Below are 57671 nucleotides of genomic sequence, written 5' to 3'. Positions count from 1 at the left end.
ATTCTGCGAACAATGCCTTCTCTTCGCTTTTCGAAGGAACAATCTGCTTAAATCTTGTATAGGCAGCCAAAAGGTCCTTTCTGCTTACCTGTTGTTCATATGCACGTTCAACCGTCGAAAAAAAGTTCACTACATCTATAATTTCTTGTTTTGACCAAGTTTCATCCAATGGATAATGATAACTCATGGTGCGTTGTCACCTCACTCTGTCCATTTTCCCGCAATTTGAGAACATTCTTTAACCATTCCACCGATCAGTTCTTTAACAGAGGGAATGTTATTGATTCTTGCCGCCCCCTGGCCAGCCCAACCGAATCCTTCATCCGCACTGCCCTTATATATATATTTCTTGTTAGCTTCCCCACTTATGTATGTTTTAAGGGATTCATATCCTCCCTGCTGTTCCTCAATCTGAAGAATTTTATCTGTCCATGGATTTTTTAACGCTCTGGCGGGTGTACCAAGTGACCTTTTAATAACTACTGTTGAATTTTCGTCAGCATCCACTATTGCCTGCTTATAATCCATATGGGCGTCGACACATTCCTTGGTGGCAATGAACCTTGTCCCCATTTCGATCCCTTCCGCACCAAGCGCCAGGGCTGCCATCATACTGCGACCATCGACGATTCCGCCTGATGCTAGTACTGGTATGGAAACCGAATCCACTACCTGCGGGGTCAATACAAATGTTCCTACGTCCCCGCGTCCAAGGTGTCCGCCGCCTTCTTGCCCAACAACCATGACCGCATCGGCGCCCAGTTCTTCAGCCTTCTCAGCTTGTCTGCGTGCAGCCACAAGTACTAGTTTCTTGATTGGATGGTCCTTGACTAAGTCCAAAACCCCCTTAGGATTACCACCCGTAACAGATATAACTGGTACTTCTTCCTCAACTGCGACCTTAACCATATGTTCATATGGTCTGCCATGCTGCCCTATTGCAAAATTCACTCCAAACGGCTTATCGGTCAGTGATTTCACTTTCCTGATTTCACTCCGCAGCTCGTCCGGTCCTGGCAGGCTCATAGCTGTTACCTGTCCTAACCCTCCCGCATTGGAAACAGCGGCGGCAAGATCAGCATACGCCAGATAAGCAAGCCCTCCCTGTATGATTGGATATTCAATATTTAATAATTCAGTAACACGTGTCTTCCAATTCACCAGCTCCACCCCTTTTCTTTTTATCGTATCACTTTCGCTCTGTATATGGCTACTTTCGTATATAATAACTAGCTTAGGAAATATAAATTTGCTATAATTCAGTCGTTATTCTCTATACCACACCGAGGTGATTTTTTGAAATCGCAAAATAGCACACCATTATTCAGTGGGTTGATTGAGCATGCCAAAAAGAAACCAACCCAGTTTCATATACCTGGCCATAAACAAGGACGAGCAGCAGATCCGGCGTTCCGTGAATTCCTTGGAGATAATTTATTTTCAATTGACCTCATTAATATTGAGCCGCTTGATGACCTTCACCACCCACACGGGATGATTAAAGAGGCACAGGAACTAGCCGCTGAAGCATTTGGGGCAGACCAGACATTTTTTTCTGTACAAGGGACTAGCGGTGCCATAATGACAATGGTATTAAGTGTCTGTGCACCTGGGGAAAAAATTATTGTACCGCGCAATGTCCATAAATCAGTAACTTCTGCGATTATATTTGCTGGAGCCGTACCTGTTTTTGTTCACCCAGTACTTGATGAAGACCTGGGAATTTCACATGGTATTACTCCTACTGCTGTGAAGCATGCGTTGGAGGCACATCCAGATGCAAAAGCAGTTCTGGTCATTAACCCAACGTATTTCGGCGTTGCCGGAGATCTTGAGAAAATTGTGGAGACCTCTCACCAATATGATGTTCCTGTCCTGGTGGATGAGGCACATGGCGTACATATCCACTTCCATGAACGGCTGCCATTATCGGCTATGCAGGCTGGAGCTGACCTAGCAGCAACTAGTGTCCATAAACTGGGCGGATCACTCACTCAGAGTTCAGTCCTCAACTTAAAAGGGAGAAGAGTTTCCAGTGAACGGGTCCAGACTGTTCTTTCAATGTTGACAACCACTTCCACATCCTATATCCTGCTCGCCTCCCTCGATGTGGCTCGGAAACAGCTTGCAATACATGGAAAACAGTTGATGGAAAAAGCGATCTGCCTTTCAGATACCGCCCGTAAAAAGATTAATACGCTAGAGTATATCCATTGTATCGGAGAAGAAGTGATTCGAAGTGAAGCAACATTCGATTACGACCCAACCAAACTTATCATATCGGTAAAAGAACTAGGAATTTCCGGCTATGACGCTGAAGTATGGCTCCGTGAGAAGGCTGGAATAGAGGTTGAGCTTTCTGATCTGTATAACATTTTGTGCATTGTAACTCCCGGAGATAATGAGCAGACAATTTCACAGCTAGTGACAGCATTAAGTTCACTTGTACAGGAGAAAAAGTCTTTTGCCGCAAAAAAAGAAATTAACGTTACCATTCCTGATATACCTCTATTGGCGCTTATTCCTCGTGATGCTTTTTACGCGGACACGGAGGTTATACCGTTTAGAAAGGCTGCTGGCAGGATCAGCGCTGAATCCATAATGGTATATCCCCCTGGAATTCCAATCTTTATTCCGGGTGAGATTATCACGGAAGAAAATATTGCTTATATCTATAAAAATCTACAGGCAGGACTTCCTGTTCAAGGGCTGCAAGATGAAACGCTGAATACTATCCATGTTATAAAAGAACACAAGCCTTTTAGGTAAAACTCTATTACTGCTAAAAATTTATTTTCATATATTAAAAAAGCTGCATGGACGCTATGCAGCTTTTTTCAATGTATCACTGTAAAATTATTTTGAATTGCAAGTCGGACACTTTCCGTACAGAGTGGTCACTTTTTCATCATCGTAATGCTCTACAACTTTTTGACAGTCCTGACAAATGATTGTACCCATATGATCCAACTCCTTTAAGATAAATTATGTTACTGTAAAAATAGTATAGTATATCACATTAAAGATTACAACCCTTAATTAGTATAACATATTTATTTAAATGTTATTTTGTGCATAAGAAAACGGCCAGTATCATTAACTGACCGCATTGATAATACGTACTTATTGTATTGTTTTAATAAGTTTGGGATCGACTATACTGTAGCCACTCTCACGAAGACCATTTATAATGTCATCTAGCGCGGTGGCGGTCCATTCCCTGTCGTGCATGAGTAGGTTGGCTCCTGGTTTTAGCAGGCTGTATCCAACTCCTACTTCAGGTCCCTTCCCTGTTACCATGGCCTCGGTAAGTTTTTCAGCATTCATATAAGGTTTAAAATAATCATAACCATAAGTCCAATTCATAACTACCATACCGTTTTCTCGAGCAACCTGCTTAGAGTATTCGGTATTGGCGCCATTTGGGGCCCTAAAAAAAACAGGACGCTCGCCTATAATTTCTTCAACTTTATCACTTAGACTGACTATTTGCTCTTTCTGTTCCTGTTTTGATAAATCAGGAAGAAATGCATGGTCAAACGTGTGGTTTCCAATCATAAACCCCATATTGTGGATTTGTTTAAGAATTTCTTTTTCTTCTGGAGTATCAAGAAAGTGCCCATTAACAAAGAAAATTGCATTCGCGTTCATTCTTTTAAGTGTCTTTGCCATTTCCAGCGAGTATGTATGTGGGGCATCGTCAATTGTAAGAAGAGCAACCTTCTCAGATACTTTCTCGTTTAACGGAATTACTGATGAAGTTTCATCATTAATTTTGTAGGCTTTTTCTTTATTTTCAGGTTCACTGACCTCTGGTTCATCTTTCTCCACTGCGTTTTCATCAGAAAGTTTCTTTTCTTTCTCATCTTCATGTCCTAACGGTTCACTGTCGTTTTCCGGCTTTTTTTGCTCTGTGTCCGACTCTCCTGTATTCTTCTCTGCATTTCCGACATTGCATGCCGTAAGAAAGACTGCCAGCAGTATTAACAGCCATATATTTTTCCCCAATGCTGTCCCCCCAGTTGTAATAATATGACAACTACATTATATCCTATCAGACGGTTTGTTGGCTATATCTTCTTAAATAATTGTTTAGTTTTATCTTTGGCGGGAAAGAGATTTATTGAGAATGATAAATGGTTATAGGGACACAATATTACCACTAAATTTTATCATTTGAACTTTAAAAAGGTCTATGTTTTAATATTACACTGTGCTAATTACAATCTGAATTCTTAACTTTGATACATAGAAAGGAGCAGTTATATGAAAAAAGTAACACGCGTATTTTATATCTCATCAATCGTTGCAATACTTTTCGTATTATGGGGACTTATCCCTGCAGATGTATGGCCTAACGCGAACCTTGACACTGTGACAACCGCAATCCAAGGCTATATCGTCGAGAAGTTTGGCTGGTTCTATTTAATCAGCGCGACAGGGTTTCTCGGATTTGCCATTTATCTCATATTTTCCAAATACGGTAATATAAAATTGGGAAAGCCTGGGGAAAAGCCGGAATACTCCTATTTAACCTGGTTTGCAATGTTATTCAGTGCAGGTATGGGTATCGGTCTTGTTTTCTGGGGAGCGGCTGAGCCACTATCCCACTATCATACACCCCCTTTTGGGGAGCCAGGATCAGAAGAAGCAGCAAAAACGGCAGTACGTTACAGCTTCTTCCACTGGGGACTGCATCCATGGGCAATATATGCAACCATCGCACTTGCCTTGGCATATTTTAAATTCAGACGACAGGCACCCGGTTTAGTCAGTTCGATACTGAAACCATTATTTGGTCCGAAAATCAGAGGTGGCTGGGGTACACTAGTCGACTTCATCGTTGTATTTGCAACCATATTTGGAGTAGCAACTTCACTCGGATTTGGGGCAATCCAAATAGCTGGTGGTTTTTCATATGTGTTTGGTTTCGATCCAACATTCACACTCCAGTTTGTGATAATTCTAATTGTCACTGTATTGTATATGTTATCTGCAATGACAGGATTAAACAAAGGGATTAAATATTTAAGTAACACAAATATTGTTCTTGCAATTGCATTAATGTTATTCCTGTTGTTTACCGGGCCAACAACCTACATTATGAATTTGTTCACGACCACTTTTGGAAGCTATATACAGAACTTTCCGGGTATGAGTTTTAGAATGACTCCGTTCAATACAGAAGATAGCTGGATCCAAGACTGGACGATCTTCTATTGGGCATGGTGGATTGCATGGGCACCATTTGTTGGTACATTTATCGCCCGTGTTTCCAAAGGCCGTACAATAAGAGAATTTGTTCTTGGTGTTCTGCTGGTTCCAACCATTTTTGGTGCTCTTTGGTTCTCCGTATTTGGTGGATCAGCACTTAACCTCGAGCACTTCCAGGATGCTGGCCTTCAGCAACTAATTAGTGAATACGGTGGCACAGAGGTTGCACTGTTTGCGGTCCTTGAACAATTTCCGCTTGGCACTGTGATGTCAATAATAGCTATCCTACTGATTAGCACATTCTTTATAACATCAGCAGACTCAGCAACATTTGTGCTAGGGATGCAAACGACTGGCGGAAGTTTATACCCACCTAATATAGTAAAGTTCATATGGGGTATTCTCCAATCAGGTGCTGCTGCAGTATTATTATGGCAAGGCGGACTAGGAGCGTTGCAGACAGCCTCCATTATTGCGGCCTTCCCGTTCACCATTATAATGATATTGGTGGTAATCTCGCTAGTTAAAGCCTTTAAAGAAGAAAGTAAAGAGCTTGACTTAAGAAAAAGAAGACAAAAGGATACAACTACTACTAAGAAATAAAAAATGGGCTGTTCCATAAAGTCTTGCACTTATGGAACAGCCCTTTTCCTATAGCTTAGAAAATTTTCTCTCATAGAACAAAAGCGCAAGCGCCCTGCTTATCACCGTATGCCCTGCGCCCCGTCAAACGGGGTGGGTCGACGTTGCCACGCAAAGTGGCGGTGTTAGTCGATCTACTTTTATGAGATAAAGGAAACACGCCCCATCATAGGGGTGTGCCGACGTTGGGCGCAACGCCCGGTTTTAGTCGGCCTTCCTACATTTCGAATTGATGTTGACTTTCACCACAAGGGTATAAGTGCGACTATGCCTCTGGTTACACCAATCGGCAAGTCTACTTTATCGTAAGAAGAGACCGGAAGGGCACTAGGTGATGGGCGCTGGAGCTGGACGTGACTCTTGCTGACAAAGAATTTTATAGAGCCAAAATTTTATACTTTCTCTCTTAAAAAATGGACCCCCCCACCGGGCTTTACAGCAAAGTGATGAGTGGTTTTTTGTCATCCTTAATTAGAACTACCTATATCGATAGCCTGGCTGCACTTACCCAAAAAAGCAACCAACTTATCATTTCTGACATAAAAAAAGGAAGCTGGATTCCAGCTTCCTTTTTTATCATCAAGTAATATAATTACATGGTATGGATTGGCATACCCATTGCAACCTCGGCAGCTTCCATAGTTGTTTCGCTAAGGCTTGGGTGGTTATGAATGGTTAAGGCGATATCTTCAGCAGTCATTCCTGCCTCAATAGCCAGACCAACCTCAGCAATTACTTCACTAGCGTTAGGACCGGCAACCTGTGCACCGATTACAAGACCATCCTCCTCACGAGTGATCAGCTTCATGAAACCTTCACTATCATTAAGTGAAAGCGCACGACCATTCGCTGCAAACGGGAATTTGGATGCTTTTACTTTGTATCCAGCCTCTTTTGCACTATCCTGTGTGTGACCAACTGTAGCAAGTTCAGGGTCAGTAAATGCAACCGTTGGAATAGCAAGATAATCGATTTCGGATTTCTCGCCTGAGATTGCCTCTGCAGCAATTTTACCTTCATAGGATGCCTTATGAGCAAGTGGAGGGCCTTCCACAATATCACCAATTGCATAGATGTTATCAATATTTGTACGGCATTGTTTATCAATTTTAATTAGACCTTTGTCATCAACATCAATTCCAACCTGTTCAAGGCCAATTTCCTGTGTATTCGGGCGACGACCAACTGTTACAAGCACATAGTCCGCTTCGATTGTTTCTTCTTTACCTTTAACTTCATACGTTACTTTAACACCGTCTTCAGATTCTTCAACGCCTTTTGCCATTGCTTCAGTTGTAACTGTTACACCTTTTTTCTTGAGGCCTTTTTTAATAAGCTGTTGCATCTGCTTTTCAAATCCACCAAGAAGTGTTTTTGTACCTTCAAGGATTGTTACTTCAGTACCGAAGTTCGCATATGCAGTACCAAGTTCAGTGCCGATATATCCCCCACCAATAACAACCATTTTCTGCGGGATTTCTTTCAGATTTAGAGCACCAGTGGAATCAAGAACACGGTCAGAGAACTTGAAGCTTGGAATTTCAACTGGCGTAGAGCCTGTAGCAATAATGCAGTTATTGAATGTATACGTTTGCGAGTTTTTCTCGTCCATAACTTTAACCGTGTTTTTGTCTACAAAGTATACTTCACCTTTTACAATATCAACTTTGTTTCCCTTTAATAGACTCTCTACACCAGAAGTTAACTTATTAACGACCTTTCCTTTCCACTCTTGAACTTTGGAAAAGTCGACAGAAACGTTCTCAGTTGTGATACCGAGATCTTCGCTTCCGTGTGCATATTGAGTCAGATGACCAGCTTGGATAAGTGCCTTGGATGGGATACACCCAACATTCAGACAAACTCCTCCTAAATTACCTTTATCGACAATCGTAACCTTTTGTCCAGTCTGGGCAGCACGGATGGCAGCTACATAGCCACCTGGTCCTGCTCCAACTACGAGTGTGTCGAGTTCAATTGGAAAATCTCCTACTACCATAATCTACGCCTCCATCATAATTAATTGTGGATCATTCAACAAACGCTTAATCTGATTCAACGCAAGTTGCGCTGTAGCGCCATCAACAATACGATGATCAAAGCTTAATGATACTGCAAGGACAGGCGCAATTACAATTTCCCCATCACGAACGATAGGTTTCTCAGCAATACGTCCGATTCCAAGAATGATCGCTTCAGGATAGTTTAATACTGGTGTAAACCATTGCCCACCTGCAGAACCAATATTAGTGATCGTATTGGAGGCACCTTTCATCTCTTCAGATGCAAGTTTACCACTACGAGCTTTTTCTGCCAATTCATTGATTTCTTTTGATATGGTGAAAATTGATTTTCGGTCGGCGTTTTTCACTACCGGTACCAGTAATCCTTTATCCGTATCTGCTGCAATTCCAATATTATAGTATTGCTTGTGAATGATTTCATCAGTTTCATCATCCACAGCAGCATTAAGAATTGGGAATTTCTTTGATGCAGACACTAATGCTTTTGCAACATATGGAAGATATGTCAGTTTAATATCCTGTTCAGCTGCAACTGCCTTAAACTTCTTGCGATGAGCAACAAGCTCAGTTACATCTACTTCGTCCATTAACGTAACGTGCGGTGCCTTGGTCTTGGAATTAACCATAGCCTTAGCGATAGACTTACGGATACCGCTCATCTTTTCGCGGGTTTCAGGATATTCTCCTTCAGGTGCTTTCGCGGCGCTTGGAACTGCTTTCTCTTCTTTACCTTCTGAAGTATCAGCGGATTCTTCAGCTTTTTGGTCACCACTTAAGTAGCTGTCGATATCTTCTTTTAGAATACGTCCATTTTTACCGGAACCCTGTACTTCTTGGATAGATACATCGTTATCACGTGCATATTTCCGTACAGAAGGCATCGCGATGACTCGTTTATCCTCCGAGTCTTTCTTTTCGGTATCCTGATCCTTTTTATCTTCTTTCTGATCAGCCTGTTCTTTATCAGCTTTGTCCTCAGACTTAGGAGCAGCTTCTTCAGATGTATCCTGTTGTTCCTCAGCCTCTTCCTCGGCTTCTTCCTCATCGTCTGATTCATAGCCTTCTGCATCAAAGGTGATAATTGTATCACCTACTACTGCAACAGTTCCTTCTTCAACATGTACTTTTTCAACTTTACCTTCTACCGGAGAAGGAATTTCAACAACTGCTTTGTCATTCTGAACTTCACAAAGCACGTCATCTTCTTTTATATCGTCGCCTTCTTTAACGAACCATTTTACGATTTCACCTTCGTGTATACCTTCACCGATGTCCGGCATTTTAAAATTAAAAGACACTATTACTACCTCCCATCATGAATGATTAAAAGTTAATTACCTCGTTTACTTTTTCTACGATGTCCTTATGATTTGGAAGCCATACTTCTTCAGCTTGTGAAAATGCATAGACAGTGTCCGGAGCAGTTACTCGCAAGATAGGCGCTTCTAGATGTAGAATTGCGCGTTCCTGAATTTCCGAAATAACATGCGCACCAACACCAGCCTGACGCTGTGCTTCCTGACACATAACTACACGATTTGTCTTCTTAACTGACTCCAATATGGTATCTATATCAATTGGTGATACGGTACGAAGGTCAATTACCTCCGCATCGATATTGTCCTTTTCAAGTTCTTCAGCTGCTTTTAAAGCTGTATGAACCATCGCACCATAGGCAACCAATGTAACGTCATTACCTTCCCGCTTAATATCAGCTTTATCCAAATCTACTGTATATTCTTCCTCTGGAACTTCACCACGGAAAGAACGATATAGTTTCATATGTTCAAGATACAATACCGGATCATTGTTACGGATTGCTGAAATCAGCAGCCCTTTTGCATCGTATGGTGTTGATGGAATAACAACCCTGATTCCAGGTTGCTGTGCGATAAGGCCTTCCAAGGAGTCCGCGTGGAGTTCAGGTGTATGAACACCACCCCCAAATGGAGACCGGATTGTAATAGGCATTTCCTGTGTACCGCCCGAACGGTAACGTAGACGCGCCATTTGTCCGTTGATGGAATCCATCGCCTCATATACGAAGCCGAAGAACTGGATTTCAGGAACCGGCCGGAAGCCCTGCAGTGCAAGACCAATGGAAAGTCCGCCAATACCGGATTCAGCAAGTGGTGTGTCAAACACACGCTCTTCGCCAAACTTCTCCTGTAATCCTTCTGTAGCACGGAAGACACCGCCATTCTTACCGACGTCCTCACCAAACACAAGCACATTTTCATCATTTTCAAGTTCAGTGCGCATTGCGTCTGTGATAGCTTGGATCATTGTCATTTGTGCCATGATTTACTTCGACTCCTTTTCTTTATATTCTTCCAATTGCTCCTTAAGATTAATTGGAAGTTCAGCAAACATGTTTTCGATCAGATTTGTCACTGTCTGCTTAGGTTGCTCGTCTGCCTTTTTAATTGCCTGTTTTATTTCGTCTTTGGCCTGTTCAATCACTTTATTCTCTTCTTCCTCAGACCAGAGATTTTTTTCTTCTAAGAATTTACGTAACCGTACAATCGGATCTTTCTTTTCCCACTCATTATCCAAATCATCGGTCCGGTAACGTGTTGGATCATCCCCAGCCATTGTGTGCGGACCATAACGGTATGTCAGTGTTTCGATAAGTGTTGGCCCTTCACCATTAATTGCGCGTTCACGTGCATGCTTAGTTGCAGCATAAACTGCTAGCACGTCCATACCATCAACCTGGATACCTTCAATTCCGGCTGCAACAGACTTCTGTGCAAGCGTTTTGGCTGCAGTCTGCTTCTCAACAGGTACGGAAATAGCGAAGTAGTTATTCTGGACAAAGAAAATAGCTGGTGCACTGTAAGCACCGGCAAAGTTAATCCCTTCGTAGAAATCACCCTGTGATGTACCACCGTCACCTGTATATGTTACAGCAACTGCTTTTTTACCCCGTTTTTTAATTCCGAGTGCAACACCAGCAGCCTGTGTATATTGAGCCCCAATGATAATCTGTGGGCTTAATGCATTCATTTCATCAGGGAACTGGTTACCATGGAAATGGCCTCTTGAGAACAGAAATGCCTGGTAAAGCGGCAATCCCTGCCAAATCAGCTGTGGCACGTCCCGATATGCTGGAAGTAAGAAATCTTCTTTCTCAAGTGCGAACTGGCTTCCCAGCTGTGAAGCTTCCTGCCCTGCTGTTGGAGCATAGAATCCAAGACGACCCTGACGGTTTAGGGCTATCGAACGTTGGTCCAGGATTCGGGTGTAGACCATTCTCCGCATTAATTCTTTCAGATCATCATCCGAAAGATCAGGCATTTCTTCTTTATTGACTATCTCTCCATCTTCGTTAAGAATCTGGAACGTCTCGAACTGACTTTCCACACTTTCTAAAACGTGTTTCAAAATAGTTCACCTCTTCCTTTCTTTATAACCTGTTTTTATGTTTTCTTTTCTAGCCTTCCCAAAATAGGAAAAAAATCTGTACATTTTTGCTCTTATTCCTGTTCCCTCATTCAGGTTAAACTAATCACTGTTTTATAATAAGCAGAGAACTGTTACATATTTAAGGCAAAATTGACTAGTACAAGTGATAACACAATTAAAGTTTAGCTCATATATCCTGATTCGGTCAATCACTTTGATTCAAATTGTTATTTTTTTAATAAGGATTACAGCGCTTTCTCTGTTTTTGGGTACATTAATACTGTTACTGTTATAATCAAAATTTAAAACTGTATTAATAAAGCACATAAAAAGAACCGGTCGTGTCACCGATCCGGTTCTGATATCGTATGCCTGTGTCTGGCACATTAATTATTCGTTTGATTTTGAATTACTTTTTTCGCTGGCCTTCTCTTCTTCCTCGTATTTCACATCGATTCCTGCAGCCTTATAAAACTCTTTCTTTAATTCATTGTATTTAGCCGTCAGGGTGTTGAATTTTTCGTTGGCCTTCAGTACTTTTTCATAGGCATCATTCAGTTTCTTAATATGCTCCGTAAGTTTTTCCTGTTTAAGGTCCTTATTCTGCAGCATCGTATACAATTCTTTTTCCATACTCAATGATTCAGTATAAGCTTTATTGAGTTCCGCATAAGCATCATAACGATCACTCATAACGCTGTAAAGCTCTTCTGCTTTCTCTTTCACTTCCTGTTTCTCCAGTTCACTTATGAGGTCTTCTGTTTTCTTGAATTCTTCTTCTGAAGCCTGAATACTTTCTTTTTCCAGCTCAATTTTCTCATTGCGTTTTTCGATACTCTCAATTGCCTGATTGGACAATTCCTTGATTTTATCAAACTTATCCATTCCAAGATCAATAATCTGACTATAGATTTCCTGTTCTTGTTTTTCCAGTTTTACAATTTCACTCTGCTGCTCTTCAAATGTATCTTCAAGCTTTACCGCCTCTTCCAGATGGTTATAAATCTGCTGGGATGCCGAAGCGCCACTGCAGGCAGTGAGCAGTAATGCGGTTAATAATAGCATAGATAATGACTTTTTAAACACCACGCAACCATTTCCTCCTTCACTTCAATCTAAGATGCAAAATTTGTATCTTAGTATAACACATTTTTCCTCTATGATAGAGTAGATATTTAATTTTAATCTCTTGTCCTATAGTAAATTTATGATGATAATCTTCATAATATGTTAAAATACTATCACTACTTAGTGCAAGGAGTGTAAAAGCATGATTACAATGGATGAGATCGTCAGAGAAGGACATCCATCACTACGAACAAAGGCGGATGAGGTACCCACTCCTCCATCGGATGAAGAAAAACAGCTATTAAAAGATATGCTTGATTTTCTGAAAAACAGTCAAGATGAAGAAATCGCAGCTAAATACAAATTAAGACCTGGAGTGGGTTTAGCAGCCCCTCAACTGGGAATAAATAAAAGAATGATTGCCGTTCATTTTGAGGATTTGAAAGGAAAACAATACAGTAATGGTCTTTTCAATCCAAAAATAGTGAGTCATTCCGTTGAGAAAGCCTATCTTCCTTCCGGTGAGGGCTGTCTTTCTGTTGATCGAAACGTTGAAGGATATGTCCCCAGATATGCGCGAATAACCATAAAGGCTACTGACATAGAAGGCAACGAACTAAAAATGCGGCTAAGGGATTATGCAGCAATAGTTTTCCAGCATGAGATTGACCACTTGAATGGGGTTATGTTTTATGATTACATCAATAAAGACAACCCGTTCCAAGTAGAAGAAAATGCAAAATCGATAGAATAAACACCCGTGCAGGTTAAATTCGCCCTATCCACGCCCAATGCCTGTACTGGCAAATCCTCTACGACAGCTAACGACCGGTTAACCGGAGCATCAGACAAAGATTGTCTTACTTGTTACTGGGAACTTAGCTGGCCTGTGCCTTATCTAACAAACAGGGACCTAATTTCTTGTGTCCCTGCTTATTTTTAGTATAGGAATTCATTCCAGACGGAAAATAATACATATATAATACGTGTTGAAACAACGATCCCATTATGGAAAAAAGCACCTTTTTTTAAATAAATATTGTATTTTCATTTCCAAAATAGCTTAAACAGTATTATACTATGTATTAAGAGGGATTGGATCGGTTGAACGTTTTTGGTGCTTTCTTAATTACAAGAAAGGAGATGCACATCTCATGTTAAAGCGCCTAAAAGAAAAGCTAAGAAAACGCTGGAAGGAATTTTTAGGCAAAGGACAAGTACCAACTACTTTTAATAATGACTGCCATCACGGGTGACCAATCAGTTATTGCTGTGGACCTATTACAGATTTTTAATAGCTTCAGGCACACAACCGGAAGTAACATCGGTTGGTGTGCCGGAGGTTATTAATTGATGAAATTTATAAATAAGAATAACCAGGATATGTGTGCGGAAAAAACTATTTACACTCAAACAAAAAAGCATAAGGAAGTAATAAGGAGAGATGAAATGATTTATAAAGTATTTTATCAGGAACAGCGTGGAGAGGTTCCTGTCCGTGAGAGAACACAAAGCCTATATATTGAGGCTGACTCAGAAAAAGAAGTACGCAACAAGCTATTTGATCGCAACTATAATATAGAATTTATCCACCCATTAAATGAGGCACATTTAAACTATGAAAAACAATCCGACCACTTTAAACTGGAGAATGCACAATGAAGTTTGTGAAAAATGACCAGACAGCTGTATTTGCATTAGGTGGACTTGGGGAAATTGGAAAGAACACATATGGTGTTCAATTTCAGGATGAGATTATTCTGATCGATGCCGGAATCAAATTCCCGGAAGATGAATTGCTCGGTATCGATTATGTTATCCCTGACTATACCTACCTGGTGCAAAATCAGGATAAAATCAAAGGATTGTTTATTACGCACGGGCATGAGGACCACATCGGCGGAATCCCTTACCTGTTGCGGGAAATAAATGTGCCTATTTATGCAGGCAAACTAGCGATCGGCCTGATCAGAAACAAATTGGATGAACATGGTTTATTACGTAATGCAAAGCTTAACACTATCCAGGAAGACGATGTGATTAAATTCCGTAAAACATCTGTTTCCTTTTTCCGTACCACACACAGTATTCCTGATTCTTATGGGGTGGTTGTTAAAACACCACCAGGTAATATCGTTCACACAGGTGACTTTAAATTTGATTTCACACCAGTTGGAGAACCGGCCAATATTGCAAAAATGGCTGAGATCGGCAAAGAAGGAGTCCTTTGTCTGCTGTCAGACAGCACCAACAGTGAAGTTCCCGGTTTTACGATGTCCGAACGGGTCGTAGGTGACAGTATTAACGAAATTTTTGGCAGAGTGGACGGCCGGGTGATTTTTGCGACATTCGCGTCAAATATCTACCGTCTGCAGCAAGTAGTAGAAGCAGCAGTACGGTACAAACGTAAAATTGCTGTTTTTGGTCGCAGTATGGAATCCTCCATTCGTATCGGTCAGGAACTTGGCTATATTCAGGCTCCTAAGGAAACATTTATTGATGCCAACCAGATTAATCGACTTCCGGCTAATGAAGTTACAATCCTTTGTACTGGCTCGCAGGGTGAACCGATGGCAGCCCTGTCACGAATTGCCAATGGAACTCACCGACAGATTCAGATTATCCCTGGCGACACTGTCATTTTCTCGTCCTCTCCAATCCCTGGAAATACGGTAAGTGTCAGCCGAATAATTAATAAACTTTATCGTGCCGGTGCCGACGTCATCCATGGTAAATTAAATGATATCCATACTTCCGGGCATGGTAGTCAAGAAGAGCAGAAACTTATGCTACGCTTAATCCAGCCAAAACACTTTATGCCAATCCACGGTGAGTACCGTATGTTGAAAGAACATATAAAGCTTGCCGAATCATGCGGAATTGATCCGACCGAATCATTTGTAATGGATAATGGCGATGTATTGGCGCTTGGAAAAGACAATGCTATGATTGCTGGAAAAATACCTTCCGGCGCAATTTATGTAGACGGCAGCGGAATTGGAGATATCGGAAATATAGTACTGCGTGACCGTCGTATTCTTTCTGAAGAAGGATTGGTAATGGTTGTCGTAAGTATTAATATGAAAGAATTCAAAATCGCTGCAGGCCCAGATATCATCTCCCGAGGATTTGTATATATGCGGGAGTCTGAGGACCTAATAAATGAAGCACAAAAACTTGTATCCAAACATTTAAATAAGGTAATGGAACGACGGACAACGCAATGGTCAGAAATTAAAAACGAAATTACAGATACCATTGCCCCATTCCTTTATGAGAAGACAAAGCGGCGTCCAATGGTACTTCCAATAATTATGGAAGTTTGATTGGAAAAGTAAAAAGGATGACATTCACCGAATGTCATCCTTTTTTGATGCTTTTACATTCTCCTTATAGACTCTTTTAACTCTGGAATTTCAACTTTTTGATTTGAGAAGAATTGCTTAATCAGAAATTGCCCATAGCTTACTGCCTGGTCATAGGTGATTTTTCCTGGCAGTGGAGCTTTATCCTCAACAGCAACATCAATGATTGCAGGCTTATTGGATATTAACGCCTGTTCAATGGAGTTGGAGAGTTCAGCAAACTCTTCCACACGGTAACCATCTCCCCCGCACGCTTCAGCAAACTTGGCGAAGTCGATTTCACCCATATCCGTTGCATAATTAAGGTGTCCCATCTCCTGCTGTTCGTATTTTATCATCCCAATTTTACTGTTGTTTAAAATTACAATTTTCACAGGTAAGTTGTATTTAACCGCAGTGATAAAGTCATGCATTACCATGGAAAAGCCACCATCACCGCAAATAGCGACTACCTGTTTGTCTGGATTGGCAATCTGCCCTGCTAATGCCCCTGGAAGTCCGGAACCCATGGTAGCAAGTCTGCCGGAAATCACAAACTCTTGGCTGGTAAATGGAAAATACCTTGTTACCCATACCGTTACATTTCCCACGTCTGCTGAAATAACTGCATCTTTATCAACCGAATTTTCAAGGGCATACATAACCTGGGCTGCCTGAATCGGTGTCCCTTCTTCCTTTTTCTCTTCCTGCATACGAGTATGCCATCTCTTCATCTTCTCTTGATATTTCTTGAGGAAATCACTTTCAGTTTTTTCAGGTACCATGGAGGTTAATTTAGGTAGTACTTTTTTAGCGTCTCCACAAAGTCCAGCTGTGACCGGATAGAAACTTCCAATCTTATTTGCTTCGGTATCAATTTGAATAGCTTGAGTATTATCAGGCAGGAATTCCCTGTATGGAAAAGTTGTTCCGACAAGCAACAGTAAATCGGTTTCCATTATGGACTCAAACGCCGGCTTAGTTCCAATCTGACCATGCTGGCCCATATTTAATTCATGATAATCCGGAATAATCCCTTTACCGAGGAGACTTACTACTACTGGTGCTTTAATAGTTTCAGCAAAATCAATAAGTTCCCTGCTGGCACTTTTCGCTCCCCTTCCTGCCAATATAACGGGTTTTTTTGCATTCCTTAGTAATTCAGCAGCTTCGCTCATGGAATCCTCATCCGGCATGATTTGTGGCATGCTATACCCTGGTGCTGTAAGTCTTTCTTTACCTACCTCCTGTTGTTCTGCAAACAAATCATCTGGAACAATAAGTACAGAGACACCCTTTTGGGTATAGGCTGATCGTATTGCCAGGTTTAGAAGGTCAGGCAATTGTTCTGCAGTTTGCGCGCGCTCGTTAAAAACAGCCACATCTTCAAACAGCTGTTCCAGATTCACTTCTTGAAATGCATTCGTACCAACCATCGTACTTGAGACCTGTCCTACAATAGCTAATACCGGGACACCGTCCTTATTGGCATCGTACAGCCCGTTTAATGTATGGATTGCTCCAGGTCCGGCTATCGACATACAGACCCCTATTTTCCCTGTAAGTTTAGCATAGGAGCTTGCTGCAAGTGCGCCAACCTCCTCATGTCTGATCTGGATAAAGTCTATTTGTTCCTGATATTTTCGTAAGTCATCTGCAAATTCATTAATGGAATCTCCAGGCATTCCGTAAATATGATTTATATCCCATTCGATAAGTTGTTCTGCCAATATTTCACCTGTTCGTTTAGTTGACATACAAATCCAACCTTTCATTCTGATGATACTTACCTATTTCCTATATTGGCATAGAAAAAACCTGCACATAATGTACAGGTTTCAGTCGTCATCTTCCATTACCAGATGTTTTTCAAATCTGGAAATATCTTTGTCTGCTCCAATAACAATGAGAATGTCATCATCACGAAGTACATCATCCGCGCTTGGGGAAACATTGATATCTTTCCCACGCTTGATTGCAACCACGTTACAACCGTAATTTGCCCGGATGTCGAGTTCAATTAATGTCTTTCCTTTCATTTTCTTACCGGCTTTGACTTCGACAATACTATGATCATCGGAAAGTTCAAGATAATCGAGTATGTTATTTGAAATGATGTTGTGGGCAATCCGCTTACCCATATCCCGTTCAGGATGGACTACCTGATCGGCACCTATTTTATTGAGAATTTTTTCGTGGTAATCATTTTGCGCTTTAACTGTGATTTTCTTAATGCCCAAGTCAGTTAACACTACTGTTGTTAATATACTAGCCTGTATATTGTCACCTATCGCCACAATTACATGATCGATATTCTTTATACCAAGTTCTTTAAGGGTAGCTTCATCAGTCGAATCTGCAATTACAGCATGCGAGGCGATATTCTTAAATTCATTGACTTTGTCCTCGTCCATGTCCACTGCGAGGACTTGCATTCCTTCCATACTCAATTCGCGGCAGATACTTCCACCGAAACGGCCAAGACCTATTACAGCAAATTCTCGCTTCATAACTTTTCCTCCATCATGCACATACTTTCCCTTAGTCTACCACACTGCTGTCTGATGTGGAACGAATGCTCCTTATCTTTTTCCTTTTACATAATCCGCGTCGAACAGAAACATTTTCATTAACAGAAGTAATGACGGAATAAGCAGAAACAAACCTGCGATAAATGCAATAATCAATGCTGTCCCCATGGTTTGATGTGTTGCATTTTCATAAACCGTCAAATATGGATAAAGTAGGTATGGCAGGTGGCCAACACCGTATCCGAAAAATGCAAAGAAGAATTGAAACATAACAGCACAGAATGCCAGGCCGTACTGTTTACCCTTATAAATCAGCAGCATTGCAATCATAAAGAATCCTACCGAAAGGCCGAACATCCACCATAAATCCATCATATTTTCAAAGTGTTGTTCATTATGTTGGCTTAGGGCAATAAAGGTGGTTAGACTCGCAATAATAGTGGGGATACTCCAGAAAAGTGCATAGCTTCGCATCAATTTCAATGCAGCCTGGTCATTAGCTCTGTTTGCATAAAAGGTCAAAAACGACGCACTTATAAACAATACAGAGACAATTGCAAGAAACACCACACTCCAGGAATAAGGACTTGTAAGCAATTTACTCATCTCCAGTGAGACCTGCTCTTCTTTTACCTCCAGGAAGCCACCTTCTGAAATGGTTAATGCGGTCGAGAGGGATGCCGGGATGAGCAAACCAGTTGCACCGTACAGAAACATATAACCATTACTTTTTTTCGAGCCGTAATTCTCAAAGGCATAAAATGAACCCCGGATTGCCAGTAAAATAATAGCTATACTACCTGGCACCAGAAGTGCAGTTCCATAGTAATATGCTGAGTCAGGAAAGAAACCAACCAGCCCGACAAAGAAGAATACGAAAAATACGTTAGTTACTTCCCATACAGGCGACAGGTACCGTGCAATCAATTTATTTATGATATGATTCTTTCCAGTTACTTTCGCATAATACGCGAAGAACCCCGCACCAAAGTCGATTGAGGCTACTATCAAGTATCCGTATAAAAAGAACCACAATACCGCAATTCCAATCAGCTCATAACTCATCAGTAATCACCTCCAGATGTCGGCTTTCCTTCCTCCAGTTCGAGTTCCACTGGGTTATTCTTGAACATTTTTCGAAGTACAATAATACATAAAGTACCTAGTAGGATATATAGTCCCAGGAACAGAAAGAACATCGTATCAACATGCTGCGAAGCAGTGGCAGCATTTTCAACTTTCATATAACCTCTTAGAATCCATGGCTGACGGCCGACTTCAGCATATATCCAGCCGAATTCAAGTGCCAGCATCGCCATAGGTCCATTTGCAACAAGAAGAATCAGTAGCCATTTATTATGCTCGTTCCACTTTTTCACCTTTGTAAAGATCAGGTATAACAAGGAAACTGTCAACGCAAAAATGCCCAGAACAACCATTAAATCAAACATATAATGGACCCAAAGTGGAGCAGTCTCATCTTCCGGGAATTGATCTAGTCCAATCACTTCACTGTTCAGGTCACCATGTGCCAAAAAACTTAGCGCATTTGGTATGCGAATTTCATTGACAATTTGATTTCCCTCTGTAAGCTGCCCAAATAATATTAGGTCCGCCCCTTCTTCTGTTTCAAAATGCCATTCGGCTACAGCCAGTTTTTCCGGCTGATGTTCTGCCAGAAATTTTGCCGATAAATCACCGGCTATCGCAGTCAACACAGCAAAAATAAAGGTTGCAGTTACCGTAAGTTTTAAAGCCTTCCTGTGATAGCTGTGAGAGTTTCTCTTTAGGATAATAAAGGCAGTAATAGCAGCAAGTATAGCAGCCGAGGTTAGATACGATGAACTCAGCACGTGAAATACTTTAGTCGGTGTTGCCGGGTTAAGCATCGCATCAATCGGGTCAATTGAGGTTATCACCCCATCTTTCATAGTGAATCCATCCGGTGTATTCATGAACGCATTCACCATTGTAATAAATACGGCTGAAAAACTGGAACCTATTACTATGGGAATAGATAAAAACCAATGATAAAAAGGGTTTTTAAACCGGTCCCAAGTATACAGGTATGCACCCAAGAATATTGCTTCAAAGAAAAATGCGAAAGTCTCGAGAAATAACGGAAGGCTAATCACGTTACCGGCAACCTGCATGAAGTTTGGCCATAAAAGTGAAAGCTGGAGGCCGATAGCAGTACCGGTCACCACCCCTATTGCTACTGTAATTACAAAGCCGCGTGTCCATCTGCGTGCGAGCAACCGGTAATGTGGATCTTTCTTTTTAATACCAATAAACTCAGCAATTGATATCATCACAGGGACCCCAACCCCTATTGTGGCAAAAATAATATGAAATCCAAGTGTCATCGCAGTCAGCATCCTGCTCATGATCACACTATCCAGTTCGAACATAGTATCTTTACCTCCTGAATTTATGTTCAATATTGAACAATCTATCTGTCTATAAAACACACTATAAGGATATACCCTATTTTCACAGAATAAATGTTATAAATTTTAATATAAATATGATAATTATGTGGCAATAAGAAAAGCAGGCAATCCCTTATTTGGGAATGCCTGCTTAGAAGTTTATATAGCATCAAGCATCTGGAACTGTGATTTCACAAGGTCAAAGTACTCACCCTCCATTGCCATTAGTTCGTCATGACTACCATTTTCCAGAATTCTTCCATGCTCAAGCACGAATATATTATCAGATTCCCGAATTGTTGATAATCGGTGGGCGATAATAATGGCAGTTCTGCCTTTCAGCAATCGCTTTAATGCCTTTTGAATTTTCATTTCGGTTTCTGTGTCAATACTTGCGGTTGCTTCGTCTAGAATAAGAATACGTGGATCAGCAAGCAATGCCCTAGCAAATGAAAGTAACTGACGCTCACCTGCAGACAGGATATTCCCACGTTCCTCGACCTCAGTTTCATATTCATTGGAAAGTCGCTGTATAAAGTCATCTGCCCCGACAACCTTTGCCGCTTCAATTACTTCTTCGTCTGAAGCATCCGGCCGGCCGAAACGGATATTTTCCATAATAGTTCCCGAGAAAATAAATGTATCCTGCAGGACGACACTTATTTTCTGACGTAAACTATCAAGCTTTACATCACGGATATCGTGCCCATCAATTCTTACATTTCCTTTGGTCGGATCATAGAAACGACTGATCAGGTTAGCGATTGTAGATTTACCACTTCCCGTATGCCCGACAAGCGCAATCGTCTGACCAGCTTTAATATCGAGTGAAATCTCGTGAAGTGCAATCCGGTCCTGGTTATAGGAAAACTGAACTTTATCAAATTCGATATGACCATGCATCTCTTTTAATTCAATACTGTCTTCCTTCTCCACCACATTGGGTTTTTCATCCAAAAATTCAAAAATTCGTTCAGATGCCGACATTGCCATCAGCAGCTGGTTATACATCTGTCCAAGCCGGGATATTGGTTCCCAGAACATGCCAAGAAAGAAAGCAAACAATATAAATGTACCTAATGTAATTCCACCATCGTTTTCCCCGAGTAGAGTAAGGTGAGCTCCGTAAGCAATCAGAATAACGGTACCAACCGCATTACTCATTTCCACAAATGGACGGAACATCGCACTTTTCTTGGTTGCTACCCGCCAGCTTTCAAAACTATCATTATTTACACCAGCGAAAAACTCCTCATTTTCCTTCTCCTGTGAAAAGGATTGAGTGATTCGCACACCCTGAATACTTTCGTTTAGGTGAGAATTCATCCGGGACTGCTGGATGCGGACATTCTGCCATGAACGTCTGATCTTTCTTCGAAGTTTGGTTGAAATATAAAACATAATCGGCAGGATGACCATAATTGCCAGCGCGAGCTTTGGACTCAGTGCAAACAAAATTACTACCATACCGGTCAAAGTGACAACATCCATCAACAAATTAATAATTCCGTTTGTGAACAATTCCTGCAGCGAATTAATATCATTCATAACCCTAACCAGGATTGATCCGGCCGAACGAGTATCGAAAAACCGGTGTGATAGCCGTTGCACGTGTGAGAATAAGTGCTGCCGCAGATCATAAATGACATTCTGCCCCAAAATGTTGACCCATTTAATTCGAAATACATTACCAACATAACTAATCAGATAGAGGCCCCCGATTACCAACACCAGGTATGTCAGCATGGTAAAGTCCTCATTCATTATCGCAACATCGATTGCTACCCTACTAATCAGGATAGGGACTATCAACCGGACTGCTGTCGAAATCAGCATCGCGACAATGGCACCAGGCAAATACGTTTTCGAGTAAGGTTTTAAATAAATGAGAAGCCGCCACATCTGATTCCAGTTAAATGGCTTCTCTACCGCCTGATCGACTGTATAGTAAAATCTGTTCAAATGTCGGCTTTCTTTTTTTCTCTTGTTAGCCATCGGTGTTCTCCCCCCTTTATTTTGCAGCTTCCATTATGGTTTCGCGATCCTGATATTGGATATCATATATACGCTGATATGGACCTTGGTTGCTTAGTAAATAATCATGCGTTCCCCGCTCCACAATTTCACCCTGTTCAAGAACGAGTATTTCATCTGCATGTTTCAGGGAAGAAATACGGTGAGCTATGATAAAGGTTGTTCTTCCTTTCATTACTTCTTTCAGAGCCTTCTGGATTTTAAATTCAGTTTCCATATCCACAGCGGATGTGGCATCGTCTAGTACCAGAATGCTTGGATTTACACAGATGGCCCTTGCAATGGAAATACGCTGTTTCTGACCGCCTGAAAGCCCCATACCACGTTCCCCGAGCATGGTGTCATACCCCTTAGGCATTTCCATAATGAAATCATGCGCCTGAGCACGTTTTGCTGCATCGATGATTTGTTCATCAGTTGCATCGGGAACTCCATATGCAATATTTTCACGAATAGTTGTTGAAAATAAGAATGGTTCCTGTAACACAAACCCAATGTTGCTCCGTAGGGTCTTAAGTTTATAATCATCAACCGGTCGGCCATCAACCAGCACTTCACCTTCGTCAGGTTCGTAAAATCTGGTTATAAGCTGTGTGATGCTTGTTTTCCCGGCACCGGTTGGTCCAATCAACCCGATTACCTTGCCCGGGGGCGCATCAAAAGAAACATCTTTAAGCGCTTTGTCATCGTCCTCAATATAGGTAAAGGTGACATCCTTAAAAGTCACATGACCATCAATTGGTTTATCAACTGCAGTTTCTTTCTCCACTATGTCTTCGTTTGCTTCCAGAATCTCAAGCAGTCTCTCACCAGATGCTTTGGCCTGGGAAAACTGATTCACCACAAATCCAAGATTCATTAGCGGTCCAAGAATGTACCATACAAGATTGAAGAATGCGACCAGCGCACCTAGCTCAAGTTGATTATCCATTACCAGATATCCACCATATGCTAATAAAGCGACTGCACAGACATTTCCGATAAATTCCATCAAAGGCATGAATTTCGCCCATATTTCAGATGTTTGAAGATAATTTTGACGGTAATTATCACTACTGTTGGAGAACCTTCCTATCTCAAAGTCTTCCCGTGACAGTGACTTCACTGTATTCATCCCGCTGATATTTTCCTGTACACGTGTATTTAGACGACCAAATGATTTTCTAATACCGCGAAAAGCAGGGTGTACCCGCTTATCGAATTGAAAAACAACGATAGTCAAAAAAGGCATAGCAGCCATCGTAACAAGTGCAAGCGGAACGGAATAATAGAACATGACACTCAAGCTGAACAGTATCAGTAAAGTTATTCTGATCAATTCCGAGAATCCAAAAGAAAGGAAAAAACGGAACATTTCAACGTCCGAAGTCAGACGTGACATGAGGTCACCGGTTTTTGCATTGTCATAGTACTTAAAGGAAAGCACCTGCAACTTCTCATATAATTCTTCCCGGACTACATATACAGAATTAATACCAAAGAATTCACCAAGATACTGATGAAAGAATGTTGTTATCCCCTTGACAATCATGAGCAGAATAAATGCTGTTGAAATATAAGGTATCCACGAGTAATTTCCGTTTCTGACAACCTCATCGATCGTTATCTGAAGAACAATCGGATAAACAACTGTAATGGCCGTTACAAAAATTAATGAAAACAATGAAAGGAAAAAATACTTCCGATATGGCCAGTAAAAATGCTTTAATTTCTTAAATGTGTCCAATGAAATCCCTCCCCCGATGTTTACGTAATATCTAATATAACGGGTTCCGAAATAAATTTCCACCCTTTTGCCCCACTTTTTCAAACTTTTTTAATTGCATGGCGAAAAGCTTGTCACTAGTGATATAAGGACATAAAAATAGCTCCCGCCAATAAGCAGGAGCATTTAAAAGGTCGTGCTATTTTTCGTTTTTACCAAGAACACGGTTAACACGCTTACGCAGCATTTTCATACCGCCACCGCCAGCCTGGAAATGACGAAGCTTTCCTTCTGAATCAAATACATAATAAGCCGGCACGTATTTGTTGTCAAAAGCATCAGTAAGCGCATGTTTATTGTCAACAAAAATAGGCTGTATAATATCATGTTCTGCAGCCACTTCCTTAATCTGATCTAGATCAAGGTCCTTTTCAGAACGAGGCATATGAACGGCAATTACGTTTAAATCATTTTTATACTCATCACGGAATTCATTTACATTTGGCATTGCTTCCTTGCAAAGGCCGCAGCTGACAGACCAAAAATGGATTAGCGTTGGTTTATTGCCAATCAGGTCGTCCTTTTGAATAGCTTTACTGTTATACCATTCTGTTGCGCCTTCAAGTTCAGGCATCTGGTCTCTAAGTTTCATTAAAGTCTACCTCCTGTAATATCGTACGAAAGAAGCTGACTCCTTGACGCTTCCTTATTAAGAAACCTGTACGAGTCAGCTCCATGCTATTATCATATTTTATATATGAAGGATATCTTATAATGTTTCCTGTCCAGGCTTCCAGTTTGCAGGGCAAAGTCCGCCAGTTTGAAGCGCCTGCAGTACGCGTAGAGTCTCGTCCACATCGCGACCAATGTTGTTATGGAATACAGTCTGATACTGCATTTCACCTTCAGGGTTGATAATGAACAGTCCGCGTAGTGCTACCCCTTCTTCTTCAATCAGCACACCATAATCTTTTGCAACTGTATGGTTTGTGTCTGCTGCAAGTGGGTATTCCAAATCGCCTAGACCATTGTCATCTCTTGAAGTATTAATCCATGCTTTGTGCGTATGGATTGTATCAGTTGAAACACCAATAACTTCTGCATCAAGGTCTTCAAACTCATCATAGCGATCAGACATTGCAGTAATCTCGGTTGGACAAACGAATGTGAAGTCCATTGGATAGAAGAAAAGCACTGTCCATTTATCATCTTTCATGTTTTGCTCAAGACTTACTTTACCGAATTCCTTATTAGGCATAACAGCGTCCATTTCGAAACGTGGTGCCTGTTTTCCTACCATTCTTTCAGCCATATGTAATCCCTCCGACAAATTTTTTTTGACCCATGTAAGATTATAATAAAACTCCACTTTATAGTCAATATAAAAAGATACTTATTCTAAAAAGTACACATAATTGACATAGTATGTTCCCATTATGGACATCTATGTCCAGTAATATAACCTTCAGGGCTATGGAGTTTTTTTATCTTACCCTTTCAGTCACAATGACTACGATACTATCCAAATATGGTTTTGTCCATTAATTTGCTGTATTGTGTCGATTGATATACTCGAACCACTAAGCTATGATGAAAATGTAAAAATGAAAGGAGCATCTAAATGGAGTTTCTGGAAATCGATATTGATTGGGGATACATATTAGGTATTTGCCTGAAGATTGGACTGCTTATTCTTGTTTTTATAGTTGTTGCACCTATCGGGAAGAAAGTAATAACTAAAACAATTAAACGAGCCGGATCAGGGAAGCGGATATCAGCTTCACGTATAAAAACCCTAGAGAAAGTTCTTCTGAATCTGTATTTTTATGTGATATTTTTTCTCTTTGTAGTAATGCTGTTCGGCATTTTGGCCATACCAATTGGCCCGCTTTTGGCAGGAGCGGGGATTATTGGACTGGCGATCGGGTTTGGTGCACAGGGACTTGTCAGTGATGTTGTGACAGGCTTTTTCATCCTTCTCGAACGTCAAATCGAGGTTGACGACTATATAACTTCGGGAGGGTATGACGGGATTGTTGAGGAAGTAGGTTTACGCACCACTCAAATCCGAAGTTTTGATGGTACCCTCAATTACGTACCTAACAGACAATTGGTTGGAGTTGCCAACCATTCACGCGGCAACATGCAGGCACTTGTCGATATCGGTATCAGTTATTCTGAAAATATCGATGAAGCAATCAGAGTACTAGAAAAAGTATGCGGTGAATTCAAGGAAGATGAACGGTTCAAAGAAGGTCCTAATCCCATTGGTGTCCAAAGTCTGGGAAGTTCCGATGTAGTCCTTCGTGTAGTTGGCCAAACAGTCAACGGTGAACAGTTTGGTTGTAAACGTGACATGCTTAAGCGAATAAAAGAAGCATTTGACGCAGAAAATATTGAAATTCCATTTCCTCACCAAGTTAATATTAATAAAGATAACACCATTCAATTAAGCTAAAAACATAATCTTAATAGTAAACATTAAGATCCCCGCTCCTGAATACAGGAACGGGGATCTTACATTATTGCTGATCATTAAGTCGCTGATTAACCATTTGCACTACATCCTGGGCAGTACGCCCTTCAGCGTTTATTACAGAACCTTCTGTGCTAATAGTTGACATGCCCATCACATCTTTATCAAGACCGGTAATAACACAGCAGTCACAGTTCGGAGCATCCTCCGCAGAATGCAGCTCAACTACTTCATGCCCCATTTCAGCCAGAGCATTTTTAATATCCGTCAGACTTTCTTCCACACCAATTCGAGCCATTGGATTACCTCCTCTAGATACAAAGCTTTTCGTATCTAGCTTTTCCAATAGTCACAAAGGTATTCAAGAAATATTTTGGTGAGAAAGGGCGTCAAGCGTATGGATAACCGACTTAACTCCGATTTCAAGTGCCTTTTCATCCGGATTCAGCCTGGAACTATGCAGTCCAAATTGGGAATCCACACCCAGCCAGTACATGAAGCCTGGAACTTCCTTCAGCATGTAACCAAAATCTTCACCAGTCATTGCGGCGTCAGCCACCTTGAATGTTATATTATTTTCTTCCATTGTCTCAGAAAATAACTCTACGAACCTCGCGTCGTTATAAACCTGGTGATAGTTGGAGCCATAATCTGCTTCAATTGTGCAATCATGTGCGATCTCAAAGCCTTTGATCAGCTGCTCAATCTTCTTTTTCACCATCGCAATCGCACTAGGCTGGGCAGTCCGAATCGTCCCTTCCAACCGTGCTGTCTCAGCGATAGCATTCTGGACAAAGCCACTCTCCATCTTCCCTATCGTAATTACTGAGCTATCGAGTGGGTCGATGCCGCGCGATACAATTTTTTGGAGCTCAACTACGAAGCTGCTGGCCGCCACGGTCATATCGTGTGTCCGATGCGGATAGGCAGCGTGCCCACCTTTCCCTTTAAAATCGAGAAACAGCTCGCTAGTATTTGCAAACAGGAGACCTGCCCGGCTGGAGACCGTTCCAACCGGCAATTCAGGTGCGATATGCAGTGCGGTAATTACATCAGGCTTCCACTCTTTAAACGCATCGGATTCAATCATTGGAAGAGCACCGCCTGGACCTTCTTCAGCCGGTTGGAATAAAAATACAATGTGGTCCTCGGCACGGTTATTAATAAAATGATTTAATGCTCCAAGCCCAATTGTCATATGAAAATCATGTCCGCACGCATGCATTCTTCCCTCATGAATTGACTTAAACGAATATCCGGTCTCCTCACTGATTGGCAAGCCATCGATATCACAACGGTACCCAATTGTTTTCCGCGGATTCAGGCCTTTTATCCGAACCAGAATACCAGTTTTCCATTCTTTCACTTCAACATGGTCAGTCTGCATTTCCCGGATTTTCTTCAGAAGATATTCCTGAGTTTTCACTTCTTGAAATCCAAGTTCAGGTATCTGATGTAAATCCCTTCTTATTGTCTGCAAGTTGGATATATCCATAGTAACCCCTGCTTTAGTCATCCAATTTACGAAGCTCTTGCTTAATTTCAGTCTTTGATTTCGTGCTTTCATCAATTTCTTTCAGGACTTTGGCTGGGGTTCCGGCAACAAGTGTATTCGGTGCCACATCTTTTGTAACGATTGAACCAGCGGCAACTATTGCGCCTTTTCCAACAGTAACTCCTTCCAGAATAACCGCATTTGCTCCAATTACAACATCATCCTCAATCACAACTGGCTGTGCAGATGGCGGCTCAATAACACCTGCGAGTACTGTGCCGGCACCAATATGACAGTTTTTACCGACTGTCGCACGTCCGCCTAGCACCACATTCATATCAATCATTGTACCTTCACCAACGACGGAACCAATATTGATCATAGCGCCCATCATAATAACGGCACCATCCCCGATTTCCACCTGATCACGAATAACAGCACCCGGCTCAATACGTGCATTCACTTCTTTCAAATCAAGCAGAGGAATTGCCGAATTACGACGATCATTCTCAACAACATAGTCAGTAATTTTTTCCTGATTGCTATCTAAAAAGGATTTAATATCCTTCCACTGTCCAAAAAGTACGCCGCTGTTATTTTCGACAAAGGATTGAATCCCCTCACTGTAACTAAGTGAATCCAACTGTTCACCTTTCACATAAACCTTTACTGGTGTACTTTTTTTACTGTTTGAAATAAAGCTGATAATTTCATTTGCATCCATTTGTTTCACTAAGAGTTCCTCCAATATTACGTATTTATTTTACTTTAGCAGACAACACATACACTCGGCAACAAAACCGCTAATTGTCTCCTTTTTTTGGCAGAAAACAGATCAATATAAAAATAATGATTGCTAATAGCAGTAAGCCGGTATAAACGAGGTGGAGTCCTGAAGTAAGTCCTTCCTGCAAAATCTCCCTTGTCCCTTTAGATAAAGCGTTGCTCGCCTGATGATCCAGCAACCTGTTTGCTGTGTCCACCGATATATTGTCTGCTATCCCGTGCCGTTCGAGATAGGACTGGATACGCCCATTCAGGAGCCCGCCAAGAAAAGCAGCTCCGACTGCGCTGCCGGCTGTCCGCATAAACATATTTGCGGCAGTCGCAATCCCACGCATTTTCCAGCCTACCGCATTCTGAATTCCAACAATAAAAGAAGTGTTTGTCATGCCCATACCCACGCCTATAAAAAAGGAACCAGCACCTGCCCAGACAGGCCCTTTATCAGGTGACAAAAGAAAGAAAAGTATCCCTCCTATTATTAGTGAACCTCCCCCAAGCATTGATGTTGCTCTATAGCCGATAATAAGCAGGAGTCGTCCACCAACAACTGCAGCAATCGGCCAGCCTATGGACATCGTAGTTAAAGTAAATCCAGCAACAGTCGCCGAATGACCCATAACTCCTTGAACAAAAGCAGGCAGATAACTAGAAACTCCTATCAGAATCATGCCTGCCGTTAAGGAGGCCAGATTTGCTACAGTTATCATCCGATGCTTCCATATTCCGAATGGCATCATCGGGTCCTCGGCTGTCAATTCCCTGCGTACAAATAATATAAATCCCACTGCCGATATTCCAATAAGCATATACATTTGAAAGGACGACCAGGGAATTCCTATGCCCCCTTCTACCAGGATGAACATTAAAGTTGTAACTGCTATAAGCATCCATAGTACACCTGGATAATCAATTGAGTGATCCTTTTTTTCAATATTCTCGTGGAAAAACAACCAAATTCCTAGAAGAGCACACACCCCTAGTGGAATATTCATCCAGAATACATACTGCCAGCTGAGAAAATCAACAAAGAACCCGCCGAGCAAGGGTCCGCTGACAGCAGATATCCCCCATACACTTGATAGATAACCTTGTATTTTAGCACGCTCTTCTTTTGTATAAATATCGCCTATAATCGTGGTAGCTATTGGCATTAAAGCTCCAGCGCCTATTCCCTGAACAGCCCGGCAAATAATCAACATCGTCATCGAATTGCTGAAACCTGCCAGTGTTGAACCTAGAAGAAAAACAAAAATACCAAAAATAAATATTGGTTTTCTGCCAAATATGTCGGACAGTTTGCCGAAAATCAGCACAGTAGACGCGTTTGTAAGCAAATAAGCTGAAAAAACCCAGCTGTACGAAGAAAAACCACCCAGATCAGCAACGATACTTGGCATTGCTGTTGCTACGATGGTTGCTTCGATTGCTGCAAGGAACATTCCCAGCATGATGGAGGCCAAAATTAACGGCCGTTTTAACGTCTTACTGTTTTTCTGATTTATCTCCATAATAGTCCCAACTTTTTATGTAGGCTGTTTTATAAAATTTTGTTATCTTGAAACAAGAATGTAGCATCCCACTACGGAAATATATTTCGCTAACATGACATTGTTCAATTACCCTGTTCCTAGCATGAATTAACAAAAACACCCTTCACTGTAGTCAGCAAGGGTGCCTTAATCATATTTTCAGTTACATGTTTTTGGACAAATAATAGTCCTTCCGCATATATTTAAGTATTGCCCGTCTTGTTAATATTCCATCAAAATAACCCTCGTCGTCTGTGACACATACAAAAGGATAATTAATAACTGATTTGAGACCATCCATAAAGGTATCATCCTTCGATAAGGTGGGAATTTCGGTATTCATGATATCCTTCACCTGCATCTCCGAGAGTTTTTCAAACTCAAAACGTTCCAACCCCAGAATTTCATTGAGAATAACTGTTTTACCAATTGTACCTACCAGTTTATAGGTTGCATCAAGCACCGGGACGGCAGAATAACCTGACTTCACCAGAACAAGTAAAGCGTGTTCGAGCGGGTTGTTTAATTGGACATGGGCTACCTTTTCAGATGAAATCATCAAATCTCCAATTACAATATCTGTTAATTGCTGATCCTGCGTGATACTCATATCATCATACGCTCCTTTTAGTTTACTAACAACCACTTGCAAAGGCTTTCACATAAAAAAGGAGTTGTTACTTATAACGAATCCTCGCTGCACAAAAAAACTCATTCAATGACAGTTTATCATATTTACAGCATCAGAGCATCTTTTCATACAGTATTTGTTATATAGTATGATTTTTCTCGATGATTGAGAGCCCTTATTACCCATTTTTCTCATTAAATATCGGAAAATTCCCATATTAATGTATCTACTAAATAATATTTAAACATACAAAAAATTGAGGTATGATTAATATCATCAGTTTACTTTTGCATTCCAGGAAAGGTTTGGATGAAATGAACAGGCGTACATTTTTGAAACGGTCAATCGGGAGTATGCTGGCCGTAGTGGGCCTTGGTGGAGGAACTTACTATTATGCCAGGGAAATTGAACCTGCCATGCTTGAAGTTACGCGAGAGGAAATAAGCTCCGCAGTGATCCCAAAGGGGTTCCAAAACTTCAAAATTGTTCAATTTTCCGATACACATGTTGGTCATCACTATTCCCTCGACAAACTTAAGAAACTTTGCCAAAAAATTAATAGTGTTACCCCTGATCTTATTGTGTTCACTGGCGACCTTGTGGACGATCCCGACACATATAATTGGAATTCAGATATCGTAAGGATTTTGAGTTCCCTTCAGGCAAAGCACGGAAAGTACTGGATTTATGGAAACCATGACCATGGAGGGTATGGTACACAGACTTTAAGAGAAGTAATGGACAAGGCTGGCTTTCAGCTTTTACAAAACAGCCATACATCGATTAACAGCAGCAACGAATCTATTGTTCTTGCAGGAATAGACGATGTCATGCTAGGAAAACCTGATTTAGACAAGGCCTTACAGGGTACCGATCCGGATAAGTTTACGATTCTTCTATCGCATGAACCTGACTTTGCTGAAGAAACACTTCACTATCCTGTCCATGTCCAGTTTTCCGGTCACAGTCATGGTGGACAAGTCCGTCTTCCTTTTATAGGAGACCTTTATACACCAGACTATGCGGATAAGTATGTAATGGGAAAATACATATTGGAAGGTGGAAAATTGGAATTGCATGTAAGCAGGGGTATTGGGACTACTAGAGTCCCGTACAGGTTTTTGTGCAAACCACAGTTTCATGTATACACGTTAAAGTCGGGTTAAGCGGCTTCCCTGCTATATCCGTAACATTTTATCCATGGTTTTTCATACACAACCATGCTACACTAATAGCGATTTTATTATTTCGGATGGAAGTTTCCAAGGAGGAAATTATATATGTTTAATTATAAATTTATATTTTCTCTGCTGTTTGCAGTAGTGATTCTGGGTGGCTGCGGTGATAAATATGAGGGCGACTTTTCTTACGAGGTCCAGGACTTCACATTTACGAACCAGGCCGGTGAAAAAATCAGCAAAGAAGATCTTAAGGGTGAATTTTGGGTAGCTGATTTTATTTTCACCAACTGTACGACTGTTTGCCCGCCTATGACAGCCAATATGGCTAAACTGCAGGATCAACTGAAAGAAGCGGGTCTCGAGGAAGAAGTTAAGCTTGTTTCCTTCAGCGTGGATCCTAAAAATGATGATCATGAAACACTCAAATCATATGTAAAAGCACGGGGCGGGTCACTTGAAAACTGGCATCTTTTTACAGGTTATGAGTTTGATACCATTAAAGAGTTTTCCATTAAATCGTTTAAATCAGCTGTGGAAAAAGTTGCGGACTCCGATCAAGTTATGCACGCCACCAGTTTCTTTTTGGTAACTCCAGAAGGATATGCCATTAAACGCTATGATGGTAGAGTTCAGGCAAACATGGAAAAAATCGTGGATGACATCAAAGCAATGCAGTAATATCACAGGATTTTAAAGAATCCGGGGATAAACCGAAATGGTTTGTCCCCTTTCACTTGGTATACAGAAAAGCGCAAAACTTCGGTGCCTATCCTATATAAGTAAAGCATTCATTACCATGACAATTCAATATACAGGATGGTCAATTACTATTTATTAGCCTGTTTGTTGTTTTTGACACAAAATCTATAAACTGCGAAGTAGTGAAGACTTCAAAGATAGAGTGCTGAAACACTGCTACGGAAATACATTACGCTTTCCACGGGTGGCTGTTGAGCCTCCGTTGAGCTAACGCTCCCCGGGGTCTCATCGAGGCCTCTGCTCCCGTAGGAGTCTCCGTGTATTTCCTCCGCTGATAGCGAGCTTTGTATTTGCTTTTTATGCCTTTTACGCTTGAGGAACTCTATACAAGAGTACCTTAGAACAGTTCATTTTTAAGCCGGAAACCTGTAATAGAGTAGCAGAATACGTAGACTCCTGGGGAACAGCACGAGTCCGAAGACCCCACAGCGAGGAACGAGTGAGGAGGCTGAGGCCGTATCCCCGGCAAAGGAGACACTGCGAAAGCATGAGCAGATGTCGTACTTGCACCTGGAGTGGTGAAAGCGAAGTATTCTGCCGGAACGGGTCCAAACACTCATATATTAAATTTTCACTACTTCGTAGTTTATATCAACTTTGAAGGTGAAAGAGCAACAAGATTTAAGAATTATTAAGATTGCAATAGGACAAGCTTTACGCTACGATTAAAGCAGGAAATCCAAATTCAGGAAAGGAGAGAGCTAAAAAATGAAGGGAAAGAAACCTACCATTCCCCTAAATGATCTTGCCAAGGCACTTTATACCATAAACCGTCATGCCAAAACTGCGCCCGAGCCCCAGCATCTATACCATATCAAGAAAGAAACTATCAAACACCTGCTGGAAGAAAAACGGGCAGAAAAAGTCGGCCTTCACTTTTCAAACCATCCAAAATTCAGTAACCAGCACTCCACTCTTCTTGTCAAAGTGGATAACTACTTCTTCCATATTCCACCCGCGAAGGAAGATTTCAAAGAGGTTAAACACTTAGGTGAGCTGGATGAAAACTACAGGAATCCCCAAACGAAAATGTCTCTGTCACAGGCAAAAAAAGTCGTTTATCGTTACCTGAATATTAAGCCTGAAGGAAAACAGCAGAAGCAGACTGTGAACAGAAAATACTCATCTGCATATTTTACGCAGTCCTCCCTCGGAAAAATGGAATGGCCCCCAACCAAAACACGTCGACGCTGAATTAGATTGCGACAGAAACTCCAAGTTTCCAGAAATGTTTTATGGATAGAAATCAGGGATATAGTCCTGTAAAAAGGAGTGATTCATATTACTATAGAAATGCAGGATTTCATGTACGAACTAAAAAGTTATGCCAAACAGTGCGAGGTTCTTCGAGATACATTCGAGCAACTATCACATGAAGAGAAACGGACAGTTACTCGGCTGGTACCACCTGGCCAGCCGCTCCCCCCTGAATTAAACCGGCTTGCATTTACCTGGGCTGAAGTTATGGAAAACGAGTCAGGCGTAAATGATGAACGTTCTGAATAATTATAGAGAGGCTGCACTAAAAGGTTATACACCTTAGAGCAGCCTCTCTAAATATTTTTAAATAATCGCCGGATTATATAATACAAAACAAGAACTCCCCCGAAAGCTGACAGACTTTGAAGCATTACCGAGAGCATCCATACATTCAACTGACCCGTGATAACCGTTCCGAAAAGATAGATTACAAGCAGAACCATACTTACAAACATATAATAAAGCAGGTAGTACGACTTCATGGAAACAATCCATTTTAAAAGTGGGCGAATCAATATATAACTTAAAAAAGCACCGGCCAATAGATAAATATGTTCCGCTTTTATTACATCAGGCAAGTATTCAAGTGGTAACAGTTCTTCAATCATCCTGTCTCTTCCCTCCCCCATTTATTATTAACCAATTATTGACATAATAGATTACTTATATACGCTCTTTTGATATAATGAAAATTCCATAGATAAGGGGTGAGCTGTTATGCGGAAGGCTTTTTTGGCAATAATTTTGGGTGCGGCTTTATGGGGAACAATTGGATGGTATGTGAAAAACCTATATAGTTTAGGTTTCACACCTATGGAAGTCGTTACCTTACGGGCGTGGTCGGCTGCCCTAATTCTTGTAATCTATTTAATAATTACTTCACCGTCCAAGCTGAAGCTGAAATCCCTGTCAGATATAAAATATTTTATCGGTACTGGAATCTTCAGTATCATCTTTTTTAATTATTGTATGTTTACAGCGATAGACCTTTCGACAATCCCAGTGGCAACCGCGTTACTTTATACCGCGCCAGCGTTCGTCACTATATTTTCATTCTTCTTATTCAAGGAACCACTCACCGGTCCAAAGTTGATTGCCTTGTTGATTACCCTTGCAGGTACTGCACTAATAGTGGGCCTGGTACCACTGGATATGAGCGTGTTCAGCCTGTCCGCGATAATGTTCGGTCTGGGATCAGGGGTTGGTTATGCGCTTTACAGTATATTCAGCAAGTTTGCATTGAAAAAATACTCCAGTCTTAGTATAACCACCTACACATTTATTGTGGCAGCTGTTACATTAATGCCCTTTTTCCCGTACGAAGATAAATTCTTTCTGCTGATGGATCCCACAATTCTTTTTTACGTGTTGGGGCTCGGCTTTCTTCCTACTTCATTTGCATATATAATTTACACTTATGGACTTAACCGCACAGAAGCATCCAAGGCATCAATACTGACCACAATAGAACCCGTTGTGGCAACTATCATCGGAATTTACATTTTTGAAGAACCATTTTCACTGACCCAGTTAGTCGGAATGATATGTATTATCGGTGCGGTTATCGTCATTCAGACAAATGTACGGAATAGAAAAAAGAACTTATTTGCCCAGAAACGGTACATCAATTAAAATAGAAAATCTACTTTAAGTGATATTAATCACGTCACACTGGCTACTGACCCTCTATTAAAGTGATAGACCCAATAACAGGAGGTATCAGTAATGAGTCAATTTACAATTGAACATACACCAGCGGACATCGTAAAAATCTTCCCTAAAGCGAGCGATCTATTTAAAGAGAGCCGAATCGACTTCTGCTGTGGCGGCGCACGTCCGCTTAGCGATGTATTTAACGAGGGAAATTTTGATGGAGATGCTGTATTAAATGAATTAAATGTTGCATTCGAGAACTGGCAGAAGGAAGATCATCAGGTAACCGACTGGGAAGCTATTCCGCATACTGAACTTATTGATCATATCGTTCATACACATCATGCATACCTTAACGATGAGCTGCCTGCCCTTGGCCAGTTTGTCACCAAAATCTTGCGTGTACACGGAACCAACCATCCACATTTAAAAGAATTGCATCACTTGTATAATGACTTCAAAGTGGAAATGGAAGAGCATATGATTAAAGAAGAAACTGAAGTTTTCCCATTGATTAAAGAGTATGAGAAAAATCAGGATCCCAAACTTCTGACCCATATTAAAGAAGTAAACGGAGACCTTGAAGAAGAACATGCCTCTTCAGGAGATATACTAAAACGCATGAGGGAAATTACAAATGGCTTCGTACCACCTGCCGATGCCTGCAATTCTTACCGGATTACCTACGCAAGACTGGCTGATATGGAGACCAATACTTTCCAGCATGTGCATTTGGAGAATAATATTTTGTTTAAGAATCTCTAACCTGGGATTAAATAAATGGAAGGGGAGCAGTATCGGCCGATACTGCTCCCCTTCTTTGCAGATTTGAGGATAGTTAACATATACAACGTATGTTATGATTATTTTGAGAGTGCTTCAGCAGGGTGAAGCGTTTGAAACTATGCCTGATGTACTTATGAAGAGAGAGTTCGGCTTAATGAGAATCATTGACATTATCCGTTTTTTGTTCAGTTTGCTTTTTTTCCAATCGAAGTTCAATTTCTTTCAACTCATTTTCATCGGCAAGCAGTTCTTGTTTATTCTTTTTGACAAGTTCTTCAAAATTCTGGTGTTTTGGACGCATATTTTCACACTCCTTTACTTTCGTTCCATAACCATTATACCCTATTTCACGCATGATAAATCGAAATTATTTGAACATTTTCTAAAAAGTTTAACTTGGAGGCTACAACATGAGACCAACCCTTAATAAAAATGTGCAACATATTGAAATATCTGGTATCAGGAAATTCTTCAACATGGTATCTGACGAAAAAGATGTTACTTCATTGACAATCGGTCAGCCTGATTTCCATACTCCAGATCATGTGAAGAATGCCATGAAAGAAGCACTAAATGAAAATAAAACTACATATACCCATAATGCCGGGATTTTGGAACTTCGTACGGCAATCGCAGATTTTTATAAAAATAATTACCAGGTATCCTATAATCCGGCTTCAGAGATAATCGTAACCACCGGAGCATCCCAGGCAATAGATATTACTTTCCGGACAATTTTGGAACAAAATGATGAGGTTATTCTGCCTGGCCCTATTTATCCGGGATACGAACCGTTAATAAGGCTGGCCGGTGGGACGGTAATCCATGCCGATACTACACAGGATAATTTCAAGCTGACAAAGGGAAATCTGGAGAGGTGTATTACTGATCGAACAAAATGTGTCGTTCTCCCCTACCCTTCCAATCCAACTGGGGCCTCATTCACACGGGAAGAGCTACATGATCTGGCTACTTTCCTTCAGGATAAAAATATATTTATTCTTGCGGATGAAATATATAGTGAACTTGTCTATGACCAAAAACACGTTTCCATAGCAGAATTTAACGAAGTCAAAGACAGAACTATCGTTATTAATGGTTTATCCAAGTCCCATTCTATGACTGGCTTCCGAATTGGCTATGCACTCGCACCATCCTGGCTGGCCGGACAAATGCTGAAAGTTCATCAGTATAATGTGTCTTGTGCATCATCATTAAGTCAGTATGCCGCACTACAGGCATTGACAGAGGGAGCAAAAGATCCGCAGAACATGCGCGAAGAATATCGTAAAAGACGCGATTATGTGTATGACCGTTTGGTAGGAATGGGACTAGAAGTAAACAAACCCGAGGGTGCATTTTACTTCTTCCCAAAAATCTCGTTTAACAATTATACTTCTTTTGAGTTGGGAATTGACCTTGTAAGAAACGGAAAAGTGGCATTAGTTCCTGGAGATTCCTTCTCTTATCTCGGTGAAGGTTATATGCGCCTTTCTTATGCATATGACTTTGACACAATCAGAGTCGGGCTTGATCGCCTTGAAGCATATCTGACGAAGGTGAAAGACAGCTAGTTCATTTTTTGTTGCCGGAGGGGCTGCACATTTTGATTTCTTCATAAAGGTTGAGGAGCTTGTCCAGCTCCTGGCTGATTGAAATGGACTCATTGCTGGTAAACCCTTTTTCCAGCGCAACTTCTGCCATCTTGTTGCGCAAAAGTTCAATCCTTTTTTCCAAAAGCTTATCCGCTTTGTTCATTTATAAATACCCCGCCTCCTTTAGCGATTGTTATTTAACTTTAGCACGATGGACAAACATTGACAAGCTTCCGTTAAGTTTGATTATTTTATTGACAAAATACGATATTACCATCTACTAATAGATTGGAAAGGAGAATACTATTGTATTATAAAAGAAATGAATCTTATCGCTTCGTTTTCAATCAGCCTGTTACTGGTAAGCTTACAAAGCGTGAAGAGAGTAATACAGTCAACGCTGTTGTGGAGGTTCTGGATGTTAGTAACGAAGGAGCAAAAGTCCGATGCAATCATGATATAAATTTCGCTCGGAATCAAAAAGTATATTTGTCTTTCAGTCTTAATTCCAGTGCCTTCCATGCGCCAGGAACGGTGATTTGGTCAAAAAGGTTCCACAGTTCCACTGAAATGGGGCTTCATCTGCAAACAGATAATGAATACAGGAATAACATGATCAAGGAATTGAAGGAAATTGCAAAACAAAAGAAAAAGAGTAATAAGTAATACTTTTACTCGATAGAGAACACCGATTGTGCTACGATGTTAAATGTATTTCCTGAATGAGAAAGGATGTCCTTTTTGTCTAAAGAAAAAAAGAAAAATGAATGGGTGGAATGGGGCAAAGCTATTCTGATAGCAATTCTATTAGCCTTCTTACTGCGGTCATTTGTATTTGCAACCTCAGTTGTAGATGGAGAAAGCATGGTACCAACCCTTGAAGACGGCGAAACAGTTCTCTTCAATAAATTTATGTATTTATTTGATGAGCCTGAACGCGGAGATATTGTAATTATAGAAAGGCCACTGAAAAATTATGTAAAACGGATTATTGCTTTACCCGGGGAAACCGTAAAAGTGGTAAACGATACATTATATATTGACGGAAAAGAATATGAACAAAACTTTATTAGCGAAAACGCAAGAAGTAGTACCGGAATAATTGGACCAATTGAAGTGCCGAAAAATCAATACTTCGTGATGGGAGATAACCGTGCTATCAGCAAAGACAGCCGTAATGGACTTGGTATGATTCGCGCGGAGAATATAGTGGGAGAAGCTGAAGTAGTCATATTCCCATTTAGTGAATGGAATGTTTTAGAATAAGTGGTTGGGTCAGGCGCCAGGTCTGACCCATATTTATTATTCATTGTCCCAGATACAATATCCAATGTTCAGTGCAAGAAGCCCAAAACAGATAATTCCAAATGCCGTTTCCCAAATATCCATTCGAATACCCTCCCTAACTCCAAATATGTAAAAAGTGTAACATTTCTTAGTAAATATGTCCTTCCCTTCTTATAATACCAATTTAATCATCCTAAATAAAGCGAAAATATGTTAAAATATACAAAAGCGACAGCCTCCGTTAGTGACGTACGGACTGGACTGAGTAATGATTATTTTACCAACAGGATATAACAGACTTTTGAAAGTAGGTTTTGCTATGCACCACTGCCCTCACTGTGGTATGAAAGTAAAAGAAAATGAACATTTTTGTATAAAATGTGGCAAGCAATTACCACAGGATTTGTCAGAGCGTCTTGAAGACCAAAAAGTATTCAATAAACTCTGGTACATACCTATTGCACTTTTGGCTGTATTACTATTATCTGCCGGAACTTACTATGTTTTTCTTCAGCAACAAACTGCTGACGCAAAGTCCTTATACAACAAAGCGGAAGATTTAACCATGGATGGCAAATACGATGAAGCGGAAGATTTACTCCACTCTGCTCTCGAGCAAAACAAGCATTTTTCTCAGGCTGAAGTAGCGCTAAGCTATGTCCAAAAGGCGATTCAAATTGAGAATAGCCTGAGTGAGGCAAAGGAAGCCCTGGCACAGCAGAAATTTCAGGAAGCTTTAACATTGATAAACGAAGCAGAAAAGGAACTTAAGAATTTCAACGGAGATGCGGTAAAGCCTCTAATCAGTAACATTACGGCACACCGTAATACCGTAAAAATAGAAGAACTTAAATACAGATTACAACAAAAGCCTAGTATCGACGATTTGAAAACACTAGTCTGGGAAGCGGAAGCAATCAAAACTGATCAAGGGAAAGAAATTACCGCAGATATCCGAAACCAGATTGTTGATTACACCTTTTCCAAAGCAAGTGAACAGTTAAACGATAAACAGTTCGCCGATGCATTACTGATTGTTGAAGACGGACTAAATTATGCACCTGAATCAGAGAAACTGCTTAGTCTTCAGACAACCATTGAAAAAGAGAAAATTGCTTTTGAAACTGCCCAGCGCCAGCGTATTGAACAGGCAATCAGCTCAGCAGAGAAAGAAAGAAAGCTGAATGAAAATGATGCAATTGAGCTTGTTTCTGTAGATGTTTCCAGCGATGAACAAGGTAAACTTGTTGTAAAAGGAAAAGTGAAAAGTGTTGCTACCATACCGATTAACACAATACTTGTTGAGTATTCCCTGTTAACCAAGACAGGAACAGAATTTCTGTCAAACAAGGTATACGTCTATCCTGATACCCTTTATCCAGACGAAACCGGGGAATTCGAATTCACCCATTTCGATATAGATCAAAAAGGCAAAGATATAACGATTAAAGTAGACAAGATAAAATGGTATACCGATCAATAATATTTTGTATTTCCTGAGGTGAATATATGCACAAAAAACATACAGGTCCCATTATAGCAACAGTGCTTGCTGCTGCCCTTGGGATTGGATTGATGTTTCTCATAAATAATTTGTGGTCCTCCCAAACTATCGCTGTAAATAACCCTATTATTAATAAAGTTGAATCGGAGTCCCGAAGTAGTGATTTGAAATCCATTATCCATGAAGCTGAAAAAAGTGTAGTTCAAATAGAAGGACAGAATGAATACAGCAACATTACCGGTTCAGGGTTCATATTCAATGATAAGGGTGACATTATCACCAACGCCCATGTAGTAAGGGATGCGGATGTCATTTATGTTCGAACAGCGAATGCGAGAGTCTACCCAGCAGCTGTAGTTGGAATGGGACAAGACACCGATGTTGCCGTAATCCGCGTTCCTCAGCTTGCAGGTCACAATGCGTTAACGGTAGAAACCGAAAAGCAAGCCGAAACTGGTGATGAGGTAATCGCACTGGGCAGTCCTCATGGTTTTCAGAACACCGTTACGCTTGGAATAATATCAGGCACCGAACGTGACTTTTCCGTCGACGGCTTCAATTATGATAACGCTTATCAGATTTCAGCCCGGATTACTCACGGAAACAGCGGCGGCCCACTTATCAGCAGAGAAACTGGTAACGTCATTGGTATTAATTCTGTCGGCACAGAGGATGGAACGATTGGTTTCAGTATTCCTATAGTCGACGTTATAGACCAGGTCACAAAATGGACCAACGAGGTGCAAAACGACCAGTTGGATTTTGCCAGCTCATCTGATATTGGAAAAGATACTAAATCGGATGAACTTATTGACAGCGCTGAGTATATCACCACTTATTTTCTCGATAGCATTGCGATTCGGGACTATGTAGCTGCATATACGTTGCTCGGAAGCTCCATGCAATTATCCAATTCCTACACAGAGTTCAGGGATGGATATACACACTTTGCTGACCTTGAATATGGACAACCGTCAAGTAAGCTTCTTGACGACAACCAGATTGAAGTAACAATTGATGTTACCGTGAAAACAAAGCTTCCTGATCAACTTGAGACCAAGGAGGAGACTACCAGCTATAAATTTATTATTGGGCATGAGAACAATCAGTTTAAAATACTAAGTATTACTAATACAAAAAGTCAAGGATAAGAACAAAAGCGCAAGCGCCCTGCTTATCACCGTATGACCTGGACGGAATCGTATGAGATAAAGGAAACACAATGAGCAAAGCGAATTGAAGTTGACTTATCGTAAGAAGAGTCCGGAAGGGCACTAGGTGATGGGCGCTGTAGCTGGACGTGGCTCTTGCTGGCAAAGAGCTTTATAGAGCCAAAATCATATACTTTCTTACCTTGGAACAAAAGCGCAAGCGCCCTGCTTATCACCGTATGCCCTGCGCCCCGTCAAACGGGGTGGGTCGACGTTGCCGCGCAAAGCGGCGGACTTAGTCGATCTTCCCTTAGAGATAAAGGAAACATGCCCCTGCAAAAGGGGTATGCCGACGTTGGCCGCATAGGCCGGTTTTAGTCGGCCTTCCTTACATTTCGAATTGATGTTGACTTAACGTAAGAAGAGTCCGGAAGGGCACTAGGTGATGGGCGCTGTAGCTGGAGTTGGCTTTTGCTGACAAAGAGCTTTATAGAGCCAAAATTATATACTTTCTTACCTTGTAAAAAAGCTTGTGCATGCGCACAAGCTTTTTTATGGATGTTCTTCTACCCTACTGGCTTAAAAATTCTTGTTAACTTTTCAGGCGGCAACGGTTTACTGAAATAAAACCCCTGCATCTCATCACATTTCTCCCCCTGAAGAAAATTAAGCTGTTCGATTGTTTCCACACCTTCCGCAATGACCTTCATATTAAGGGAATGCGACATGTGAATAATGGACTTCACTATAGCCTGATTTTGCTTCTGATTTTCATTCATAAAAATCTTATCTATTTTTAGCTTGGTTATCGGAAACATACTTAAATATTTTAGTGAAGAATACCCGGTTCCAAAATCATCAATGGAAACCTGCACCCCTAGAGTGCGTAAACGTTGCATTGTCTCAAGTATATACTCTTCATTTGCCATGGCCATGCTTTCTGTGATTTCCAGTTCCAAATAACCTGGATCTAAACCTGTCTCATTTAACACAGATTCGACCTTCTCTACTAAGCCTTTTTGGTTAAATTGCTTCGCAGATAAATTAACACTTACTATAATCGGCTGATAGCCTTGATCCTGCCACGCTTTGTTCTGTCTGCAAGCTTCACGCAAAACCCAGTCACCAATATCAATTATGAGACCTGTTTTCTCGGCAAGTGATATAAATTCCTCAGGCGGAATATAACTTTTAACAGGGTGATTCCATCTGAGAAGCGCCTCCATACCCACAACCTTCCCAGAATTCAGATTTTTTTGCGGCTGATAATGCAGTTCAAACTGCCCTTCTTTAAGGGCGTTACGCAGTTCATTTTCCATCGTTAACATCGCTCTGAAGTTCTCGGATATGGACGCTTCAAACACCTTATAATTGTTATGATGCTTTTCTTTAATCACATACATTGCTGAGTCTGCATGTTTTACTAGATCATTCGGAGATGTACCATTTTCAGGAAAGAGACTGATTCCAATGCTCAGTGATGTGAATACTTCATAGTCTTCTATCTTTATTGGTTTTTCAAACTGAGTTATCAAATCTCTTGCAAGCGAGGTAGCCTCATCTTTGCGTTTCAAATTCCGTTTAAGAATCAGAAACTCATCCCCGCTCATCCTGGCGATAAAAGTATCCGTATCCGCAAACGCTTTGAACCTTTCTCCACACGCATGCAAAAGTTTGTCGCCAAAAGCATAACCCAGCGTATCATTAATCTCTTTAAAGTAATTCAAATCAATAAAGTAAACAGCAATCTTTTCATCGTTTTTACCAGCTTCAACAATAGCTTCCTGAAGGATTTTATAAAAGAAATTTTTATTAGGCAAATCGGTAAGCTCGTCATAAAAAGCCATAAACTCAATCCGCCGTTCATTCTCCACCCGGTCTGTTACATCCTTCGCAATAGCTACACGGATAATTTCTCCCATATGATGATAAGGATGCGTCATAATTTCAATATAAAAGAGACTTCCATCTTTTCTGACCCCTGTAAGGGCGTATGGCTTATCAGGACTACTGTGGACTGCTTTTGCTAGTTTCTCAGTACTCTTACTATCTAGTAGCTGGGAAAATTGCCTTCCCTTAACTTCTATTATCGACTCATATCCGAACATGTTAGCAAAGGCCTGATCACAATCGATGATTTTTTCCTCATCGTAAATTACCATACCTTCTGCATTATCCTGTACAAGTTGATTTATATACTTTTTTACTTCATTGGTTTTGTCATGCAAATTAAGTTCGTTCATGATGAGACAATAGATATCACCTGCAGCACGAATGGATTTCACTTCAATCAGCCGTCCATTTCGATTTTTCTGCTCCATAATCAGATGGGCATCATCTTGCTCCACCAGTAGACCAAAATCTATATAATCGGAAACAAACCTGTCAGATGATTCATCTATCATTAATAGAGAATAGGCAGCATTATTACCATTAACAATTTTGCCATTTTGGTTAACAAAAAGAATGGCTTCTTTCAACCTTGTTAAAACCTGATAATGCATCGGTAATATAACTTCCTTCGACATGAACTTCCTCTCCCAACTACACCCATGAATTATCCTATAATCATCTTCTCTTTCGGATAGCGGTACTTTCCTTTTTTCTTTTCCTTACTAAACATAAATAAGAACGTTATGATGCCCACCCGGCCGATGAACATCAGTAACATAATTAATACTTTACTAAAGGTAGAAAGTTCACTGGTAATTCCCAGGGAAAGTCCTACAGTCCCAAATGCGGATGTAACCTCAAAAAGTATCTGGGAAATATCAAATGGTTCAGCAACTGAAATAATAATCACCGAGATAAATACAACTAAAATTGCCATAAAGGACACTGTAACTGCCTTTAATAAGTCCTCCTGATATATCTCCCGTTTGAAGATCCTGATCACACCGCCACCTTTGGCATAAGTGAAAATAAATATAACAACCAATGCAAATGTCGTCGTTCGTATTCCCCCGCCGGCACTGCTTGGTGAGGCACCAATAAACATAAGCATGGACATAAATAAATGATTCGCTTCCGTCAACTGACTGACATCCATTGTCGATAATCCACCGCTTCGAGTGGTTACCGACTGAAACATCGAATAAAACAGGGCTTCATGCCAGGATTTTCCAGCAAAAAAATGATTAATGTCAATCAGCCAGATAAATAATGACCCCATAATAATAAGCATGAGAAACGTAAAAGTTGTTACTTTTGTAAACAACGTAAACTTCATATGCTGACGATACTCAGCTTTTGCAAAAATGAATTCCTTTACCTCAATCAGAACAGGATAACCAATTGCCCCGAATATAATCAGGAGCATATTGATGAATTGTACAAAATAATCATCCTTGAAAAGTCTCAATGATTGACCTGTAATATCAAAGCCTCCATTGGTTGTGGCACTGATTGAACCAAAGAATCCCTGCAGATACGCCTCTTTGGCTGTCGGGAAATACTGCAGAAAATGGGTTCCTAAAACGAGAAATCCCACAAACTCTATGGTTAGAATCACAATTAGAATCTGCTTTATCAGTCTTACCATGCCCTGGAACGATGTCTGATTCTGGTCTGTCATAATCAGCCTGCGCTCTTTCAATCCTATTTTTTTTCCCATGATCAGCCAGATAAACGTTCCAGCCGCCATAACCCCGACCCCACCAAGCTGAAGAATTACTGCCAGCAGTATAATTCCTGTGGTGCTGAAGGACTCCACAATAGAAATGGAACTTAGACCAGTAACACTAATAGCGCTTACAGCCGTGAATAGAATATCAATAAATGCCAGATCCACACCCTCCTGATGTGCAACAGGAAGTGCGAGTAAAACTGTTGAAATAATGACTGCTGCTAAATAAAATAATAAAATTAGCTGAACTGGTGAAAGCCTTCTTGTCCAGTGGAATACTGATTTATTCTGAAACATTTCGAAACCCCTCATAAACCTTCAATAGTTATATCGGCTCTATTTCTGAAAACTTAATAACATTATAGCAGTCAGATATCGACTTTGCTCAAATTTCAGGAAAATTTATTATAAATATATCAAAAAGAGGAAAGAGCGAAGAGGATGAAGTCATAGGAGGACCAGGAAGAAGAGGCTATGAAAGGTCAGTCTGCTACGGCCAACCTCTACTACATACTCTCTTTGAATTTCTCCAGAAGCTTTTCTCCATTATAACCTTCGTCGATAAGCGCTTTTAATTTATCTTCAACAATTTCCTTTTGGTGATTGACGATTGTTCCCCGAAAAAGCACATTCATATTCTTGCCAATTTCATTTACGCCAATCACGGAGGTGATGAAGGTTGCTGGTGCATTTGACTTTTTAGTGATATGGACTTGAATGATAACTTCTTTATTTTTATCACACAGCTCGGTAAAAAAATCATAGTATTTATTCTCAAGGAAGGCTTCCACTATCCATCGATTTTCTTCATCTTCCCGGTTTATAATCAGTCCATCCAACAGAGGAAATGATTGATGGACTGTGCCGGAATTTCTGCTATCTACAATATCTAACGAAGCTAGTTTAAATGTTTTCACTTCATTCACCTCCTTTTCCTATCCACCAATATAGGACATTTCGATTTTACGGCGGTTTTTATGTTTATTTTCTGAACGCTCATCGGAGTAACGATCGGTTCTTCTTCCCCAAATCCCGGTGATTTCTTCTTCAAGCTGCGAGTCAGATATATCGTCACGCAGTCGTTCCCTCACATCATATCCACCTGATGCGAACAGACATGTATATAGCTTGCCATCCGCTGAAAGACGAATCCTTGTACAAGTCCCACAGAATGAGTCCGTAACCGAGGATATAACGCCTATTTCTCCTTCCCCGTCTTTATAACGGTAGCGAGAAGCCACCTCACCATAATAATTCTCTTCCGCAGGTTCTAGTGGCATCTCTTCATTTATGGTATCAATGATTTGTTTTTTGGAGATTACATTGTTAAAGTTCCAGCCGTTATGGTTCCCCACATCCATGAATTCAATATAGCGAAGTATGATATCTTTCCCTTTAAAATAGCGGGCCATCGGAAGAATCTGTGACTCGTTCATCCCTTTTTTGACAACCATATTTATTTTTATTTTCAAGCCGGCTTTCTGTGCAGCTTCAATCCCTTTCAATACAGGTTTTGCGACTACACCCTTGCCGTTTATCTGGGTAAATACCTCGTCTTCTATCGCGTCCAAGCTGATGTTCACACGTTTAAGGCCAGCTTCTTTGAGTTTATGTGCTTTTTTGGGAAGAAATACTGCATTAGTTGTGAGAGCAATATCATTAATCCCTGGAATTTCAGACAGACGGGAAATTAGTTTATCCAAATCTTTTCGCATAAGCGGCTCCCCACCTGTAATACGGATCTTCTCGACTCCTGCCTTTGCAAATGTTTTTGCGAGACGTACAATTTCATCGAAACTGAGTAGTTCTTTTTCAGACAAAAAGACATAATCCTCACCGAATATTTCCTTCGGCATGCAGTATGTGCACCTGAAATTACATTTATCTATCACAGATATCCGGAGGTCTTTTAACACTCTACCAAACTGATCCTTGATTGGTTCAACTTCATTTTGCAATATTACCTCTCCTTCAGATTTAATAAAACTGTTCCTGGCCCTGTTCATTATCTAAAAGTAGAACTTCCACTTCGTCCCCTGGCTTGAATCCACGGGTACCGCCTGGAAGCACCAACAAAGATGTGGAATGTGCAAGTGATGAAACAACGTTCGATTTATCAATACCAGCAAGCTTTGCATAGATAATACTGTTTTCAAACGTTAAATAACTACGGACAAACCGTGTAAACGGGTTTGGTTTCGGAAAATCGTCGCCAAGCACTGCATTAACCCGTTTCAGAAAAGGCTTCTTGTTCCCCAGGAGGTGGTTTAAAATGGGACGGACAAACAGTTCAAATCCCACATAACATGCGGAAGGATTACCTGAAAGCCCAAATAGCAGTTGATTTCCCCTGGCTGCAACCGTAGTTACACTGCCAGGACGCATTGCAATCTTATTAAACAGCACTTCTGCACCGAGTTTATCATAAATATCAGGCATTAAATCATAATCACCAACAGAAACCCCGCCGGTTGTAATAAGTATATCTACTTCGTTCAATGCATCCTCGACCGCTTGAAAGCTTGGTTCCAACTCATCAGCCAACTTGCCGAAGTATTTATATTCCGCTCCGGCACGGATAATCTGCGACTCAATCATGTATGCATTCGAGTTTCTTATTTTACCTGGCTGCAGTTCTTCTTCCACCTCAAGCAGTTCGGTTCCGGTAGCTATAATCCCTACCAGTGGTTTTTTAGTAACTTTAACCTTACTATAGCCAAAAGTGGCTAGAAGCGCTTTAACGCCGGGGTTAATAAGTGTACCCCTGTTTATCAGCTTCTCGCCTTCTTTTATTTCGGACCCTTTCGGTATTACATTCTGCCCTGAAGACATTTCCCGTTTAATTGATATATAAGGCTTGCCATCTTTTTCAAATTCCTGGCATATCTCAAACATTGCAACGCAATCGGCACCAGCGGGAATCATGGCACCGGTCATTATTCGAGTGGCTTGACCCTTTTTCAGTTTTACTGAAGGAACCCGTCCAGCTCCGATATGTTCGACAATTTCAAATTCAACGGGGTTGTTCCTTCCCCCTCTATCCGTATCTGCAGAAGAAAGTGCAAAACCGTCATACGGAGACTTATCAAACGATGGGACAGGATTAGTTGCAATAATATCGTCAGCCAGTCGCCTGTGATCAGATTTATTTATTGAAACCACTTCCGTTTCTCCCGGAAGCCGGTGATCCCACACATGGTCAATCGCTTCCTGAACCGGTATTGGTCTGCGTCTCTCCACCATACAAATCATACCTTCCTTCAGTCAATCGTTATAAATTCAGTTTAACAAAAATTGCCGTTGATTGATAATCTGGCAACCTCTTAAACCTTAAATGTTTCAGAATTTTATTCACTGGGTATTTAGTTACAGACACCAGAAAAAAACCTAGCATTTCAAAAATTATACAAATGAGGTGATTGGTTTGACAGAAATATCATCATACAAGATTCAATTAACCCAGACATTGTCTACACACGACATCGTAGAACTTCATCAATTTGCTTCCCTAAGTGACTGTACCTTTTATCTATATCGTGAAAACGCAATCGCAGACGCTGCCAACCTGCCAAAATTACTTTCATTCTTCTTTCTGACACCTGAAACGGATCAGATTGTCATCATTGTCGACGGTCCTAATGCCGAAGAAGCCTACAATGAACTTGAACAATTACTGGAAAACCAGGTTAAGAAAGCCGAACAGCGAACTTTCCATAAAGTACAGGATGGTGCCTCAGTGGTTATTTAGTCTAAGGAGTTCAAAAAAGGAGGCTACCATAATGGAATGGATTTTTATAACCTTAATTGTAGCGGTTATTTTCTTCCTGATCATTGCCCTAAAAAGCAAGGGGAAAAATCCCAATAAAGACGCCTCACTAACCAGAAAAGAAGAGGAAAATCTCAAGGAAGACTATCTATCACATGGGGATGTTGAAGAACAACGCGATAATAAAAATATATAATACCTTTTCCCTCAAAACATCACGGACCCGTGGTGTTTTTTCTTTCAGACTGTTTTAAAAGGATTGTTGTTGTAGGCCCAAAAACTATAAACCACGTTAATATCAACTATGAGAGTTGAAGAGCAGAAAAAAATATGAAAAGTGCCTTCTTTTATGGTGAATAAGGTTTCAATAAAGTTTTCATTTTTAGTATAATGAGATTAATTCAACCTGGGGGGCAATGAAATGTTTAAACGAACGATGGTATTGGGATTGATGCTTTTCCTGGTGGCATGCGCAAATGAGCAGACAATAATGAAAAATGAATCCCCACCAAAAGACCCGCAGCAGAATCCTGAAATTGTTGAACAGGAAGATAAAGACAAAGAGGAAGTAAATCAGTTCATCAAATTCACACTGCCAGATGAACAACTTATGATTAATCTGGAAATGGTCCCTATTTTAAATGCCTATCTTATAGCATCCCCGAATCGCGAACAGACTATCCGCGAAATGAATATGAAGCCGGTAAGTGCGAATGAAAGGGAGTATTACCTGCTCGAATTTTCGTGTGATAATGATTTATGTTCCTACCTTTTCATGAATCAGGCAGCCGATAAAAGCCAGGCATACCTTGTGGCCGATATGGCTAAATTAGTAGAAACTGAAGTTTCTCCTGAAAATAACCGTATTATGTTCCATTTTAACCGGGAACAGAAAAATCTATCGGTTCCTTTTTCTGATATTGCCGTCATTGATCTGGAAAACTGGGAAATGGCTTCGATAAAAAACGAGACAGATGATAATAATCGATTGGATTTCGAGTGGCAGACGGTCACTGCAGACTGGGCAGATAATGAGACAATTACCGCGCTGCAACCGGCATTAATGGAACCAACCCCGGAAAGTTTTAAGCGATGGCAGAAAAATGGAAAACCAACAGAGGAAGTTTTATTTACACTCAATGATTGATGAAGGAGATTCAGAAAATGAAAGAAACCATTGACATAATAAGTAATCATAGATCAATTCGAAAATTTAAAAATAAGAATGTTCAACCGGAGAAAATAAAAATCATAATTGAAGCAGCTATGCAGGCGTCCACATCAAGTTATGTAATGGCCTACTCTGTAATCAGCGTTACCGATCCTCAGCTAAAAAGAGATTTAAAGGAAATTTCGGGACAGGAGTATGTTGCAGAGAACGGCCATTTTTTAGTCTTTTGTGCCGATTTGAACAGAATTGCAAGCCAGGCATCACATGAAGAACTGAAAGAGATGGAAAAGTCATTGCAGAGCACGGAGCAATTTATCGTAGCAACTGTGGACACAGCGCTTGTCGCCCAAAATACTGTAATTGCTGCGGAATCCATCGGCCTGGGAGTATGTTTTATAGGCAGTCTCCGAAATGATATCCAACAAGTAAATAATTTATTAAAGCTTCCGGAATATGTTGTACCATTGTTTGGAATGGCTCTTGGTTATCCTGATGAACAGCCTGAAAAAAAACCACGTCTTCCAATTGAAGTCGTATTGCACGAAAACACCTATCAGCAATACGACGAATCCAAGCAGCAAAAGATTGATGCATTTAATCAACAGCTTAATAACTATTACCAGACAAGAACAGAAAATAAGCGCACCGACTCATGGTCAGATCAGATGATTCGTAAATATAAGAAAGCAATTAGAATGGAAGTAACAGATTTTGTGAAAGATAAGAAACTTAACCGATTATAACTACAAATACAACAGCATCCCGCTATGTTCGGGATGCTTGTTTTATTGAAATGCCAGTGTTTCCTCTAGATTGATCCTTACCTTCTCCCCATTAACGGTAAATCTGGTTTCACAATATAATTTATACGTCCCCTGCTCCGGAGATTCGAAACTAACCGGTCCCTGAGGATAATAACTTCGCCCATTATCTAAGACCTCTGTCACATTACTACCTGTGTAGTCGTGATTTTTTTGTTTAAAAGAAACAGAAATCAGCGGAGTACGATGAGTAATCTCTACCTTCCCCTGCCCTAGATACTGAAGCGACCTGTAAACCTGAAAACCGCTATCATCATTCTCCACGTGAATATGTAAAACGAAATCGTCCTCTTCTACATTCACGGTCTTCTTTGCCGCAAGTTCCGTCCCTGCCCGTCCATAAAACCAGTACAGCGATCCAATCAGGCATACAGACAGTAGAAAAAGTACAACTAAACTCCTTCTCATACATATATCCCCCATTCTTAATAATAAGACGAATGAACCCGTCAAAAGGTTTCCAAAAATTTAACCAAATAGGTAAAAAATAGTAAGTATAATACCAGGGTTGAATTACAACTATAATAGTGAAGTCCTATCGAAGGAGGTTTTTAAATGACTGTTTCCAGTCAGGTAAAACAGACAATTGCAGGGTTGAAAAGTGCACAAGCCAGTTTTGAGCAATTTGCACTACAAACCGAAAATAAACAGGCTAAGCAGGTTTACGAAGACGCTGCACAACAAACTCAGGCAATACTTGATAGTGTAGAACCCCGGGTAACACAGATTGAAGGCGAAGAGCCACAATATCAAGGTTTTTAGATTAGTCAGGAAGACGAAAACTCCTGTACAAGCCACATGAAAAATCCATATATAAACAAACGTACATCAAAAGGCTGGGTGCTCTCTTCCAGCCTTCCTATTCTGGAGGATAAACATATGAGTAGTTACCGGATATTTTTTATAATCGGATTAATTATACTTCTGACTGCCTGCACAACAGATAATGATACTACACAAAAAAATGACGATGTGAATTATACAAATATCGCAGCAAAAAACAATGAAATCAGTCAGTCTGCAGCAAATGCAGCAAAAGAACGACTACGTAAACATGATGAAATCACGAACATTAATGCCGTAAACACGGATAAAATCCTGCTTATAACGGTTGAACTTCACCATAACAAACGATTTAGGCTGGCAAAAATCCGTAAAAACCTTAAAAAGGAAATATCCAAGGAATTTCCCGACTATAAAGTGGAATTCTCCACAGACAAAAAAATAGTAATTGAATTAAATAAATTGGAAAAAAGAATAGAAGAAAAGGATATATCAAAAGATAAACTGAAAAAAGAAGTGAAACATCTGGTTAAACTGATGAAAGAACAAACCTAGGAAATGAGGAGCAAGCAAATGGCAGATAAGAAAAAGAAAAAGTTACCGCCAAGTGCCCAGCAGTATCAGGCGTTCCAGCAAAAACGAGAAGTAAAGCGCCCCATTTTATTCAATTGCGTGAAAGCATTTTTCATCGGTGGATTTATTTGCTTTATCGGCCAGATCATCTCTACATTGTACATTTATTTCTTTGATTTCACCGAACAGACAGTAGGGAATCCAACAGTTGCCACACTGATTTTTATCACGATGTTTTTAACCGGCTTCGGAGTGTATGATCGTATTGGCCAGTTTGCCGGGGCAGGCTCTGCGGTTCCCGTTACAGGGTTTGGCAATGCTGTAATCTCCGCAGCGATTGAACACCGCACCGAAGGATTCATCCTTGGTATCGGGGGGAATATGTTTAAACTGGCTGGACCTGTAATTGTTTATGGAGTATTTTCTGCGTTTGTTATCGCTATAATCAAAACAGTCGTAATTAAATGGGGTGGATTATAATGCTGGTTGGACACCGCACCTGGATATTTGAAAATAAACCTGCCATCATTTCCACAGGAACAGTTGGCGGACCTTTTGAGGCCAATGGCAATATCCCTAACGATTTCGATTTGCTGCATGATGATATGTGGCTGAAACAATCATCATTTGAAAAGGCACAACAGACGATGATGGAAGAAGCGTGCCAGATTGCTGTAAAAAACAGCAGTATCGAGAAAGAGCAGGTGCAATTCTTTATAAGCGGTGACTTAATCAACCAGATTACTCCGACAAGTTTTGCTGCAAAAACGCTCGGTTCCGCCTATTTTGGACTATTCAGTGCCTGTGCAACATCCATGGAAAGTCTGGCTCTTTCAGCCTTTCTTGTTAATGGCAATGGTGCTGACTATGTTCTCAGTGGCAGTGCCAGCCATAATGCAGCGGTAGAAAAGCAATTTAGATATCCGACTGAATATGGTGGCCAGAAACCGCCCACTTCTCAGTGGACAGTGACTGGTGCTGGCTGTGCCCTTGTAGGTAAAGCTGGGAATGGTCCGAAAATAACCTCGGCAACCATAGGGAAAGTAGTCGACATGGGGATGACCGACCCATTCAATATGGGGGGAGCTATGGCCCCTGCTGCAGTAGATACAATTGAAACTCATTTGCGGGAGCGTAATGTTGACCCCTCCTTTTATGATTTGATTATTACTGGAGATCTTGGACATATCGGCAGAGAAGTTTCCCTTGATTTGTTTAAAGAGAGGAATATAGATATCCCATTGTCAAAATATAAGGACTGCGGACTTACAATTTACCGGGAGGGGCAGCCTGTGCTAGCTGGTGCCAGCGGTTCTGCTTGTTCAGCAGTTGTCGTCTATGGGCATTTTCTCAATATGTTGAAGGAAAACAAGCTGAAACGAATCCTGGTAGTTGCCACAGGTTCCCTGCACTCCACGTTAAGTGTACAACAAAAGGACCCTATACCATGTATTGCCCATGCAGTTTCAATTGAATCGGGAAGTGATGAACCATGATTTTTTTCTGGGCTTTTGTAGTTGGAGGATTAATCTGCGTAATCGGACAAATCATGTTCGACGTATTTAAATTAAACCCTGGTGTGACTTTAAGCATTCTGGTGGTAATCGGGGCTATACTTGATGGGCTCGGTCTGTATGAACCGCTGATTGATTTTGCTGGAGCAGGGGCTACTGTTCCAATCACAAGTTTCGGAAATTCTCTAGTTCACGGAGCGATGGATGAAGCTGAAAAACATGGCCTGGTTGGTGTTGTAACTGGAATGTTCGAAGTGACCAGTGCCGGTATTTCAGCAGCGATTATTTTCGGGGTTATCGGGGCAATACTATTCAAACCGAAAGGATAGATAATTATGACGGTAGGTTCACAGGTCAAGGGCTGCTATTCTTCATTGAAAAGCGCGGAAGCAACCTTGTCATCATTGATGAATAAGACACAAAATCCTGAAGCAAAAAAGTGCTTTCAGGATGCACGACAGATTATCAATTCAATTAAGGAAGACTTAGGCAACCAGGTTATATACTTGTCAAAGGAAGAACCCCAATATAAAAACTGATTAAAAGGAATGGTACTATGCCGGGCTGGCTCGAGATAACGATCCGTTCACTGGTTCTAATTATTGTATTGTTTTTCATCACCAAATTTCTTGGTAAAAAGCAAATGTCACAGCTTGATATCTTTCAGTATATAACAGGCATTGTTATCGGTAGTATTGTAGCCACTCATGTTACAGACCTGTCAACCGAATTCGGTTATTCGCTGATTGCCTTATTTATTTGGTTCCTTGTACCTACAGGTGTAGAACTTTTAGCCCTCAGAAGTAAATGGTTCAGGGATTTTACCCAAGGCAAAGGAACTGTTTTTATCCAAAACGGTAAGATCATGGAAGATAATCTAAAAAAAGAGCGCTTCACTACCGATGACCTTCTCGAAGAACTTCGCAACAATCAAGTATACAAAGCAGCTGATGTGGAATTTGCGGTTCTTGAGCCAACCGGTAAACTGAATGTAATGCCCAAAAAAGAAAACCAGCCCCTTACCGCTAAGGACATAGGCCTTAAATTAGCCCCCCAGAAAGAAGTCCAGACCGTAATAATGGATGGAAAGCCATTACTGGAACCACTTGCAAATGCATCGTTAAACCTTAACTGGCTTGAAACCGAACTGGATAAACTTAACGTAAGCAAGGAAAATGTTTTTCTTGGACAAGTCGACAGTGATGGTCAGCTGACAGTCGATTTATATGACGATAAAATTGCTGTTCCCTCCCCCTCCGAAAAACCACTTCTTCTGGCTACACTAAAGAAGTGCCAGGCTGACCTCGAGTTGTTTGCGCTTTCTACGGAAAATCAGGAAGCCAAAGTCATGTACGAGCGGAACAGCAAGCAGCTCGACCAAGCAATAAACATGGTCAACCCCCATTTAAAATAATCGAAATATCGCTCCCTATTCATGTATAATGGGTACTGCTTTATACATGAGGGGAGTTGTTATGATGGCTAAAAAGCTACTTTTATTATTTACTATTATCCTTTCCGGGTGTTCAGCGGGGGGATCGCCAAGCGCGGAGCTTGTTCGTGTAGTCGATGGTGATACACTTCTCACCAAGATTAATGGCGAAGAAGAATATATTCGGTTACTTTTAGTGGACACACCGGAGACAAAACACCCCGACTTGAGTGTCCAGCCGTATGGCAAAGCGGCCAGTAATTTCTTAAAAGAAACATTTTCCAAGTCAAAGTCAATTAGACTGGAATATGGAACTGACAAACGTGATAAATATGATCGCCTGCTCGCTTATGTATATACGCAGGAGGGTAAAATGGTAAACAAGTTGCTCCTTCGCAAAGGGCTTGCAAGGGTTGCATATGTGTATCCGCCGAATGACAAATATGTAGAAGAATTTAGGAAAATTGAACAGAAAGCGCAGAAACAGAACCTGAATATATGGAGCCTTGAGGGTTATGTGACGGAGGAAGGATTCAATCCGAAAATGAAATCCACTGAAAAGCCACCTGAAATACAGTATGACCCAATGGGGCCGGATAGAGATTGTGACGATTTTACCTCGCAGCGGGAAGCGCAGGCATTTTTCGAGGCTTCCGGCGGTCCTGAAACAGATTCTCACCGCCTTGACGGCGAGGGTGATGGCCGGGTTTGTGAAGGTCTGTAATTCTTAACAGGCTGGGACAAAAGGGTATAAGTCATAAAAAACTCGAACTGCTTTATCAGTTAGGTAGTTCAGATTTTATGCTAACAAACCTTCGTTACACTTTAAACCGCAAAGTACAGTAGGGAGAGTCATGTAGAATTTAGTGAAAGCCCCTTGGAAACATGCTGCTCAAACCCTTATAAGTTATGGACAACAAGTGTAAGCAATACGCATAGGCTCCTGTAGAAAAAAGAGACTAAGAGACCCTGCAGTGAGCGGTCTTGGCGAACGAGGAACAGTAATACTGTTTATGAATACCGCCGGCCATGCGATTGTCTTCTGGAAAGACAAAAATAAAGTTGGCTCAATAGCTGTTGTGTTTGTGGTAGCCGTTATTCTAATTCTCCCCTTTTTATCCCTGTTAAGCAGATGAAGAAATGCCTCCCAGCACTTGCTGGGAGGCCAGGATTTTATTGGTCAAATGTAAAAGCAATTTTTCCAAACTGTTTGTTCTTCTCAAGATAATCCATTGCTTCCTTGGCATCATTCAGTGAAAAGGTACTGTCCACAACAGGATGCATATCAAAGTTTTCAAGATGCTCTAGCATCGCCCTGAGTTCCTGTCTGCTACCCATAGTTGAACCGAATAACTGATATTGACCATAGAAAAACTTTCTGATATTAAGGTCAACAACATCCTCCGTGGTTGCCCCGAATGTGACAATTCGGCCACCTTTTTTCAGTACATCAAGTGAACGGTTAAATGTCGCCTTGCCGACACTCTCGAT

62 protein-coding genes (2 of these 62 cut by a window edge) are annotated in these 57671 nt (G+C 40.8%); 30 read left to right on the top strand and 32 right to left on the bottom strand.

Going from position 1 to position 57671, the window contains the following annotated elements:
• Positions 1-187, bottom strand: the 5' portion of a protein-coding gene (locus ACFO3D_RS01940; protein WP_390292908.1) for a UPF0223 family protein. The gene continues 83 nt to the left of window position 1, outside the view; only the first 187 of its 270 coding nucleotides appear in the window; its start codon is at positions 185-187; the stop codon falls past the left edge of the window.
• 14 nt (positions 188-201) lie between these two features.
• A complete protein-coding gene (locus tag ACFO3D_RS01935) occupies positions 202-1161 on the bottom strand; it encodes an NAD(P)H-dependent flavin oxidoreductase (RefSeq protein WP_390292907.1) in 960 nt (319 codons plus the stop codon).
• Between the two features lie 135 nt (positions 1162-1296).
• Here ACFO3D_RS01935 and ACFO3D_RS01930 point away from each other — a divergent pair, with 135 nt between their 5' ends.
• Positions 1297-2769 (top strand): aminotransferase class I/II-fold pyridoxal phosphate-dependent enzyme, encoded by a 1473-nt coding sequence (locus ACFO3D_RS01930; protein ID WP_390292906.1) that lies wholly within the window; start codon positions 1297-1299, stop codon positions 2767-2769.
• Positions 2770-2856: 87 nt separating this feature from the next.
• On the opposite strand, the gene ACFO3D_RS01925 is transcribed toward ACFO3D_RS01930, so the two are convergent.
• Complete coding sequence (locus ACFO3D_RS01925) at positions 2857-2961, bottom strand: GapA-binding peptide SR1P (RefSeq protein WP_390292905.1); 105 nt, start codon at positions 2959-2961, stop codon at positions 2857-2859.
• A gap of 162 nt (positions 2962-3123) precedes the next feature.
• Positions 3124-4008 (bottom strand): polysaccharide deacetylase family protein, encoded by an 885-nt coding sequence (locus ACFO3D_RS01920; protein ID WP_390292904.1) that lies wholly within the window; start codon positions 4006-4008, stop codon positions 3124-3126.
• 258 nt (positions 4009-4266) lie between these two features.
• Here ACFO3D_RS01920 and ACFO3D_RS01915 point away from each other — a divergent pair, with 258 nt between their 5' ends.
• The gene (locus tag ACFO3D_RS01915) at positions 4267-5817 is read left to right on the top strand and encodes a glycine betaine uptake BCCT transporter (protein ID WP_390292903.1); all 1551 of its coding nucleotides are present in this window, start codon (positions 4267-4269) and stop codon (positions 5815-5817) included.
• A gap of 631 nt (positions 5818-6448) precedes the next feature.
• Here ACFO3D_RS01915 and lpdA read toward each other — a convergent pair.
• From lpdA to ACFO3D_RS01890, 5 genes are all read right to left on the bottom strand, one after another.
• Positions 6449-7855: a dihydrolipoyl dehydrogenase gene (gene lpdA, locus ACFO3D_RS01910; RefSeq protein ID WP_390292902.1), complete on the bottom strand. Its 1407-nt coding sequence runs from the start codon at positions 7853-7855 to the stop codon at positions 6449-6451.
• Positions 7856-7858: 3 nt separating this feature from the next.
• Positions 7859-9178, bottom strand: coding sequence for a dihydrolipoamide acetyltransferase family protein (locus ACFO3D_RS01905; RefSeq protein WP_390292901.1), 1320 nt, complete (start codon positions 9176-9178; stop codon positions 7859-7861).
• Between the two features lie 25 nt (positions 9179-9203).
• Positions 9204-10181, bottom strand: coding sequence for an alpha-ketoacid dehydrogenase subunit beta (locus tag ACFO3D_RS01900; RefSeq protein WP_390292900.1), 978 nt, complete (start codon positions 10179-10181; stop codon positions 9204-9206).
• 3 nt (positions 10182-10184) lie between these two features.
• A complete protein-coding gene (pdhA, locus tag ACFO3D_RS01895) occupies positions 10185-11267 on the bottom strand; it encodes a pyruvate dehydrogenase (acetyl-transferring) E1 component subunit alpha (protein WP_390292899.1) in 1083 nt (360 codons plus the stop codon).
• 411 nt (positions 11268-11678) lie between these two features.
• Positions 11679-12377 (bottom strand): YkyA family protein, encoded by a 699-nt coding sequence (locus tag ACFO3D_RS01890; RefSeq protein WP_390292898.1) that lies wholly within the window; start codon positions 12375-12377, stop codon positions 11679-11681.
• A 181-nt stretch (positions 12378-12558) separates the two neighbouring features.
• Here ACFO3D_RS01890 and def point away from each other — a divergent pair, with 181 nt between their 5' ends.
• From def to rnjA, 3 genes are all read left to right on the top strand, one after another.
• Positions 12559-13110 carry a peptide deformylase gene (def, locus tag ACFO3D_RS01885; protein ID WP_390292897.1) on the top strand — a complete coding sequence of 184 codons (552 nt, stop codon included), beginning with the start codon at positions 12559-12561 and terminating at the stop codon, positions 13108-13110.
• A 695-nt stretch (positions 13111-13805) separates the two neighbouring features.
• Positions 13806-14018: a DNA-dependent RNA polymerase subunit epsilon gene (locus tag ACFO3D_RS01880; protein WP_390292896.1), complete on the top strand. Its 213-nt coding sequence runs from the start codon at positions 13806-13808 to the stop codon at positions 14016-14018.
• Positions 14015-15682, top strand: coding sequence for a ribonuclease J1 (gene rnjA / locus ACFO3D_RS01875; protein ID WP_390292895.1), 1668 nt, complete (start codon positions 14015-14017; stop codon positions 15680-15682). The genes ACFO3D_RS01880 and rnjA overlap by 4 nt, the downstream gene beginning before the upstream one ends.
• A 53-nt stretch (positions 15683-15735) precedes the next feature.
• Here rnjA and ACFO3D_RS01870 read toward each other — a convergent pair whose 3' ends face one another.
• The 8 genes from ACFO3D_RS01870 to ACFO3D_RS01835 form a co-directional block, all read right to left on the bottom strand.
• Positions 15736-17457: a pyruvate oxidase gene (locus tag ACFO3D_RS01870; protein WP_390292894.1), complete on the bottom strand. Its 1722-nt coding sequence runs from the start codon at positions 17455-17457 to the stop codon at positions 15736-15738.
• Positions 17458-17538: 81 nt separating this feature from the next.
• Positions 17539-18210 carry a potassium channel family protein gene (locus ACFO3D_RS01865; protein ID WP_390292893.1) on the bottom strand — a complete coding sequence of 224 codons (672 nt, stop codon included), beginning with the start codon at positions 18208-18210 and terminating at the stop codon, positions 17539-17541.
• Between the two features lie 72 nt (positions 18211-18282).
• A complete protein-coding gene (locus ACFO3D_RS01860) occupies positions 18283-19296 on the bottom strand; it encodes a cytochrome d ubiquinol oxidase subunit II (protein WP_390292892.1) in 1014 nt (337 codons plus the stop codon).
• Entirely contained in the window at positions 19296-20642 is a 1347-nt protein-coding gene (locus ACFO3D_RS01855; protein WP_390292891.1) for a cytochrome ubiquinol oxidase subunit I, read from the bottom strand. The genes ACFO3D_RS01860 and ACFO3D_RS01855 overlap by 1 nt, the downstream gene beginning before the upstream one ends.
• 180 nt (positions 20643-20822) lie before the next feature.
• Entirely contained in the window at positions 20823-22658 is a 1836-nt protein-coding gene (locus ACFO3D_RS01850) for an ABC transporter ATP-binding protein (protein ID WP_390292890.1), read from the bottom strand.
• A 16-nt stretch (positions 22659-22674) separates the two neighbouring features.
• Complete coding sequence (locus tag ACFO3D_RS01845) at positions 22675-24423, bottom strand: ABC transporter ATP-binding protein (protein WP_390292889.1); 1749 nt, start codon at positions 24421-24423, stop codon at positions 22675-22677.
• A gap of 178 nt (positions 24424-24601) precedes the next feature.
• Positions 24602-25054 (bottom strand): TlpA family protein disulfide reductase, encoded by a 453-nt coding sequence (locus ACFO3D_RS01840; protein WP_390292888.1) that lies wholly within the window; start codon positions 25052-25054, stop codon positions 24602-24604.
• A 117-nt stretch (positions 25055-25171) separates the two neighbouring features.
• Positions 25172-25714, bottom strand: coding sequence for a peroxiredoxin (locus ACFO3D_RS01835; RefSeq protein WP_390292887.1), 543 nt, complete (start codon positions 25712-25714; stop codon positions 25172-25174).
• A gap of 309 nt (positions 25715-26023) precedes the next feature.
• Here ACFO3D_RS01835 and ACFO3D_RS01830 point away from each other — a divergent pair, with 309 nt between their 5' ends.
• Positions 26024-26860: a mechanosensitive ion channel family protein gene (locus ACFO3D_RS01830; protein WP_390292886.1), complete on the top strand. Its 837-nt coding sequence runs from the start codon at positions 26024-26026 to the stop codon at positions 26858-26860.
• 64 nt (positions 26861-26924) lie between these two features.
• On the opposite strand, the gene ACFO3D_RS01825 is transcribed toward ACFO3D_RS01830, so the two are convergent.
• From ACFO3D_RS01825 to cbpB, 5 genes are all read right to left on the bottom strand, one after another.
• A complete protein-coding gene (locus ACFO3D_RS01825; protein ID WP_390292885.1) occupies positions 26925-27176 on the bottom strand; it encodes a YkuS family protein in 252 nt (83 codons plus the stop codon).
• A gap of 63 nt (positions 27177-27239) precedes the next feature.
• The gene (locus ACFO3D_RS01820; protein WP_390292884.1) at positions 27240-28373 is read right to left on the bottom strand and encodes an N-acetyldiaminopimelate deacetylase; all 1134 of its coding nucleotides are present in this window, start codon (positions 28371-28373) and stop codon (positions 27240-27242) included.
• 13 nt (positions 28374-28386) lie between these two features.
• Entirely contained in the window at positions 28387-29106 is a 720-nt protein-coding gene (gene dapD, locus ACFO3D_RS01815) for a 2,3,4,5-tetrahydropyridine-2,6-dicarboxylate N-acetyltransferase (protein ID WP_390292883.1), read from the bottom strand.
• A gap of 70 nt (positions 29107-29176) precedes the next feature.
• Entirely contained in the window at positions 29177-30667 is a 1491-nt protein-coding gene (locus tag ACFO3D_RS01810; protein ID WP_390292882.1) for an MDR family MFS transporter, read from the bottom strand.
• Between the two features lie 184 nt (positions 30668-30851).
• A complete protein-coding gene (cbpB, locus tag ACFO3D_RS01805) occupies positions 30852-31298 on the bottom strand; it encodes a cyclic-di-AMP-binding protein CbpB (protein WP_390292881.1) in 447 nt (148 codons plus the stop codon).
• Positions 31299-31633: 335 nt separating this feature from the next.
• Here cbpB and ACFO3D_RS01800 point away from each other — a divergent pair, with 335 nt between their 5' ends.
• The 4 genes from ACFO3D_RS01800 to ACFO3D_RS01785 all read left to right on the top strand — a co-directional run bounded on the left by ACFO3D_RS01800 (position 31634) and on the right by ACFO3D_RS01785 (position 34765).
• The gene (locus tag ACFO3D_RS01800) at positions 31634-32485 is read left to right on the top strand and encodes a metallophosphoesterase (protein ID WP_390292880.1); all 852 of its coding nucleotides are present in this window, start codon (positions 31634-31636) and stop codon (positions 32483-32485) included.
• Between the two features lie 114 nt (positions 32486-32599).
• Positions 32600-33178, top strand: a complete 579-nt coding sequence (locus ACFO3D_RS01795; protein ID WP_390292879.1) for an SCO family protein — start codon at positions 32600-32602, stop codon at positions 33176-33178.
• Between the two features lie 789 nt (positions 33179-33967).
• Positions 33968-34453, top strand: coding sequence for a YkyB family protein (locus ACFO3D_RS01790; RefSeq protein WP_390292878.1), 486 nt, complete (start codon positions 33968-33970; stop codon positions 34451-34453).
• 111 nt (positions 34454-34564) lie between these two features.
• On the top strand, positions 34565-34765 hold the full coding sequence (locus tag ACFO3D_RS01785) for a hypothetical protein (protein ID WP_390292877.1): 201 nt from the start codon (positions 34565-34567) through the stop codon (positions 34763-34765).
• A 47-nt stretch (positions 34766-34812) separates the two neighbouring features.
• Here the strand turns inward: ACFO3D_RS01785 and ACFO3D_RS01780 are convergent, their stop codons facing one another.
• A complete protein-coding gene (locus ACFO3D_RS01780) occupies positions 34813-35127 on the bottom strand; it encodes a hypothetical protein (RefSeq protein ID WP_390292876.1) in 315 nt (104 codons plus the stop codon).
• A 109-nt stretch (positions 35128-35236) separates the two neighbouring features.
• Between ACFO3D_RS01780 and ACFO3D_RS01775 the strand changes: the two genes are divergently transcribed.
• The gene (locus tag ACFO3D_RS01775) at positions 35237-36151 is read left to right on the top strand and encodes a DMT family transporter (protein ID WP_390292875.1); all 915 of its coding nucleotides are present in this window, start codon (positions 35237-35239) and stop codon (positions 36149-36151) included.
• A gap of 93 nt (positions 36152-36244) precedes the next feature.
• Complete coding sequence (gene ric / locus ACFO3D_RS01770; RefSeq protein WP_390292874.1) at positions 36245-36937, top strand: iron-sulfur cluster repair di-iron protein; 693 nt, start codon at positions 36245-36247, stop codon at positions 36935-36937.
• 172 nt (positions 36938-37109) lie between these two features.
• Here ric and ACFO3D_RS01765 read toward each other — a convergent pair whose 3' ends face one another.
• Positions 37110-37259 (bottom strand): FbpB family small basic protein, encoded by a 150-nt coding sequence (locus tag ACFO3D_RS01765; RefSeq protein WP_390292873.1) that lies wholly within the window; start codon positions 37257-37259, stop codon positions 37110-37112.
• Positions 37260-37368: 109 nt separating this feature from the next.
• Here ACFO3D_RS01765 and ACFO3D_RS01760 point away from each other — a divergent pair, with 109 nt between their 5' ends.
• Positions 37369-38532, top strand: a complete 1164-nt coding sequence (locus ACFO3D_RS01760) for an aminotransferase A (RefSeq protein ID WP_390292872.1) — start codon at positions 37369-37371, stop codon at positions 38530-38532.
• Between the two features lies 1 nt (position 38533).
• Here ACFO3D_RS01760 and ACFO3D_RS01755 read toward each other — a convergent pair whose 3' ends face one another.
• Positions 38534-38716, bottom strand: coding sequence for a Spo0E family sporulation regulatory protein-aspartic acid phosphatase (locus ACFO3D_RS01755; protein WP_390292871.1), 183 nt, complete (start codon positions 38714-38716; stop codon positions 38534-38536).
• A 143-nt stretch (positions 38717-38859) separates the two neighbouring features.
• Here ACFO3D_RS01755 and ACFO3D_RS01750 point away from each other — a divergent pair, with 143 nt between their 5' ends.
• The 4 genes from ACFO3D_RS01750 (at position 38860) to ACFO3D_RS01735 (ending at position 42495) form a co-directional block, all read left to right on the top strand.
• Positions 38860-39219: a PilZ domain-containing protein gene (locus ACFO3D_RS01750; RefSeq protein WP_390292870.1), complete on the top strand. Its 360-nt coding sequence runs from the start codon at positions 38860-38862 to the stop codon at positions 39217-39219.
• Positions 39220-39294: 75 nt separating this feature from the next.
• Entirely contained in the window at positions 39295-39819 is a 525-nt protein-coding gene (gene lepB, locus ACFO3D_RS01745) for a signal peptidase I (RefSeq protein ID WP_390292868.1), read from the top strand.
• Positions 39820-40159: 340 nt separating this feature from the next.
• Positions 40160-41323, top strand: a complete 1164-nt coding sequence (locus tag ACFO3D_RS01740; protein WP_390292867.1) for a zinc-ribbon domain-containing protein — start codon at positions 40160-40162, stop codon at positions 41321-41323.
• A gap of 26 nt (positions 41324-41349) precedes the next feature.
• Positions 41350-42495 carry a S1C family serine protease gene (locus ACFO3D_RS01735; RefSeq protein WP_390292866.1) on the top strand — a complete coding sequence of 382 codons (1146 nt, stop codon included), beginning with the start codon at positions 41350-41352 and terminating at the stop codon, positions 42493-42495.
• A 566-nt stretch (positions 42496-43061) separates the two neighbouring features.
• Here ACFO3D_RS01735 and ACFO3D_RS01730 read toward each other — a convergent pair.
• The 5 genes from ACFO3D_RS01730 to ACFO3D_RS01710 form a co-directional block, all read right to left on the bottom strand.
• Positions 43062-45023: a sensor domain-containing protein gene (locus ACFO3D_RS01730; protein ID WP_390292865.1), complete on the bottom strand. Its 1962-nt coding sequence runs from the start codon at positions 45021-45023 to the stop codon at positions 43062-43064.
• Positions 45024-45052: 29 nt separating this feature from the next.
• Complete coding sequence (locus ACFO3D_RS01725; protein ID WP_390292864.1) at positions 45053-46417, bottom strand: TrkH family potassium uptake protein; 1365 nt, start codon at positions 46415-46417, stop codon at positions 45053-45055.
• 209 nt (positions 46418-46626) lie between these two features.
• Positions 46627-47037 (bottom strand): YwpF-like family protein, encoded by a 411-nt coding sequence (locus ACFO3D_RS01720; protein WP_390292863.1) that lies wholly within the window; start codon positions 47035-47037, stop codon positions 46627-46629.
• Positions 47038-47055: 18 nt separating this feature from the next.
• Entirely contained in the window at positions 47056-48078 is a 1023-nt protein-coding gene (gene moaA / locus ACFO3D_RS01715; RefSeq protein WP_390292861.1) for a GTP 3',8-cyclase MoaA, read from the bottom strand.
• A 19-nt stretch (positions 48079-48097) separates the two neighbouring features.
• A complete protein-coding gene (locus tag ACFO3D_RS01710) occupies positions 48098-49363 on the bottom strand; it encodes a molybdopterin molybdotransferase MoeA (protein ID WP_390292860.1) in 1266 nt (421 codons plus the stop codon).
• A gap of 181 nt (positions 49364-49544) precedes the next feature.
• Here ACFO3D_RS01710 and ACFO3D_RS01705 point away from each other — a divergent pair, with 181 nt between their 5' ends.
• The 4 genes from ACFO3D_RS01705 to nfsA all read left to right on the top strand — a co-directional run bounded on the left by ACFO3D_RS01705 (position 49545) and on the right by nfsA (position 51800).
• Positions 49545-49868, top strand: a complete 324-nt coding sequence (locus tag ACFO3D_RS01705) for an HPr family phosphocarrier protein (RefSeq protein WP_390292859.1) — start codon at positions 49545-49547, stop codon at positions 49866-49868.
• Between the two features lie 31 nt (positions 49869-49899).
• Positions 49900-50082 (top strand): hypothetical protein, encoded by a 183-nt coding sequence (locus ACFO3D_RS01700; protein ID WP_390292858.1) that lies wholly within the window; start codon positions 49900-49902, stop codon positions 50080-50082.
• A gap of 225 nt (positions 50083-50307) precedes the next feature.
• On the top strand, positions 50308-51033 hold the full coding sequence (locus ACFO3D_RS01695; RefSeq protein ID WP_390292857.1) for a hypothetical protein: 726 nt from the start codon (positions 50308-50310) through the stop codon (positions 51031-51033).
• 17 nt (positions 51034-51050) lie between these two features.
• The gene (gene nfsA / locus ACFO3D_RS01690) at positions 51051-51800 is read left to right on the top strand and encodes an oxygen-insensitive NADPH nitroreductase (protein WP_390292856.1); all 750 of its coding nucleotides are present in this window, start codon (positions 51051-51053) and stop codon (positions 51798-51800) included.
• 42 nt (positions 51801-51842) lie between these two features.
• Here the strand turns inward: nfsA and ACFO3D_RS01685 are convergent, their stop codons facing one another.
• A complete protein-coding gene (locus ACFO3D_RS01685; protein ID WP_390292855.1) occupies positions 51843-52286 on the bottom strand; it encodes a hypothetical protein in 444 nt (147 codons plus the stop codon).
• Positions 52287-52433: 147 nt separating this feature from the next.
• Here ACFO3D_RS01685 and ACFO3D_RS01680 point away from each other — a divergent pair, with 147 nt between their 5' ends.
• The 9 genes from ACFO3D_RS01680 (at position 52434) to ACFO3D_RS01640 (ending at position 57316) form a co-directional block, all read left to right on the top strand.
• Complete coding sequence (locus ACFO3D_RS01680; RefSeq protein WP_390292854.1) at positions 52434-52640, top strand: DUF1657 domain-containing protein; 207 nt, start codon at positions 52434-52436, stop codon at positions 52638-52640.
• Between the two features lie 117 nt (positions 52641-52757).
• Positions 52758-53216, top strand: coding sequence for a hypothetical protein (locus tag ACFO3D_RS01675; RefSeq protein WP_390292853.1), 459 nt, complete (start codon positions 52758-52760; stop codon positions 53214-53216).
• Between the two features lie 18 nt (positions 53217-53234).
• The gene (gene spoVAC, locus ACFO3D_RS01670; RefSeq protein WP_390292852.1) at positions 53235-53714 is read left to right on the top strand and encodes a stage V sporulation protein AC; all 480 of its coding nucleotides are present in this window, start codon (positions 53235-53237) and stop codon (positions 53712-53714) included.
• Entirely contained in the window at positions 53714-54730 is a 1017-nt protein-coding gene (gene spoVAD, locus ACFO3D_RS01665; RefSeq protein ID WP_390292851.1) for a stage V sporulation protein AD, read from the top strand. The genes spoVAC and spoVAD overlap by 1 nt, the downstream gene beginning before the upstream one ends.
• Complete coding sequence (gene spoVAE, locus ACFO3D_RS01660; protein ID WP_390292850.1) at positions 54727-55077, top strand: stage V sporulation protein AE; 351 nt, start codon at positions 54727-54729, stop codon at positions 55075-55077. The genes spoVAD and spoVAE overlap by 4 nt, the downstream gene beginning before the upstream one ends.
• 6 nt (positions 55078-55083) lie before the next feature.
• On the top strand, positions 55084-55287 hold the full coding sequence (locus ACFO3D_RS01655; RefSeq protein WP_390292849.1) for a DUF1657 domain-containing protein: 204 nt from the start codon (positions 55084-55086) through the stop codon (positions 55285-55287).
• 17 nt (positions 55288-55304) lie between these two features.
• A complete protein-coding gene (locus ACFO3D_RS01650; protein ID WP_390292848.1) occupies positions 55305-56162 on the top strand; it encodes a DUF421 domain-containing protein in 858 nt (285 codons plus the stop codon).
• 64 nt (positions 56163-56226) lie between these two features.
• A complete protein-coding gene (locus ACFO3D_RS01645; RefSeq protein WP_390292847.1) occupies positions 56227-56904 on the top strand; it encodes a thermonuclease family protein in 678 nt (225 codons plus the stop codon).
• A gap of 250 nt (positions 56905-57154) precedes the next feature.
• Complete coding sequence (locus ACFO3D_RS01640) at positions 57155-57316, top strand: hypothetical protein (RefSeq protein WP_390292846.1); 162 nt, start codon at positions 57155-57157, stop codon at positions 57314-57316.
• Positions 57317-57353: 37 nt separating this feature from the next.
• Here the strand turns inward: ACFO3D_RS01640 and ACFO3D_RS01635 are convergent, their stop codons facing one another.
• Positions 57354-57671 carry the 3' portion of a zinc-binding dehydrogenase gene (locus ACFO3D_RS01635; protein ID WP_390292845.1) on the bottom strand. Its footprint extends 666 nt past the window's final position, so 318 of the gene's 984 nt are visible here — the last part of the coding sequence; its start codon lies off the right edge, out of view — the gene reads right to left on this strand; it ends in the stop codon at positions 57354-57356.

This window comes from Virgibacillus kekensis, assembly GCF_042654125.1.
Lineage (GTDB): Bacteria > Bacillota > Bacilli > Bacillales > Amphibacillaceae > Lentibacillus > Lentibacillus kekensis.
Note: the sequence above shows the minus strand (reverse complement) of the source record. Positions and strands in the feature narration are given on the sequence as shown.

Coding starts and splice junctions, on each gene's coding strand:
- lpdA (WP_390292902.1), bottom strand. CDS start 7,855: ATGGTAGTAGGAGATTTTCCAATTGAACTCGACACACTCGTAGTTGGA.
- ACFO3D_RS01695 (WP_390292857.1), top strand. CDS start 50,308: ATGTTTAAACGAACGATGGTATTGGGATTGATGCTTTTCCTGGTGGCA.
- ACFO3D_RS01820 (WP_390292884.1), bottom strand. CDS start 28,373: ATGGATATATCCAACTTGCAGACAATAAGAAGGGATTTACATCAGATA.
- ACFO3D_RS01760 (WP_390292872.1), top strand. CDS start 37,369: ATGAGACCAACCCTTAATAAAAATGTGCAACATATTGAAATATCTGGT.
- ACFO3D_RS01740 (WP_390292867.1), top strand. CDS start 40,160: ATGCACCACTGCCCTCACTGTGGTATGAAAGTAAAAGAAAATGAACAT.
- ACFO3D_RS01865 (WP_390292893.1), bottom strand. CDS start 18,210: ATGAAGCGAGAATTTGCTGTAATAGGTCTTGGCCGTTTCGGTGGAAGT.
- rnjA (WP_390292895.1), top strand. CDS start 14,015: ATGAAGTTTGTGAAAAATGACCAGACAGCTGTATTTGCATTAGGTGGA.
- ACFO3D_RS01840 (WP_390292888.1), bottom strand. CDS start 25,054: ATGAAACTTAGAGACCAGATGCCTGAACTTGAAGGCGCAACAGAATGG.
- ACFO3D_RS01915 (WP_390292903.1), top strand. CDS start 4,267: ATGAAAAAAGTAACACGCGTATTTTATATCTCATCAATCGTTGCAATA.
- ACFO3D_RS01780 (WP_390292876.1), bottom strand. CDS start 35,127: ATGATTGAAGAACTGTTACCACTTGAATACTTGCCTGATGTAATAAAA.
- ACFO3D_RS01675 (WP_390292853.1), top strand. CDS start 52,758: ATGAGTAGTTACCGGATATTTTTTATAATCGGATTAATTATACTTCTG.
- ACFO3D_RS01730 (WP_390292865.1), bottom strand. CDS start 45,023: ATGTCGAAGGAAGTTATATTACCGATGCATTATCAGGTTTTAACAAGG.
- ACFO3D_RS01800 (WP_390292880.1), top strand. CDS start 31,634: ATGAACAGGCGTACATTTTTGAAACGGTCAATCGGGAGTATGCTGGCC.
- ACFO3D_RS01645 (WP_390292847.1), top strand. CDS start 56,227: ATGGCTAAAAAGCTACTTTTATTATTTACTATTATCCTTTCCGGGTGT.
- ACFO3D_RS01870 (WP_390292894.1), bottom strand. CDS start 17,457: ATGTCAACTAAACGAACAGGTGAAATATTGGCAGAACAACTTATCGAA.
- def (WP_390292897.1), top strand. CDS start 12,559: ATGATTACAATGGATGAGATCGTCAGAGAAGGACATCCATCACTACGA.
- ACFO3D_RS01850 (WP_390292890.1), bottom strand. CDS start 22,658: ATGGCTAACAAGAGAAAAAAAGAAAGCCGACATTTGAACAGATTTTAC.
- ACFO3D_RS01725 (WP_390292864.1), bottom strand. CDS start 46,417: ATGTTTCAGAATAAATCAGTATTCCACTGGACAAGAAGGCTTTCACCA.
- ACFO3D_RS01710 (WP_390292860.1), bottom strand. CDS start 49,363: ATGGTGGAGAGACGCAGACCAATACCGGTTCAGGAAGCGATTGACCAT.
- ACFO3D_RS01830 (WP_390292886.1), top strand. CDS start 26,024: ATGGAGTTTCTGGAAATCGATATTGATTGGGGATACATATTAGGTATT.
- nfsA (WP_390292856.1), top strand. CDS start 51,051: ATGAAAGAAACCATTGACATAATAAGTAATCATAGATCAATTCGAAAA.
- spoVAC (WP_390292852.1), top strand. CDS start 53,235: ATGGCAGATAAGAAAAAGAAAAAGTTACCGCCAAGTGCCCAGCAGTAT.
- spoVAE (WP_390292850.1), top strand. CDS start 54,727: ATGATTTTTTTCTGGGCTTTTGTAGTTGGAGGATTAATCTGCGTAATC.
- ACFO3D_RS01860 (WP_390292892.1), bottom strand. CDS start 19,296: ATGAGTTATGAGCTGATTGGAATTGCGGTATTGTGGTTCTTTTTATAC.
- ric (WP_390292874.1), top strand. CDS start 36,245: ATGAGTCAATTTACAATTGAACATACACCAGCGGACATCGTAAAAATC.
- ACFO3D_RS01785 (WP_390292877.1), top strand. CDS start 34,565: ATGTACGAACTAAAAAGTTATGCCAAACAGTGCGAGGTTCTTCGAGAT.
- ACFO3D_RS01925 (WP_390292905.1), bottom strand. CDS start 2,961: ATGGGTACAATCATTTGTCAGGACTGTCAAAAAGTTGTAGAGCATTAC.
- ACFO3D_RS01880 (WP_390292896.1), top strand. CDS start 13,806: ATGATTTATAAAGTATTTTATCAGGAACAGCGTGGAGAGGTTCCTGTC.
- ACFO3D_RS01835 (WP_390292887.1), bottom strand. CDS start 25,714: ATGGCTGAAAGAATGGTAGGAAAACAGGCACCACGTTTCGAAATGGAC.
- ACFO3D_RS01810 (WP_390292882.1), bottom strand. CDS start 30,667: ATGGAGATAAATCAGAAAAACAGTAAGACGTTAAAACGGCCGTTAATT.
- ACFO3D_RS01735 (WP_390292866.1), top strand. CDS start 41,350: ATGCACAAAAAACATACAGGTCCCATTATAGCAACAGTGCTTGCTGCT.
- ACFO3D_RS01685 (WP_390292855.1), bottom strand. CDS start 52,286: ATGAGAAGGAGTTTAGTTGTACTTTTTCTACTGTCTGTATGCCTGATT.
- cbpB (WP_390292881.1), bottom strand. CDS start 31,298: ATGAGTATCACGCAGGATCAGCAATTAACAGATATTGTAATTGGAGAT.
- ACFO3D_RS01775 (WP_390292875.1), top strand. CDS start 35,237: ATGCGGAAGGCTTTTTTGGCAATAATTTTGGGTGCGGCTTTATGGGGA.
- spoVAD (WP_390292851.1), top strand. CDS start 53,714: ATGCTGGTTGGACACCGCACCTGGATATTTGAAAATAAACCTGCCATC.
- ACFO3D_RS01650 (WP_390292848.1), top strand. CDS start 55,305: ATGCCGGGCTGGCTCGAGATAACGATCCGTTCACTGGTTCTAATTATT.
- ACFO3D_RS01790 (WP_390292878.1), top strand. CDS start 33,968: ATGAAGGGAAAGAAACCTACCATTCCCCTAAATGATCTTGCCAAGGCA.
- ACFO3D_RS01680 (WP_390292854.1), top strand. CDS start 52,434: ATGACTGTTTCCAGTCAGGTAAAACAGACAATTGCAGGGTTGAAAAGT.
- ACFO3D_RS01795 (WP_390292879.1), top strand. CDS start 32,600: ATGTTTAATTATAAATTTATATTTTCTCTGCTGTTTGCAGTAGTGATT.
- ACFO3D_RS01655 (WP_390292849.1), top strand. CDS start 55,084: ATGACGGTAGGTTCACAGGTCAAGGGCTGCTATTCTTCATTGAAAAGC.
- ACFO3D_RS01825 (WP_390292885.1), bottom strand. CDS start 27,176: ATGGCTCGAATTGGTGTGGAAGAAAGTCTGACGGATATTAAAAATGCT.
- ACFO3D_RS01900 (WP_390292900.1), bottom strand. CDS start 10,181: ATGGCACAAATGACAATGATCCAAGCTATCACAGACGCAATGCGCACT.
- ACFO3D_RS01765 (WP_390292873.1), bottom strand. CDS start 37,259: ATGCGTCCAAAACACCAGAATTTTGAAGAACTTGTCAAAAAGAATAAA.
- ACFO3D_RS01700 (WP_390292858.1), top strand. CDS start 49,900: ATGGAATGGATTTTTATAACCTTAATTGTAGCGGTTATTTTCTTCCTG.
- ACFO3D_RS01755 (WP_390292871.1), bottom strand. CDS start 38,716: ATGAACAAAGCGGATAAGCTTTTGGAAAAAAGGATTGAACTTTTGCGC.
- ACFO3D_RS01855 (WP_390292891.1), bottom strand. CDS start 20,642: ATGTTCGAACTGGATAGTGTGATCATGAGCAGGATGCTGACTGCGATG.